At 62.3% G+C, this 57,182-nt stretch carries 49 protein-coding genes, 3 tRNA genes and 4 pseudogenes (2 of these 56 cut by a window edge); 41 read left to right on the top strand and 15 right to left on the bottom strand.

Annotated elements, in window-relative coordinates; all coding sequences use genetic code 11:
• The 4 genes from edd to zwf form a co-directional block, all read right to left on the bottom strand.
• A protein-coding gene (edd, locus tag XaFJ1_RS08845; protein ID WP_012916324.1) for a phosphogluconate dehydratase crosses the window boundary here: on the bottom strand, positions 1–141 show its start. The gene continues 1,776 nt to the left of window position 1, outside the view; the window shows 141 of its 1,917 coding nt (coding positions 1–141); the start codon lies at positions 139–141; its stop codon lies beyond the left edge, outside the window.
• 110 nt (positions 142–251) lie between these two features.
• Positions 252–971, bottom strand: coding sequence for a 6-phosphogluconolactonase (pgl, locus tag XaFJ1_RS08840; RefSeq protein ID WP_012916323.1), 720 nt, complete (start codon positions 969–971; stop codon positions 252–254).
• Positions 968–1,975 (bottom strand): glucokinase, encoded by a 1,008-nt coding sequence (gene glk / locus XaFJ1_RS08835; RefSeq protein WP_012916322.1) that lies wholly within the window; start codon positions 1,973–1,975, stop codon positions 968–970. The genes pgl and glk overlap by 4 nt, the downstream gene beginning before the upstream one ends.
• Positions 1,972–3,408, bottom strand: a complete 1,437-nt coding sequence (gene zwf, locus XaFJ1_RS08830; protein ID WP_045757302.1) for a glucose-6-phosphate dehydrogenase — start codon at positions 3,406–3,408, stop codon at positions 1,972–1,974. Before zwf ends, glk begins: the two co-directional genes overlap by 4 nt.
• A gap of 443 nt (positions 3,409–3,851) precedes the next feature.
• Here zwf and XaFJ1_RS08825 point away from each other — a divergent pair, with 443 nt between their 5' ends.
• Positions 3,852–4,940: an ABC transporter ATP-binding protein gene (locus XaFJ1_RS08825; protein WP_012916320.1), complete on the top strand. Its 1,089-nt coding sequence runs from the start codon at positions 3,852–3,854 to the stop codon at positions 4,938–4,940.
• Between the two features lie 20 nt (positions 4,941–4,960).
• Here XaFJ1_RS08825 and ygfZ read toward each other — a convergent pair whose 3' ends face one another.
• Entirely contained in the window at positions 4,961–5,827 is an 867-nt protein-coding gene (gene ygfZ, locus XaFJ1_RS08820) for a CAF17-like 4Fe-4S cluster assembly/insertion protein YgfZ (RefSeq protein ID WP_012916319.1), read from the bottom strand.
• Between ygfZ and XaFJ1_RS16525 the strand changes: the two genes are divergently transcribed.
• From XaFJ1_RS16525 to XaFJ1_RS08710, 22 genes are all read left to right on the top strand, one after another.
• Positions 5,761–6,036 carry a DUF1674 domain-containing protein gene (locus XaFJ1_RS16525; protein WP_425476757.1) on the top strand — a complete coding sequence of 92 codons (276 nt, stop codon included), beginning with the start codon at positions 5,761–5,763 and terminating at the stop codon, positions 6,034–6,036. The two genes, ygfZ and XaFJ1_RS16525, sit on opposite strands and share 67 nt — an antisense overlap.
• 60 nt (positions 6,037–6,096) lie before the next feature.
• Positions 6,097–6,489, top strand: a complete 393-nt coding sequence (gene sdhC, locus XaFJ1_RS08810; RefSeq protein WP_012916317.1) for a succinate dehydrogenase, cytochrome b556 subunit — start codon at positions 6,097–6,099, stop codon at positions 6,487–6,489.
• The gene (gene sdhD, locus XaFJ1_RS08805) at positions 6,486–6,872 is read left to right on the top strand and encodes a succinate dehydrogenase, hydrophobic membrane anchor protein (protein ID WP_012916316.1); all 387 of its coding nucleotides are present in this window, start codon (positions 6,486–6,488) and stop codon (positions 6,870–6,872) included. Before sdhC ends, sdhD begins: the two co-directional genes overlap by 4 nt.
• A gap of 29 nt (positions 6,873–6,901) precedes the next feature.
• On the top strand, positions 6,902–8,692 hold the full coding sequence (gene sdhA / locus XaFJ1_RS08800; RefSeq protein WP_012916315.1) for a succinate dehydrogenase flavoprotein subunit: 1,791 nt from the start codon (positions 6,902–6,904) through the stop codon (positions 8,690–8,692).
• A gap of 19 nt (positions 8,693–8,711) precedes the next feature.
• Positions 8,712–8,909, top strand: coding sequence for a hypothetical protein (locus XaFJ1_RS08795; RefSeq protein WP_045762304.1), 198 nt, complete (start codon positions 8,712–8,714; stop codon positions 8,907–8,909).
• 16 nt (positions 8,910–8,925) lie between these two features.
• A complete protein-coding gene (locus XaFJ1_RS08790) occupies positions 8,926–9,708 on the top strand; it encodes a succinate dehydrogenase iron-sulfur subunit (protein ID WP_012916314.1) in 783 nt (260 codons plus the stop codon).
• A gap of 133 nt (positions 9,709–9,841) precedes the next feature.
• Positions 9,842–10,090 (top strand): FAD assembly factor SdhE, encoded by a 249-nt coding sequence (locus XaFJ1_RS08785; protein WP_012916313.1) that lies wholly within the window; start codon positions 9,842–9,844, stop codon positions 10,088–10,090.
• A complete protein-coding gene (locus XaFJ1_RS08780; RefSeq protein WP_012916312.1) occupies positions 10,041–10,493 on the top strand; it encodes a hypothetical protein in 453 nt (150 codons plus the stop codon). Before XaFJ1_RS08785 ends, XaFJ1_RS08780 begins: the two co-directional genes overlap by 50 nt.
• A 24-nt stretch (positions 10,494–10,517) precedes the next feature.
• Entirely contained in the window at positions 10,518–11,762 is a 1,245-nt protein-coding gene (locus XaFJ1_RS08775; RefSeq protein WP_012916311.1) for a lipoprotein-releasing ABC transporter permease subunit, read from the top strand.
• A 16-nt stretch (positions 11,763–11,778) separates the two neighbouring features.
• Positions 11,779–12,504, top strand: a complete 726-nt coding sequence (gene lolD / locus XaFJ1_RS08770; RefSeq protein ID WP_045757301.1) for a lipoprotein-releasing ABC transporter ATP-binding protein LolD — start codon at positions 11,779–11,781, stop codon at positions 12,502–12,504.
• A 257-nt stretch (positions 12,505–12,761) separates the two neighbouring features.
• A complete protein-coding gene (locus XaFJ1_RS08765; RefSeq protein WP_012916309.1) occupies positions 12,762–15,311 on the top strand; it encodes a DNA internalization-related competence protein ComEC/Rec2 in 2,550 nt (849 codons plus the stop codon).
• Positions 15,205–15,876 carry a MotA/TolQ/ExbB proton channel family protein gene (locus XaFJ1_RS08760; RefSeq protein WP_045756894.1) on the top strand — a complete coding sequence of 224 codons (672 nt, stop codon included), beginning with the start codon at positions 15,205–15,207 and terminating at the stop codon, positions 15,874–15,876. Before XaFJ1_RS08765 ends, XaFJ1_RS08760 begins: the two co-directional genes overlap by 107 nt.
• Before the next feature lie 4 nt (positions 15,877–15,880).
• On the top strand, positions 15,881–16,318 hold the full coding sequence (locus XaFJ1_RS08755) for an ExbD/TolR family protein (RefSeq protein WP_012916307.1): 438 nt from the start codon (positions 15,881–15,883) through the stop codon (positions 16,316–16,318).
• Entirely contained in the window at positions 16,315–18,087 is a 1,773-nt protein-coding gene (gene msbA / locus XaFJ1_RS08750; RefSeq protein WP_045756893.1) for a lipid A export permease/ATP-binding protein MsbA, read from the top strand. Before XaFJ1_RS08755 ends, msbA begins: the two co-directional genes overlap by 4 nt.
• Positions 18,084–19,121: a tetraacyldisaccharide 4'-kinase gene (lpxK, locus tag XaFJ1_RS08745; protein ID WP_012916305.1), complete on the top strand. Its 1,038-nt coding sequence runs from the start codon at positions 18,084–18,086 to the stop codon at positions 19,119–19,121. Before msbA ends, lpxK begins: the two co-directional genes overlap by 4 nt.
• 275 nt (positions 19,122–19,396) lie before the next feature.
• Positions 19,397–20,182, top strand: a complete 786-nt coding sequence (kdsB, locus tag XaFJ1_RS08740) for a 3-deoxy-manno-octulosonate cytidylyltransferase (protein ID WP_012916304.1) — start codon at positions 19,397–19,399, stop codon at positions 20,180–20,182.
• The gene (locus XaFJ1_RS08735) at positions 20,179–20,667 is read left to right on the top strand and encodes a low molecular weight protein-tyrosine-phosphatase (RefSeq protein ID WP_012916303.1); all 489 of its coding nucleotides are present in this window, start codon (positions 20,179–20,181) and stop codon (positions 20,665–20,667) included. The genes kdsB and XaFJ1_RS08735 overlap by 4 nt, the downstream gene beginning before the upstream one ends.
• Entirely contained in the window at positions 20,664–22,085 is a 1,422-nt protein-coding gene (locus XaFJ1_RS08730; RefSeq protein ID WP_012916302.1) for an NHL repeat-containing thioredoxin family protein, read from the top strand. The genes XaFJ1_RS08735 and XaFJ1_RS08730 overlap by 4 nt, the downstream gene beginning before the upstream one ends.
• On the top strand, positions 22,082–23,941 hold the full coding sequence (gene uvrC, locus XaFJ1_RS08725; protein ID WP_012916301.1) for an excinuclease ABC subunit UvrC: 1,860 nt from the start codon (positions 22,082–22,084) through the stop codon (positions 23,939–23,941). The genes XaFJ1_RS08730 and uvrC overlap by 4 nt, the downstream gene beginning before the upstream one ends.
• A 9-nt stretch (positions 23,942–23,950) precedes the next feature.
• Complete coding sequence (pgsA, locus tag XaFJ1_RS08720) at positions 23,951–24,586, top strand: CDP-diacylglycerol--glycerol-3-phosphate 3-phosphatidyltransferase (RefSeq protein ID WP_012916300.1); 636 nt, start codon at positions 23,951–23,953, stop codon at positions 24,584–24,586.
• Positions 24,587–24,622: 36 nt separating this feature from the next.
• Positions 24,623–24,698 (top strand) — tRNA-Gly (locus tag XaFJ1_RS08715).
• A gap of 634 nt (positions 24,699–25,332) precedes the next feature.
• Positions 25,333–25,406: transfer RNA gene (locus XaFJ1_RS08710), tRNA-Cys, on the top strand.
• A gap of 365 nt (positions 25,407–25,771) precedes the next feature.
• Here the strand turns inward: XaFJ1_RS08710 and XaFJ1_RS08705 are convergent.
• Positions 25,772–25,847 (bottom strand) — tRNA-Gly (locus XaFJ1_RS08705).
• 1,054 nt (positions 25,848–26,901) lie between these two features.
• On the opposite strand from XaFJ1_RS08705, the gene XaFJ1_RS08700 reads away from it, so the two are divergent.
• The 8 genes from XaFJ1_RS08700 to XaFJ1_RS16155 all read left to right on the top strand — a co-directional run bounded on the left by XaFJ1_RS08700 (position 26,902) and on the right by XaFJ1_RS16155 (position 35,006).
• Positions 26,902–28,125, top strand: a complete 1,224-nt coding sequence (locus tag XaFJ1_RS08700) for a tyrosine-type recombinase/integrase (RefSeq protein WP_012916298.1) — start codon at positions 26,902–26,904, stop codon at positions 28,123–28,125.
• 64 nt (positions 28,126–28,189) lie between these two features.
• The gene (locus XaFJ1_RS08695; protein WP_012916297.1) at positions 28,190–28,825 is read left to right on the top strand and encodes a hypothetical protein; all 636 of its coding nucleotides are present in this window, start codon (positions 28,190–28,192) and stop codon (positions 28,823–28,825) included.
• 101 nt (positions 28,826–28,926) lie between these two features.
• On the top strand, positions 28,927–29,184 hold the full coding sequence (locus XaFJ1_RS08690; protein WP_012916296.1) for a helix-turn-helix transcriptional regulator: 258 nt from the start codon (positions 28,927–28,929) through the stop codon (positions 29,182–29,184).
• On the top strand, positions 29,181–29,567 hold the full coding sequence (locus XaFJ1_RS08685) for a CHC2 zinc finger domain-containing protein (RefSeq protein WP_012916295.1): 387 nt from the start codon (positions 29,181–29,183) through the stop codon (positions 29,565–29,567). Before XaFJ1_RS08690 ends, XaFJ1_RS08685 begins: the two co-directional genes overlap by 4 nt.
• Entirely contained in the window at positions 29,564–31,342 is a 1,779-nt protein-coding gene (locus XaFJ1_RS08680; RefSeq protein ID WP_012916294.1) for an AAA family ATPase, read from the top strand. Before XaFJ1_RS08685 ends, XaFJ1_RS08680 begins: the two co-directional genes overlap by 4 nt.
• Before the next feature lie 474 nt (positions 31,343–31,816).
• The gene (locus tag XaFJ1_RS08675) at positions 31,817–32,404 is read left to right on the top strand and encodes a hypothetical protein (RefSeq protein WP_012916293.1); all 588 of its coding nucleotides are present in this window, start codon (positions 31,817–31,819) and stop codon (positions 32,402–32,404) included.
• A 25-nt stretch (positions 32,405–32,429) separates the two neighbouring features.
• Positions 32,430–34,424, top strand: coding sequence for an XVIPCD domain-containing protein (locus XaFJ1_RS08670; protein WP_012916292.1), 1,995 nt, complete (start codon positions 32,430–32,432; stop codon positions 34,422–34,424).
• 27 nt (positions 34,425–34,451) lie between these two features.
• Complete coding sequence (locus tag XaFJ1_RS16155) at positions 34,452–35,006, top strand: hypothetical protein (RefSeq protein ID WP_012916291.1); 555 nt, start codon at positions 34,452–34,454, stop codon at positions 35,004–35,006.
• Positions 35,007–35,284: 278 nt separating this feature from the next.
• Here XaFJ1_RS16155 and XaFJ1_RS08660 read toward each other — a convergent pair whose 3' ends face one another.
• The 3 genes and pseudogenes from XaFJ1_RS08660 to XaFJ1_RS08650 form a co-directional block, all read right to left on the bottom strand.
• Entirely contained in the window at positions 35,285–36,247 is a 963-nt protein-coding gene (locus XaFJ1_RS08660) for a hypothetical protein (protein ID WP_045756892.1), read from the bottom strand.
• A 150-nt stretch (positions 36,248–36,397) separates the two neighbouring features.
• Entirely contained in the window at positions 36,398–40,963 is a 4,566-nt protein-coding gene (locus tag XaFJ1_RS08655) for an AAA domain-containing protein (protein ID WP_012916289.1), read from the bottom strand.
• A 57-nt stretch (positions 40,964–41,020) separates the two neighbouring features.
• Positions 41,021–41,145, bottom strand: a pseudogene (locus XaFJ1_RS08650) (IS3 family transposase); the annotation flags it as partial.
• A gap of 581 nt (positions 41,146–41,726) precedes the next feature.
• Here XaFJ1_RS08650 and XaFJ1_RS08645 point away from each other — a divergent pair.
• On the top strand, positions 41,727–42,179 hold the full coding sequence (locus XaFJ1_RS08645; RefSeq protein WP_230606187.1) for a hypothetical protein: 453 nt from the start codon (positions 41,727–41,729) through the stop codon (positions 42,177–42,179).
• On the opposite strand, the gene XaFJ1_RS08640 is transcribed toward XaFJ1_RS08645, so the two are convergent.
• Positions 42,163–43,704: an MASE1 domain-containing protein gene (locus tag XaFJ1_RS08640; RefSeq protein WP_230598073.1), complete on the bottom strand. Its 1,542-nt coding sequence runs from the start codon at positions 43,702–43,704 to the stop codon at positions 42,163–42,165. The genes XaFJ1_RS08645 and XaFJ1_RS08640 overlap by 17 nt on opposite strands.
• Positions 43,705–44,409: 705 nt before the next feature.
• On the opposite strand from XaFJ1_RS08640, the gene XaFJ1_RS08635 reads away from it, so the two are divergent.
• The 6 genes from XaFJ1_RS08635 (at position 44,410) to XaFJ1_RS08610 (ending at position 51,093) form a co-directional block, all read left to right on the top strand.
• A complete protein-coding gene (locus XaFJ1_RS08635) occupies positions 44,410–45,567 on the top strand; it encodes a beta-barrel domain-containing protein (RefSeq protein WP_052690255.1) in 1,158 nt (385 codons plus the stop codon).
• The gene (locus tag XaFJ1_RS08630) at positions 45,560–47,746 is read left to right on the top strand and encodes a peptidase domain-containing ABC transporter (RefSeq protein ID WP_230598072.1); all 2,187 of its coding nucleotides are present in this window, start codon (positions 45,560–45,562) and stop codon (positions 47,744–47,746) included. The genes XaFJ1_RS08635 and XaFJ1_RS08630 overlap by 8 nt, the downstream gene beginning before the upstream one ends.
• Positions 47,747–47,816: 70 nt before the next feature.
• Complete coding sequence (locus XaFJ1_RS08625; protein ID WP_012916284.1) at positions 47,817–48,002, top strand: hypothetical protein; 186 nt, start codon at positions 47,817–47,819, stop codon at positions 48,000–48,002.
• Between the two features lie 67 nt (positions 48,003–48,069).
• Positions 48,070–49,212, top strand: a complete 1,143-nt coding sequence (locus XaFJ1_RS08620) for an MvdC/MvdD family ATP grasp protein (RefSeq protein WP_045756891.1) — start codon at positions 48,070–48,072, stop codon at positions 49,210–49,212.
• A 7-nt stretch (positions 49,213–49,219) separates the two neighbouring features.
• Positions 49,220–50,305, top strand: a complete 1,086-nt coding sequence (locus XaFJ1_RS08615) for a DUF6624 domain-containing protein (protein ID WP_045762302.1) — start codon at positions 49,220–49,222, stop codon at positions 50,303–50,305.
• An 83-nt stretch (positions 50,306–50,388) separates the two neighbouring features.
• Positions 50,389–51,093, top strand: a complete 705-nt coding sequence (locus XaFJ1_RS08610) for a response regulator transcription factor (RefSeq protein WP_080931590.1) — start codon at positions 50,389–50,391, stop codon at positions 51,091–51,093.
• Here the strand turns inward: XaFJ1_RS08610 and XaFJ1_RS16150 are convergent.
• The 3 pseudogenes from XaFJ1_RS16150 to XaFJ1_RS16145 form a co-directional block, all read right to left on the bottom strand.
• Positions 51,053–51,178: pseudogene (locus XaFJ1_RS16150) on the bottom strand (IS5-like element ISCARN85 family transposase); the annotation flags it as partial. The gene XaFJ1_RS08610 and the pseudogene XaFJ1_RS16150 overlap by 41 nt on opposite strands.
• A 98-nt stretch (positions 51,179–51,276) precedes the next feature.
• Positions 51,277–51,561 (bottom strand): annotated as a pseudogene (locus XaFJ1_RS08605) (type IV secretion system protein); the annotation flags it as partial.
• A gap of 1,035 nt (positions 51,562–52,596) precedes the next feature.
• Positions 52,597–52,782, bottom strand: a pseudogene (locus XaFJ1_RS16145) (hypothetical protein); the annotation flags it as partial.
• 197 nt (positions 52,783–52,979) lie between these two features.
• On the opposite strand from XaFJ1_RS16145, the gene XaFJ1_RS08600 reads away from it, so the two are divergent.
• Positions 52,980–53,672, top strand: a complete 693-nt coding sequence (locus XaFJ1_RS08600; protein WP_012916279.1) for an MtnX-like HAD-IB family phosphatase — start codon at positions 52,980–52,982, stop codon at positions 53,670–53,672.
• An 86-nt stretch (positions 53,673–53,758) separates the two neighbouring features.
• A complete protein-coding gene (locus XaFJ1_RS08595) occupies positions 53,759–55,114 on the top strand; it encodes an aspartate aminotransferase family protein (RefSeq protein WP_045757293.1) in 1,356 nt (451 codons plus the stop codon).
• A gap of 71 nt (positions 55,115–55,185) precedes the next feature.
• On the opposite strand, the gene XaFJ1_RS08590 is transcribed toward XaFJ1_RS08595, so the two are convergent.
• Positions 55,186–56,427, bottom strand: a complete 1,242-nt coding sequence (locus tag XaFJ1_RS08590; RefSeq protein ID WP_012916277.1) for a beta-ketoacyl-[acyl-carrier-protein] synthase family protein — start codon at positions 56,425–56,427, stop codon at positions 55,186–55,188.
• A gap of 10 nt (positions 56,428–56,437) precedes the next feature.
• The gene (locus XaFJ1_RS08585; RefSeq protein ID WP_012916276.1) at positions 56,438–56,701 is read right to left on the bottom strand and encodes an acyl carrier protein; all 264 of its coding nucleotides are present in this window, start codon (positions 56,699–56,701) and stop codon (positions 56,438–56,440) included.
• Between the two features lie 82 nt (positions 56,702–56,783).
• On the opposite strand from XaFJ1_RS08585, the gene XaFJ1_RS08580 reads away from it, so the two are divergent.
• A protein-coding gene (locus XaFJ1_RS08580) for a GNAT family N-acetyltransferase (protein WP_045756890.1) crosses the window boundary here: on the top strand, positions 56,784–57,182 show its 5' end (the start). The gene runs 669 nt beyond the window's last position; the window shows 399 of its 1,068 coding nt (coding positions 1–399); it begins with the start codon at positions 56,784–56,786; its stop codon lies beyond the right edge, outside the window.

Raw genomic sequence — 57,182 nt, 5'->3', positions numbered from 1 at the left:
GAGGTTGCCGCAACTCAGGCGGCTGCGGAACGGGCCGTCGCGCAGTGCGGCGTCGATGCCGGCCAGGTAGGCGTACCGCGATGGCGCACTGCGCACGCGGATACGTTCGGTGATCGCATGAAGTTTGGGATGCAGGGTCATTGGCTAAAGGCTAAGTATGGGGTGGGGTCCGGAGACCCAGGAAAAGCAGCAGAAGTCGCACAGCAGGGCTGTTGCGGGGCACGGGTATCGGGTCCCAGGCACTGGCTCGACTACTCGCACCAGTGCACGCGCAAATGCGCCCCCGGCGTATCGAACGCGACGCGGATCGGGAATTCGTGCGGATCGGTGCCCGCCAGCGCATGTTCGAGCACCTGCAGTTTCTGCTTGCCGCGCAACAGCAACAAGCGCTGACCGATTGGTGCCAGGCCGGCCGGGGTCAGGGTGATGCGTCGCAGCCAGGCATTGGCGCCAGGGCAGCCGGTGGCATCGAGCGCGGCGTAGGGGAGCGGGGTGGTCAGTGCCTTGTTCAGGTCGGTGGCGCCCGGGAATAGTGAGGCCGTGTGGCCATCGCCGCCCATGCCCAGCACCGCCATACATGCGGGCGGCGCGTGTTGGGCGTGCAGGTTGGCGGCATGCACGCAGTCCTGCAACGGCTTGCCGACCCGCACCAGCGGTTCGAAGCGTGCCTCCTCGGCGCGGTCCAGCAGACTGTGTCGGATCAGATAGGCATTGCTGTCGCTGTCCTGCGGCGACAGCCAGCGCTCGTCGACCAGGCCGACCTCCAGTTTGGACCAGTCCAGCGGCAGTTCGGCCAGGGCCTGGTACACCGGCGCTGGTGTGGTGCCCCCGGACAGTAGCAGGCGCGCACTGCCGCGGCGCTGGATTTCCTCTGCCAATGCGTTGCCGATCTCGGCCGCAGCCGCGTCGATCCATTCGTCTGGATCGTCGTAGCGGACCAGGGTGATGCGGTCGGACAACGTGGCGCTCATGCAATGGCTCCTGGAGATTGCCGCGCGACATCCACTGCATAGGCAGCGGCGCCGAGCAGGCCGGGACGTGGGTGGATCACCGCCAGCGACGGTACCTGCGCCATGATCGACGAAAACCGGCCTTTATGCTCGAAGCGCTGGCGGAAGCCGGAATGCTGGATCGCGTCGAGCATCCTCGGCACCAGCCCGCCGGTCAGGAAGACCCCGTCCCAGGCGCCCTGCATCAGGACCAGATCCCCGGCAATGGCGCCGAAGACCGCGCAAAACACCTGAATGGTGCGCATGGCGCGGTAATCGCCCTGGGCGGCGCGCGCGGAGATGTCTTCCGGTTTCAGTGGACCGGGATCGTCGCCGGCCATCTCGCTGAGGGCGCGGTGGATGTTGACCAGGCCGGGGCCGCACACCAGGCGTTCGTTGGAGACGCGGCCGAACTGCTGCGAGAGCAGTTCCAGGATGCGGATTTCTTCTGGCGTGCCCGGCGGAAAGCTGACGTGCCCGCCCTCGGTTTCCAGCGGATAGCTGCGGCCACCGCGGACCAGCAGGCCGCCGACGCCCAGGCCGGTCCCAGGACCGATCACGCCGTAGTTGCGCGGCACCTCGATTGCCGCCGGGCTCCAGCTCGCGCCGCCGACCTGGACCACGTCCTGCGGTTGTAGCAGGTTGATCGCCATCGCCTGCGCAGCGAAGTCGTTGATCAGGTGCAGGACGTCGAAGCCGAGCATGCTGCCGGTGCGTGAACGCGAGATCACCCAGGGATGGTTGGTGATTCGTGCTTCGTCCCCGTCCACCCGCCCGGCCACCGCGAACACGCCGCTGCGCGCGTCCACGCCGGTCTGTGCCAGATAGTGACGGGCGGCATCGCCTAGCGATGGAAATTCCACCACCGCATAGGTCTGTGTGCTGTCGTCGAGCAGGGGTGTGGAGGCGTCCAAGTCGGCGAGGGCGAAGCGCGCGTTGGTGCCGCCGATGTCTGCGACCAACACCGGTCGCTGCGGTGCGCTCATGGTGTGTCTCGTCGCGCGGGGTTGGGCGGGGTGGCGGAGACGTAGGCTTGTGCTTCCTGCGGTCCCCAACTGCCGGCCGGGTAGAGTTGCAACGGCAATCGCGCTTGCGCCCAAGCCTCGCTGACGCTGTCGATCCAGGCCCAGGCGGCGCGCACTTCGTCGTCGCGCACGAACAGCGCGTGGTTGCCGTTGAGTGCGTCGAGCATCAGCCGCTCGTAGGCGATGCGCCGGTGCAGCCCGGTCGGTACCGATAGTTCCAGTTCCAGCGGCTGCAGTTCCAGCGCCCCCCATTCCGGGCCGGCCAGGCTGCTCATCAGGTCCAGTTCGATATTTTCCTGCGGCTGCAACTGGAAGGTCAGCCGGTTCGGCGCCACCTGCTGTGCAGCCGGCCGCTCGAACAGCCAATGAGTGACCGGTTTGAGCGTGACCACCACGCGGGTGGAGCGTTCGGCCAGGCGTTTGCCGGTACATAGCCGGAACGGCACCCCGGCCCAGCGCCAGTTGTCGATGTAGGCGGTGACCGCGACGAAGGTTTCCACGTCGCTGCCTTCCGGCGGTTGGTAGGCCTGCGCCGGCTGGCCGTTGACGGTGCCGGCGGTGTAGCGCCCGCGCACGCTGTCGCGCGCGGCGTGCGCCGCCTGCAGCGGACGCAACGCGCGCAGTACCTTGACCTTCTCGTCGCGGATGCGGTCCGCTTCCAGCGAGGCCGGCGGCTCCATCGCCACCAGGCACAACAACTGTAGGATATGGCTTTGCACCATGTCGCGCAGCGCGCCGGAGCGCGCGTAGTAGGCGTCGCGGCCGTCCACGCCTTCGCTTTCGGCGACTAGGATATCCACCGACTCGATGTAGTTGCGGTTCCACACCGCCTCCAGCAGCGTGTTGCCGAAGCGCAGGGCGATCAGGTTCTGCACCGCCGCCTTGCCCAGGTAGTGATCCAGGCGGAACACGCGGTCTTCGTCGATCAGCGCGCCGATCGATTGCAGGATCTCATGCGCGCTGTCCGAATCGTGGCCGATCGGCTTTTCCAGCATCAACCGGTTCGGCGCGGCCAGCGCGCCGCCCAGGGCCAGGCCCTGGCATGTGCTGATGTACAGCCCCGGCGGGATCGCCAGGTAACTCACGCACTTGCGCGCGCTCAGGTCGCGCACTGCCTCGGCCACCGATTCGGGGTTGCGCAGGTCCACCGAGCGGTAGTCGATGCGGGCCAGCAGTGCCTGGACGATGGACTCGCCGATCTGCGGCATCGCCGCGTGCAGGCGCGGCTTGAGCAGCGCGTGGAACTTGGCGGTATCGTGCGGCGACAATGCCAGCGCGCGGATGCGGAAATCCTCTGGCAGGAAGCCATCGTCGAGCATGCGCAGCAGCGATGGAAACAGGTAGCGCTGGGCCAGGTCGCCGGTGGCGCCGAACAACAGGAAGGTATCGTGCATCGACCGGATTTCGGTTTCGGGTGACATGTCGTCAATCACTAGTGGCGGGTTTTAGTTGCGTGGCGTTGGTAAAGCGGGTGGCGGACGCAGACTGTATCTGTTCTGCGGCCTGGGCGAAGGCGCGACGGGGAATGGCCGTCAGGCGCGGGCGCACGGTGCGAGAGAGCAATACGACTGCAAGACCTCTGAGGATACCTCTCTAATGCCTCAAGCAGCAGCATCCAGATGCGACACGCACCGGATCGGCGGTGAGCGGATCGCATTGCAGGCCCTACTCCGGCGCAAGGTCGGATCGTGGAAACGGTTACATGTCAGAATACCGTATCGTGCGTCATTGTTGCCGGTGTGCCGGCACGATGCGACCCGCATGTGCATGCACATGCACTGCCTTCGGGAGGGACCGGCGGCAGCCCGTTCCTCTTGCCGGAAACCGGATCCGCACCATGGCGATAGTACGACTGGACAACATCCGCAAGGTCTACGACAACGGTCAGGTGGCCGTGGAGGGGGCCAGTTTCGATGTAGCCGACGGCGAGTTGATGGTGCTGGTCGGGCCGTCGGGCTGCGGTAAGTCCACGTTGTTGCGGATGATTGCCGGGCTGGAGGAGATCAGCAGCGGCCAATTGCGTATCGGCGAGCGTGTGGTCAATGAGGTGGCGCCGAAGGATCGCGACATCGCCATGGTGTTTCAGAGCTATGCCTTGTATCCGCACATGACCGTGGCCGAGAACCTGGCGTTCGGGCTCAAGTTGCGCGGGGAGAGCAAGGCGGTCATCCGTCAGCGCGTGGCCGCCGCCGCGCAGACCCTGGGCCTGACCCCGATGCTGGATAAATTGCCGCGCGCCATGTCCGGCGGTCAGCGTCAGCGCGTGGCCCTGGGGCGTGCGCTGGTGCGCGAGCCGGCGGTGTTCCTGCTCGATGAGCCGCTGTCCAATCTGGATGCCAAACTGCGCCACACGGTGCGCACCGAGATTGCGCAGCTGCATCGCAAACTCGGCACCACCATGATTTACGTCACCCACGATCAAGTCGAGGCGATGACGCTGGGCCAGCGTATCGTCGTGCTCAAGGATGGCGTCATCCAGCAGATCGACGCGCCGATGGCGCTGTACGAGCGCCCGGCCAACCTGTTCGTGGCCGGTTTCCTCGGCAGCCCGGCAATGAATGTGCTGCGTGGGCAATTGTGCGAAGACGACGGTTTGCAATTGCAACTGGCCGACGCCAGCCGGCTACCGTTGCCGGGTGCGCAGGTTGCGCCGCAGTGGATTGGTCGGCAGATCGCGATCGGCGTGCGTCCGGAGCATCTGCAGCCGAGTGAGGATGCACAGGGAGGATTCGATGCGATCGTTGATGTGGTGGAGCCGGTCGGCAACGAGATTTTCGTCAACCTTCGCCATGGTGCGCAGCCGTTGGTGATGCGGGTTGCGCCGCGTGCGCTGCCCGGTCTGGGCGAGCATCTGTCGGTGGCGGTACGCGGCGCGGCGTTGCATTTTTTCGATGCCGACAGCGGCAATCGGTTGGCGGTGGGCTGACCCCGCATGCGGGGGCGTGCTCAGCGTGCCAAGCCCTCGCGCAGCGGCTGCCAGTGCGCCGCGCGTGTTTCGACCTGTAGTCCGCTTGGCGGCGTCTCTTCCAGCGGAAGTACCGCCAGCGCCAGTGTGCCGGCGATGCTGATGACGCTGCCGATCGGCTCGCCCTCGCGCAGGACCGGTGCCCCGGTCGCGACCGGGGCCTCCAGTTCCAATAATTGCAACGCACGTTTGGCCTTGCCCAGGAAATGGGTGCGGGCGACGATTTCCTGGCCTGGGTAGCAGCCTTTTTTGACGCTGAAGGCGTGCAGTCGGTCCAGCCCGAGTTGTTGCGGGGTCCATTGCTCGTGCTGGTCCGGGGCCAGCCGGGCCAGACCCAGGCGCAGGTCGGCCTCGCGCCAGGCATCCACGATGCCCGGATCGGCCGCAAGCGTGGCCTGCGCCGGCATCAGACGCAGTGTGCGCGACAGGCCGTCGCCGCCCATGTCCAGCTCGATCGCCCCGTCCTTGCCGGTCGCCGACAGCGCGCCTTGTGCCTGCGCCGGCAGGCTCAGTCGGCCATGGGCGCGCAGGTCGTCTTCGGCGGCGATGCGCAGTTTGCGCCTGAACACGAAGCGACCCAGCGCCGCGGCCAGTTCGCTGGCGCCGCCATCGGGCAGCAATGCCAGCAGCGTGTCGTCGGCTTGCCGTAACAGCGCGAACAGCGCGATCACCCGGCCTTTTACGTTGAGCCAGGCGTTCCACTGCCACTGGCCCACTTGCAGCGCTTGCACGTCGTTGGCGAACTGCGCCTGGGCGAAGGCGACTGCATCCGGACCGCGTAATGCGACGTATTCCAGGTGTGGTAGGGCGGAAAAACCGCCGGAATCCAGATTCAGGTTGTCAGGCACGGGGGCGAGGACTAAAATTGAGCCGTTGTGAGACCTGTATGATAGTCCAACCAACCCCCACACCCGAGTCCGATCCCGAAACGCAGCGGCCTGCCGAGGAGACCCCTCCGCGTCCAGCGCCTGCGCCACCGGAGATCGGCGGTCGCGGCGGCCTCGAGCCGACGCGCTACGGCGACTGGGAAAAAAACGGACGCTGCATCGATTTCTGAGCAGTTGTGAGCCAACGCGGCCTTAAGCACGCCGCCCAGCCGAGATAACGAGCCAAGCGCATGGCGACCCGTGAACGTCCTCTCTCTCCCCATCTGCAGGTCTATCGCTGGCAGATCCAGATGGTCACGTCCATCGTGCACCGCGCCACCGGTATCGTGCTGGCGTTCGGTGCGTTGCTCATCGTCGCTGCGCTGTTGCTGCTGATGTGCGGGCAGGCCTCCTGGGACTGCTTCCGTGCATTGGCCGGCGCCTGGTACGGCCAGGTGTTCCTGTTCGCCTGGAGTTGGGCGTTCGCCTACCACCTGTGCAACGGCCTGCGCCACATCGTGCAGGACTTCGGTCACGGCTTCAGCATTCCCGCGTTTTTGCGCAGCAGCTGGTTGTCGGTGATCGGCAGTCTGGTCATCGTGGCGCTGATCTGGGTGGACGTCCTCACCGGAGCTGCCGCATGAGTCGCTACCGTACCCCGCTGAAGAACGTCCGCGGCTTGGGCGCGGCCAAGTCCGGCACCGAACACTTCGTGCTGCAACGGCTCACCGCCACCGCCCTGGTCGGCTTGACCATTTGGTTCCTGACGTTGGTGCTGAGCTTGCTCGGTGCCGACTATGTCACCGCGACCCAGGCGGTCGCCAAACCGTGGAATGCCGTGCTGCTGGTCGGCTTTTTGATCGCGATGTTCTGGCATGCGCAGATCGGACTGCAGGTAATTCTCGAAGACTACGTGCACAACTCGCTGCTGGCCCTGGCGCTGCAGACCACGGTGAAGTTCATCGCCGTGCTCGGCGCGATCGTCGGTGTATTCGCGGTCGCCCGCATTGCGCTGGGCAGCGCCTGATCGGCGCCGGTAACAGGAATTCAGACTCGATGTCCGCTTACAAGATCACCGAACACAAGTACGACATGGTCGTCGTCGGCGCCGGCGGCGCTGGCTTGCGTGCGACCTTCGGCCTGGCCCAGAAGGGCCTGCAGACGGTTTGCCTGACCAAGGTCTTCCCGACCCGTTCGCACACCGTGGCCGCGCAGGGCGGCATCTCCGCCGCGCTCGGCAACATGGGCGAGGACGACTGGCGCTACCACTTCTACGACACCATCAAGGGATCGGACTGGCTGGGCGACCAGGATGCGATCGAGTACATGTGCCGCGAGGCGATCCCGGCGATCATCGAGCTCGAACACTATGGCGTGCCGTTCAGCCGTACCGAGGATGGCAAGATCTATCAGCGTCCGTTCGGCGGCATGACCACCAAATACGGCGAAGGCCCGTCGGCGCAGCGCACCTGCGCTGCCGCCGACCGCACCGGCCATGCCATGCTGCACACGCTGTACCAGCAGTCGCTGGCGCACAATGCGCGCTTCATGGTGGAGTACTTCGCGCTCGACCTGATCTTCGACGAAGAGGGCGTGTGCCGTGGCGTGCTGGCGCTGGACATGGCCGAGGGATCGTTGCATCTGTTCCGCGCCCATGGCGTGGTGTTGGCCACCGGCGGCTACGGTCGCGCCTACTTCAGCGCCACCTCCGCGCACACCTGCACCGGCGATGGCGGTGGCTTGGTGATGCGCGCCGGCTTGCCGATGCAGGACATGGAGTTTGTGCAGTTCCACCCAACCGGTATCTATGGCGCCGGCTGCCTGATTACCGAGGGCGTGCGTGGCGAAGGTGGCATTCTGCGCAACAGCAGCGGCGAGCGTTTCATGGAGCGCTATGCGCCGCACTACAAGGACCTGGCCTCGCGCGACGTGGTGTCGCGTTCGATGACCATCGAGATCCGCGAAGGTCGCGGTGTCGGCGTACACAAGGACCATATCCTGCTCGACCTGACCCACCTGGGCCCGGGCGTGATCGACGAGAAATTGCCCGGCATCGCCGAGAGCGCGCGCATCTTCGCCGGCGTCGATGTGCATAAACAACCGATTCCGGTGCTGCCGACCGTGCATTACAACATGGGTGGTATCCCCACCAACTACCACGGCGAAGTGGTGCGCAAGGACGGCGACAATCCCGATGCGGTGGTGCCTGGTCTGTACTCCATCGGCGAGGCCGCTTGCGTGTCGGTCCATGGCGCCAATCGTCTTGGGTCCAACTCGTTGCTGGACTTGGTGGTGTTCGGTCGCGCGGTGGCCAACCGCTGTGCCGAGACAATCAAGACCGGCGCGCCGCACAAGGACCTGCCGGGCGACGCCTGCGACAAGGCACTGGGCATGCTGGACAAGCTGCGCCACGCCAACGGCAGCACCCCGACCTCGGTGATTCGCGACAAGATGCAGCGCACCATGCAGTCGGATGCAGCTGTATTCCGCACCAGCAAGACGCTGAAGGAAGGTGTGGACAAGATGGCGGAGATCTTCGCCAGCTTCGAGGACGTGAAGGTGTCCGACCGCTCGCTGGTGTGGAATTCCGACTTGATCGAGACCTACGAATTGAACAACCTACTGCTCAATGCGGTGGCGACGATCAACTCGGCCGAACAGCGCAAGGAAAGCCGCGGCGCGCATGCACACGAGGATTTCCCGGACCGCGACGACGCCAACTGGCAGAAGCACACCCTGGTCACCGTCGACGACAAGGGCCGATGCAGCTTCGACTATCGCCCGGTGCATATGTACACGCTCAGCAATGACGTGGACGTGGTGCCGCCGAAGCCGCGCGTGTATTGATCCGAGGGCAGGATCGGCGATGCAATCCAACATGCTGTCGCTGACCGTGATCGCGCTTGGGCTGCGGTTTGCATTGCGTCTCCTGTTTGAACGGTTGATGCTGCGTACCGAGAGAGGGGCTTGGGCCTTGGTCTGCGCCGCCCTCTCTATCGTCAGCGACATTTTTTTCCTAAACATGCGTGCGGTGCGGATCTCATTCTCGCGCATGCAAGCCTGAGCCAACGAGAACAGCCATGGCAGAGTTCACCCTCCCCAAGAATTCCACGATCGGCAAGGGCAAGCACTATCCCGCCAAGGGCGCGAAGAATGTGCGCACCTTCAAGATCTACCGCTGGAATCCGGACGACGACAGCAATCCGCGCACCGACACCTACGAGGTGGATCTGGACGCGTGCGGTCCGATGGTCCTGGACGCGCTGATCCAGATCAAAAACGAAATCGACCCGACCCTGACCTTCCGCCGGTCTTGCCGCGAGGGAATCTGTGGTTCGTGCGCGATGAATATCGACGGCACCAATACGCTGGCCTGCACCAAGGCGATTGCCGATTGCGGCAAGCGGGAAGTGCCGATTTACCCGCTGCCGCACATGAGCGTGGTCAAGGATCTGGTCCCCGATCTGACCCATTTCTACGCCCAGTACGCTTCGATCAAGCCTTGGATTCGCACTCAGACCCCGCCGCCGCCGGATCGCGAGCGACTGCAATCGCCGGAGGATCGCAAGAAGCTCGACGGCCTGTACGAGTGCATCCTGTGCGCCTGCTGCTCGACCAGTTGCCCGAGCTACTGGTGGAACGGCGAGCGCTATCTGGGGCCGGCCATCCTGCTGCAGGCCTATCGCTGGATCATCGATTCGCGCGACGAGGACACCGGTGCGCGCCTGGATGATCTGGAAGACCCGTTCAAGCTATATCGCTGCCATACCATCATGAATTGCGCGCGGACCTGCCCGAAGGGGCTGAACCCGGCGCTGGCGATCGCCGAAATCAAGAAGCTGATGATGGCGCGTCGCGCCTGATCGGATCGGCTCTGCGAGCGGTTTCACTGCGGCGGGCCTGCCCGCCGACTGCGCGGCACCGATGCTGCGATTCGGTGCCGCGTTCGTTGCGGCGACCGCTGCCGCGCGCCGTCACCAGGCAAGGGGCGATACGATGGACGACACCACCGAACTGAAAAAGCTGCGCTGGCGCTGCCGGCGCGGCATGCGCGAGCTGGACCAACTGTTCGGCCGATACCTGGACCAGCGTTGGGCACAGGCGCCGACAGTCGAACGCGGGGTTTTCCTATCCCTGCTCGATTGCGAGGACGATAAATTATGGCGCTGGTTCATGGGGTATGAGGTTTGTCCCGATGCGCGTGCCGCCGATCTCATCGCCACCATACGCGCCATGCCGGCTTGAATGGCGTCCCTCGCGCTGGCTGCTGGCCGCGTTGAGCTTGCTGGGCGTTCTGGCGCCGCTGTCCATCCTCGGTTCGGACCTGCCGCGTGGCGTGGCGTGGTCGGCGGCACTGCTCGCCTTGTTCTATGCGCTGGTGCTATTGCGCCGCGAAGCTGGGCGTCTGCCTCGCATCGTGCTGATCCCGGCAGGGGCTGGTACTGCCACAGTGGACGGCACGCCGGTGACCGCGCTGCAGGTCCACTGGCGTGGGCCGTTGGCATTCTTGCGCTGGCGTGATGCGCAAGGGCGGTTGCGGCACCTGGCGTGGTGGCCGGATACGCTGCCGGCGCCGGCACGACGTGAACTGCGTCTGGCCGCACAGGCCCATGCCGCTTCGTCTGCGCCGCCGCAAATGGCACCATAGCGCATCCCTGGATGGTGGCTGCGCATGTTCAAACCTATACCCGTGGCCATCGGCCTGCGTTATCTGCGTGCCAAACGCCGCAACAACTTCATCTCCTTCATCTCCATGGCCTCGATCCTCGGTATCGCCCTGGGTGTGACGGTGCTGATCACCACGCTGGCGGTGATGAGCGGCTTCCAGAAGGAGATACGCGACCGACTCCTGCAAATGGCGGCCCATGCCACGGTCAGCGCGCAGGGCGCGCCGATGCAGGATTGGCGGCACGCGGTGGACGTGGCCATGGGCGATCCGCGCGTGGCCGGCGCCGCGCCCTATGTCGAGGAAGAGGCGCTGTTGACTGGTCTGCGTAACCAGCCGGCGATCGTGCGCGGCATTGTGCCTGCGGAGGAAGCCAAGGTCTCGGTGCTGGCGCAGAAGATGAAGCAGGGGTCGGTCGACAGTTTGGTCCCCGGCTCCTACAACATCGTGCTCGGCCAGGAACTGGCGTTGTGGCTGGGCGTGGCCGTGGGCGACAAGGTGGTGGTGATGCTCGGCGAACCGCAGGCCAGCCCGATGGGCATGGTGCCGCGTTACAAGCGCTTCACCGTCAGCGGTATCTTCGAGGCCGGCTACAACGAGGTCGATCGCGGTCTGGCGGTGACCAGCATGGCGGATCTGCAGCGGGTGCTGCGCATGGGCGACGGCGTCACCGGCGTGCGGCTGAAATTGCACGACATGGATCTGGCCTGGAACGTGGCCCGCGACCTGGCGTTGAAGCTGCGTGGGCCATACATGGTCAGTGACTGGACCCGCGAGAACGCCAACCTCTATCAATCGTTGAAGATGGAAAAGACCGTAATGGGCATCTTGTTGTCGCTGATCATCGCGATGGGCGCGTTCAACCTGGTGTCCTCGCAGGTGATGCTGGTGACCGACAAGCAGGCCGACATCGCGATCCTGCGCACGCTCGGGTTGAGTCCCGGCGGGGTGATGCAGGTGTTCATGGTGCAGGGCACGCTGATCGGCGTGATCGGTACCGTCGCCGGAGTGATCGGTGGCGTCGTGCTGACCTTGAACCTGGAGCGGATCCTGGCCGCCATCGAAGCGGTGTTCAATATCAAGTTGCTACCCGAGGATGTGTACTACATCACCGGCTTGCCGACCGACATGCAACCGCGCGACGTCGTCGTGATCACCGTCGTCGCGTTGTTGATGAGTTTTCTTGCCACGCTGTATCCAGCGTGGCGCGCGGCCCGCACGCAACCGGCGGAGGCGCTGCGCTATGAGTAAGCAACCGCAATCGGAGATGGCGCATCGTCAACCTGCGGGGTCGCCGTTGGGCGGGGAGGCCGTTCGCGCCGAAGCGTTGGCCAAGACTTACGCCGAAGGCAAGATGCGCACGCCGGTGTTCGACGCACTGGACCTGAGTGTGGCCCCGGGTGAGACGGTGGCCATCGTCGGCGCCTCCGGTGCAGGCAAAAGCACTTTGTTGCACCTGCTTGGCGGCCTCGACGTGCCTACCTCAGGCGAGGTCTACGTCGCCGGGCAGCGCATGTCGGCGCTGACCGACGCGGCGCGTGGGCAGCTGCGCAACCGCTCGCTGGGTTTCGTCTATCAGTTCCATCATTTGTTGCCCGAATTCACCGCGTTGGAAAACGTGATGATGCCGGTATTGCTGAGTGGAGCGCAGGTGAACGAAGCCGATGCGCGCGCGCGCGCCTTGCTGGAATCGGTGGGTCTGGGGCATCGCCTGGAGCACAAGCCGGGTGAATTGTCCGGTGGCGAACGCCAGCGTGCCGCGGTGGCGCGTGCCCTGGTCAACCGTCCGGCCTGTGTGCTCGGCGACGAGCCCACCGGCAATCTCGACGACAAGACCGCCGCCAACGTGTTCGCGCTGATGCTCGAACTCAATCGCGCACATGGGACCAGCCTGGTGCTGGTCACCCACGACCGCAGTCTGGCGCGCAAGCTCGACCGTGTGCTGGAACTGCACCAGGGCAAGCTGCGCGAACTCGCGCTCGCCGAGGTCTGATTCGCCGCCGCCTATGCTGCGGCATCGCGTGCGGCGCGGCGCGTCTTTGCTGTCCTGGCACCCTATGCACCGTGTATACGCGTTGTCGCCTGCATGGCGTCGCGCAGGCGGCGACCAGCAAACTCCGATGCTTTGCGAGGTGTTTGTCCGATAGCCAAGCGGTGCCGGCTGCGCGAGGCTGAGCCTGGCATCGAGCGACGTGCGCTGGCGACGCATCCATACCGGTGCCTGCATCCATGCCAGGGAGGGGCGGTCGCATGCCGTGTTGTCTTCAGTCCATGCGCATCACGGTGCGAGCGAATCTGGCCCCGCAGGGTGTGGCGGTCGCACCGTTCGGCATCGCCATTGCGGTCAGTCTCGCCGCAGGCGTGCTGGCCGCGCTGTGGCTGCCACGTTTGCTGCCATGGCCGCTGTTGCTGGTGGCGCTACTTGGTGGCCTGCTACTGTTTTGCTTATTCCCGCGCTGGCGCTGGTTGGGCGCATTTGCGTTCGGTGCCGGCTGGTTGGGATTGATCGCTGGGAGGGTACTGGCACAGCAGTTACCCCCGGATTGGGAAAACCGCGTGACCACCCTCAGTGGCCAGGTGGTTGAGTTGCCGCAGGCGCAGCCGCGGCGCACCCGTTTCCTGATCCGGGTGGATGCCGATGCGGCACAACCGGCACCGCTGCGTGGACGCCTGCTGCAACTGGCCTGGTACGACGACTTCGGTACGCGGTTGCCAGGGCCGCGCACGGCCTTGCGTGCCGGTGCGCACTGGCGCTTGAGTTTGCGCCTGCGTGCGCCGCGCGGTCTCAGTAACCCTGGCGGTTTCGATGCCGAGGCATATGCGCTCGCGCAACGGATCGCGGCCAGCGGCTATGTGGTCGCGCCGCGCGCCGCAGTGCAATTGGCGCCCGGGCAGGGCATTGATGCCTGGCGCGAGCGCGTGTCGGCACGCATTGCTGCGACCGTGCCGAGCGCATCGTCGCGCTACGTGCAGGCGTTGGCCTTGGGCGACACTCGGCGCCTGGACGATCGTGACTGGCGCATCCTGCGCGCGGCAGGGCTGACTCATCTGATCGCCATTTCCGGCTTCCATGTTGGGTTGGTCGCGGGTGGCTGTGCTTTGCTTGCGGGTGGCTTGTGGCGGCTGTGGCCGCGTCTGGGACGATCATGTCCACGCCACCAGGCGACGGCCATGCTGGCGATGTTCGGCGCAGCAGGCTATACCGTGCTATCGGGCATGGCGCTGCCCACGGTCCGCACCGCGTTGATGATCGCGGTGGTGGTAGTCGCGCGCTTGTGGCGGCGTCCGGTGCGAGTGGTCGATGCGTTGGCGCTGGCGGCGATCGTGATGCTGGTCGCCGATCCGCTGGCGGTATTGTCGGCCGGTTTCTGGCTGAGTTTCTTCGGTGTCGCTTGGTTGGTCTGGTGCATGCCGAAGGCCGGCAGTGGTTGGCGCGACAAATTGCGCGAGTTCTTGTCGGCGCAGGGCGTTGCCACGCTGGGTTTATTGCCGTTGAGCACGATGCTCTTCGGCCAGGCTTCGGCGGTCGGGCCATTGGCCAACCTGCTGGCGATCCCATGGTGGAGTCTGGTGGTGGTGCCGTTGGCGCTGCTCGGGACTGCGCTGGACACGGTTCACGTCGGAGCCGGCATTTGGGTGTGGCGTGCGGCAGCGTTCTGCTTCGATCTGACATGGCCTGTGTTCACCATGCTGGGAGAGAGCCGCTTTGCTTTGTGGTGGTTGCCGGAGGCGCGCGACTGGGCGCTGCCCCTGGCACTGCTTGGTGCGTTCTGGTTGTTGTTGCCGCGTGCGGTGCCGGGCAAGCCGTTGGCGGTATTGCTGTGGTTGCCGTTGTTCTGGCCGCCATTGGAGCTGCCGGCGCCTGGCGAGGTGGAATTGGTGATGATCGATGTGGGGCAGGGATTGTCGGTGCTGGTGCGTACCGCGCGGCATCAATTGCTGTACGACACCGGCCCTGCGGTCAAGGATGGGTACGACGCTGGCGAGCGAGCAGTGGTGCCGGCGCTGCATGCGCTTGGCGTGGCGCGGTTACAGCGGGTGGTGATTAGCCATGGCGACAACGATCATGCTGGCGGTTTCGAAGCCGTCCGCGCTGCCTTGCCGATTGGTTTGGCGCAGGCGCCGGCCGGTGCGCCGGTACGGGTGGATCGGCCATGTGTGGCGGGAACCGGCTGGGAGTGGGACGGCGTGCGCTTCCGCTTTCTGCATCCACCTTCCGGCTTTCCCTATCTCGACAATGAATCGAGTTGCGTCTTGCGCGTCGAAAGTGGCGATGGTGCGGTGCTGCTCACCGGAGATATTAGCGATGTGATCGAACGTCGGCTACTGCGTCAGGCACCACAAGACCTGCGTGCCGAGGTGGTGCTGGCCCCGCATCATGGCAGTGCGCATGCTTCGCAACCTGCTTTCATCGCCGCCACCGGCGCGCGGCTGGTGCTGATCTCGGCGGGCGAGGGAAACCGTTTCGGCCATCCGCGGCCGGAGGTGGTCGCACGTTGGCAAGCCGCCGGTACGCAGGTCGCGTGCACCGCCCAGGGAGGCGCGTTGCGCGTCTGGCTGGGCCATGCCGGCGTGCAACTGCGCCAGCGGCGGGCATGGCGGGCGCGGTTGTGGGATGCGGCGGAGCGGGCGCGGACGGCTGCTATCCTATCGGCCTGTGAACGAACGGCCGAACGTGCCGGAGGGGTGCGACGTGTTGGAACTGGTCAAGGCCGGTGGCTGGCCGATGGTGCCATTGCTGCTGTTGGGCGTGGTCGCGCTGGCGATTGTCCTGGAGCGGTTCTGGAGCCTGCGCCGTAGTGAAGTCTTGCCGCCGGGGCTGGGTCAGGAAGTGCGCAATTGGGCCACCCGTGGCAAGCTCGATCCGACCCACATCGAATCGTTGCGGCGCAATTCGCCGTTGGGCGCGCTGTTGGCCGCTGGTCTGGAGGTGCGCCACCGTTCGCGCGAGATCGTGCGCGAGCGCATCGAAGATACGGGCCGTCATGTCGTACATCGGATGGAACGTTTTCTGAATACCTTGGGCACGGTGGCCTCGGCCGGACCGCTGTTGGGTCTGCTCGGCACGGTGGTCGGCATGATCCAGATGTTCCTTGGCATCCTCGACCATGGTGTCGGTGACGTGAACCAGCTTGCTGGCGGTATCGGCAAGGCGCTGGTGTGCACGGCGACCGGCATGATCATCGCGGTGCCTGCATTGATCTTCCATCGTCATTTCAAAAGTCGTATCGCTGGCTACATCATCGAGATGGAGCAGGAGGCCACCGCGTTGACCGACGCGTTGGAGGGCCACGGCCGTACTGGCGTACCGGCGGCATCCGCACGACCGGCTGCGCAGAGTGCCGCCGCTGCGGCCAAGGGCTGAGCCGATGCGGATTCGCGACGAGCGCGGCCAGGACGAGCCGCATATCGATCTGGTGCCGCTGATCGACGTCATCCTGGTGCTGATCATCTTTTTTGTCGTGACCACGACCTTCGATGCTCGCTCCACGCTGCAATTGCAGCTACCCAACGCCAGCGACCAGCACACACCGGTGCTGCCGCGCACGCTGAGCGTGTTGATCAATGCCGATGGCCATTACTTCGTCAACGATCAAGAAGTGCTGCGCACTGATGTGGAATCGATCAAGCGCAGCATCGCCCAGATTGCTGGCGACGACCGCATGCAGCCGGTACTGCTGCGCGCCGATGCGCGTACCCCGTATCAGGCGGTGGTCACCGTACAGGATGCGCTGGGCCAGCTTGGTTTCCGCCGCATCGCCATCGCCACTGCGCCCGACGTCAACAGGGACGGAAGCTCCAAGTGAACGCAGCATTCGCCCCGCCCCACCAGGATTCGCCCTGGCGGACCTATCGCCGTCTCTTATCGTATGCCGGTGGCTACCGTGGCTTGTTATTGATCGCCGTGGTTGGGGCGTTGTTGGAAGCGGTGGCTGGCTCCGGTTTTCTGGCGCTGATGAAGCCGATCACCGACGAGACCTTCATTGCCCGCAACCGCGAGGTGGCAATGTGGCTGCCGCTGCAGATCGTCGGTTTATTCGTATTGCGTGGTCTGGCCGGTTACCTCACCGATATGGCGATGGGGCGCGCGGCGCGCAGCATCGCCCGCGATTTCCGCGTCAACGTGCTGGACAAGTATCTGCGCCTGCCGGGTAGTCGCTTTGACGCCGAACCGGTGACCTCGATGTTGGTGCGGCTGGGCTCGGACAGCGACCAGGTGGCGCAGGCGGCGGTCGATGCGATGAAGGTGATGGTGCAGCAGACCCTGCAGATCGTCGGCGCGTTGGCAGTGATGCTGTGGTACAGCTGGACGGTGACGGTGACCATTTTGCTGGTGGCGCCGCCGCTGGCCTGGGTCATGGATCGGGTGGCCAAGCGCTACCGTCGGGTCAGTCACCGCATCCAGGAAAGCAATGCGGAATTGATGCAGGCCGCCGAGCAGGCGCTGTCCGGCAATCAGGAGGTCAAGGTCTACGGCGCGCGTAACAGCGAGATGCAGCGCTACCAGGATCTGGCCGATACCAACCTACGTCTGGCGATGAAGGTCGAGTCCACCCGTGGCATCTCCTCGGCTGCGGTGCAACTGCTTGGTGCGATCGGTCTGGCTGCGCTATTGTTGATCGCTGGTCACGAGGCCTTGGCCGGGCGCCTGACCGCAGGCGAGTTCGTCTCGCTGATGACCGCGATGATGGCGATCATCCCGGCATTGAAGAATCTCACCAACGTACAGAACATGCTGCAACGCGGTGTGGCCTCGGCGCAGCGGCTGTTCATGGTGTTGGATGCGCCGGAAGAGCAGGACAGCGGCATCTGTCGCATCGACCGTGCGCAGGGGCGGATCGAATTCCGGCAGGTGACGGCTACCTATCCGGGGCAGGTCCGCCCGGCCTTGGCGGAGGTCAGTTTCGTTGCTGAACCTGGAACCGTGACCGCCATCGTTGGTCGTTCCGGTAGCGGTAAATCGAGCCTGGTCAAGCTGATCCCACGCTTTTATGACCCGCAGTCCGGCCAGATCCTGCTCGATGGCCAGCCGTTGCAAGATTACCGTCTGGCCGATCTGCGTCGGCAGATTGCGCTGGTCGGGCAGCAGGTGATGCTGTTCGATGGCAGCATCGCCGAGAACGTTGCCTACGGCGAGATGCGCGAAGCTGATGCGGCGCAACTGCGACATGCCATTGCCAGTGCCAATGCCATGGAGTTCGTTCAGCAGTTACCCGAGGGGATGCAGGCGCAGGTCGGTGCCAAGGGGAGCCGCTTGTCCGGCGGCCAGCGCCAGCGTCTGGCGATTGCCCGTGCGATGCTCAAGGATGCCCCGATTTTGATCCTCGACGAGGCTACCGCGGCGCTGGACAACGAATCGGAACGGTTGGTGCAGGACGCGTTGCATCGGTTGATGCCCGAGCGCACCACGCTGGTCATCGCGCATCGCCTGTCCACCATCGAACACGCCGACCAGGTGTTGGTGATGGACCAGGGCCGCATCGTCGAACGCGGTACTCATCGCGAACTGTTGGCGTTGGGCGGCGTCTACGCGCATCTGCACCGCATGCAATTTCGCGAAAGGCCGTTCGAATGAGCGAAGAACGCGGGCGGCAGACTCCAGCCTATTGGTACGGCGCCGGCGCTGCGCCGCTGTGGGCGCGCGCGCTGACGCCGTTGTACGCGGGCGTGATCGCGCTGCGCCGCGCCCTGTATCGTCGTGGCTGGCGCGCGCGTCACAGTCTCCCTGTGCCCGTGGTGGTGGTGGGCAATCTCACCGCTGGCGGCACCGGCAAAACACCGTTGACCATCGCGTTGGTGCGGCGTCTGCAAGAAGCAGGTTGGACGCCGGGGGTGGCTTCGCGTGGCTACGGTCGTCGTCAGGATCAGGTCGCGCGCTGGATCGAGCCAGGCACAGGCGCCGAGCTCGGTGGCGATGAGCCGGTGCTGATCGCGCACAAGACCGGCGTGCCGGTGCGGGTGGATCGCGACCGCGTTGCCGCGGCACGCGCACTGCTGCAGGCCGGTTGCGACATCGTGGTCTGCGACGATGGATTGCAGCACTATCGGTTGCAGCGCGACGTCGAGATCGAGGTGGTGGACGGCCAGCGTCGTTACGGCAATGCGCGTCTGCTCCCGGCTGGGCCACTGCGCGAGCCGGTCGCACGCGGCAGCGAATGCGACTTTCGGGTTGTCAACCTGGGCCAGGCCAGCGACAGTGGAGAGGTCCAAGTCGGTTTCGGCGAGTGGGCCATGCGGTTGCGCATCGAAAGTGCGCAGCCCATGCGCGGTGGTCGCGGGCGGTCGTTGCAAAGTTTTGCTGGCCAGCGTGTGCATGCCGTGGCGGGCATCGCGCATCCGCAGCGCTTCTTCGCCATGTTGCGCGCGCATGGCATCGGTGTGGTGCCGCATGCGTTTCCCGACCATCATCGTTACAGTGCCGCAGATCTGGCCTTTGGCAGCGAGTTGCCGGTGTTGATGACCGAGAAGGATTCGGTCAAGTGCGCAGCGCTTGTCGATGATTGGTGCTTCAGCGTGCCGCTGGTCGCCGAATTGCCAGCGGCATTTTGGATTGCCCTGCTGGATCGGCTGGACAAGCTGCGTGGCCGTGCCGGCAATGTCGCTGAGTGAGGTGCCCGCGTGCAGAGGAATATGACTTGCGCGGTGTCCGCTGGCACAGCGCGATAGAATCCTGGTAGACGCATGGTGTCGCCAGCCTCGGTGGTGCTTCGGCTGTCGCCGATACAATGCGGTATGCAGCGCCGCGAGGCTGCGATCGCACGCGGCGTGTGTATCCGGGTCGCGTCTTATTTGGCCATTCAGGACAACCCTGCGGAGAGACCATCAATGATGTTCGTATCGCGATATTTCCTGCGTTCGCCTGCCGCTGCCGGCACCGCTGCCATATGAGCGGCGCTGTTTCGCCGCCGTCGTTCGTGGTCGCCATTCCTGCCCGCTACGCGGCCTCGCGGTTGCCGGGCAAGCCGTTGCGCGTGCTCGGCGATGAGCCGTTGATCCGGCATGTGGCGCGCCGCGCGCTGGCCGCTGGCGCGCAGCAGGTATGGGTGGCGGCCGACGATGCGCGCATTGCCGAGGCGGTGGCGGATCTGCACGGCGTGCATGTGGCGGCGACCTCGGCCGAGCACGCCTCGGGCACCGATCGCCTGGCCGAATGCGCCGATATCGCCGGCTGGGACGATGCGACCCTGGTCGTCAACTTGCAAGGCGACGAGCCGTTCGCGCCTGCCGCAGGCATCGTGGCAGTGGCGCAGGCACTGGCCGACAGTGGCGCCGAAATGGCGACCCTGGGCACGCCGGTGGACGCGGCCGACCACCTGTTCGATCCGAACGTCGTCAAGTTGGTGCGCAACGCGCAGGGCGATGCGCTGTATTTCAGCCGCGCGCCGATTCCCTGGCACCGCGAGGCGTTTACCGCTTCCCGCACGCACCTGTCCCTGCCAGGTCCATGGCTGCGTCATATCGGCATCTACGCGTATCGCGCCGCTTTCTTGCGCCGGTTCGCGGCGATGTCGCCGGGCCAACTGGAGCAGATCGAATCGTTGGAGCAGTTGCGTGTGCTTGAGGCCGGCTTCCGTATCGCGGTGGCGTTGTCGCCGGCTCCGTTCCCGCCCGGGGTCGATACCCCGGAAGATTTGGCCCGTGCCGAGGCACGTCTGCAGGCCTTGGCATGAAGTTGTTAATGGTCTGTCTGGGCAATATCTGCCGCTCGCCAATGGCCGAAGGCGTGTTGCGTCATCACTTGCAGCACTCGCCACTGGCTGCGCAGGTACAGGTGGATTCCGCCGGCACCGGAGATTGGCATCGCGGCGAGCCGCCAGACCCGCGTGCGATCGCTTGTGCCCGTCGCCACGGCGTGGATATTTCGCGGCTGCGTGCGCGGTCGCTGTGCGATGCCGATTTCGCTGCGTTCGACTGGATCTTGTGCGCCGATGCCAGCAATCTGCAAGACGTGCGTCGGCGCGCGCCGGTCGCGGCGCGTGCGCAGATGGCGCTGTGGTTGCCTTGGGCCGGAGTCGCGGCAGGTGAGGAAATTCCGGATCCTTACACCGGCAGCAGCGCGCACTTCGAGCGTGTTTGGCGCTTGGTAGACGAAGCCGCAGTTGGTAGTTTGGCGCGGCTGTTCGTTACCCTCGACTCCGGCATAATTGACCGATGAATTCCATTGTCGATTTGGGACTGCCGTCGTCCAGTGTCTGGCTGAATGTGGCGCCGACCGCGCTGCGCGAACAGCAGGGGCGCGCCATCGTCTTGGCTTTCGTCAACGCTGCCTCGGTGTGGTGCATGCAGCGTTTGGCCGAAGTGAGCCACTGGCATGTGCGCAATCCCGGCCGGTTGCAGATGATCGTGGTACAGGTGCCGCGCTTCGACAACGAACGCGAGCCGCAGGGCGCGTTGAAGTTGCTGCGTCGCCAGGGTGTTTCGGCGCCGATCGTGCTCGATGCGGATTGGGCGATTTGGCAGCGCTTTAACATCCAATCATGGCCGACGCTGGTGCTGCTCGATGCCGCTGGCTTTGAGCGCGAGCGCTTGGTCGGGATCGGTGGCGCCGAGTTGGACAAGGCGCTGCACGCGTTGTGCGCAGAGCAGCCGTTGTCGCTGGACGACGAGTTGCCCGAGGTCCCTGAGACTCAGCCCGAGCCGCGCTTGATGTTGCGTTTCCCGTCAGGTTTGGCTTTGTATGAAGATCGCCTCTACATCGCCGACAGCGGTCACCATCGCATTCTCGAATGCAACACCGGTGGCCGTTTGCTGCGCCAGTTCGGCACCGGTACCGCGGATTTCATCGACGGTGAACTCGGTCAGGCGGCGTTCCATCGCCCGCAGGGGTTGGCCTTGCAGCGTGGTGTGCTGTACGTCGCCGACACCGGCAACCACGCACTGCGCCGTATCCACCTGTTGACTGGCCAGGTCGATACGCTATGCGGCAACGGTCGTGCTGGCGAGCCGGTCGAAGGACTGGTGGAGCAGCCGCTGCTGGTGTCGTTGAACCACCCGCAGGATCTGGTGGTTGCTGACAATCAAGTGTACTTGGCGATGGCCGGCGACAACTGCATCTGGAGCTACAACCTGGGTAGCCGCAGCCTGCGTCGGTGTGCCGGTGCGGGCACGTTGGAGTTGCGTGACGGCAGTGCCCATCTGGCCGCGTTCGCGCAACCGTGCAGCCTGGCTGTGGTGAATCAGGTGATGTATGTCTGCGATGCCTTGGGATCGTCGGTGCGTTCGATGCAGCTGCGTGGCGACTTGGTGCAGACCTTGCTCGGCGGGCAGGGAGTATGGGATTTCGGTCATGAGGACGGCCCGCGCAGCCGTGCCAGGCTGCAATTCCCGCAAGCGATCGCACTGAGTCCGGACGCGCTGCATTTGTGGATCGCCGATAGCGGCAACGGCAGTCTGCGCAGCCTGCGTCTGGGCGGCGGTGAACTGTCCACGGTGGCGTTGCCGCGGCGTCTGCACGGTCCGGCCGGGCTGGCGGTCAGTGCCGGGGCGGTGTGGATCGCCGAGGCCGATGCGCATGCCGTGTTGCGCTACGACCTCGGTAGCGGTGAACTGAGCGAGGTGCCGATCAGCGAATGAGCGCCTCGGCATTACCCGCGTTCGACGGTAAGGCGTTTGCCGCCAACCTCAGTACTGCGCCGGGTGTGTATCGCATGTATGCCGCCGACGACACGTTGTTGTACGTCGGTAAGGCCGGCGCGCTGCGCAAGCGCGTATCCAGTTACTTCAGCGCCTCGCCGAAAAACGCACGGACCATGACCATGTTGGCGCAGGTGGCGCGCATGGACGTTACCGTCACCCGTAGCGAGGGCGAAGCGTTATTGCTGGAAAATCAACTGATCAAATCGTTGTCGCCGCGCTACAACGTGTCGTTGCGCGACGACAAAAGCTATCCCTATGTGCTGTTGACCCGCGAGGACTGGCCGCGGATCGCCTTGCATCGCGGGCCGCGCGCGGTGCCCGGGCGCTATTTCGGCCCATATCCCGGCGTGACCGCCGTGCGCGAGACGCTCAACCTGATGCATAAGCTGTTTAAGCTACGCAGCTGCGAGGACAGCGTATTCCGTAATCGTTCGCGGCCGTGTCTGCAATACCAGATCGGCCGTTGCAGCGCGCCATGCGTGGCGTTGGTGGCCGCCGACGAATACGCCGAAGCGGTGCGCCGGGCGATGCTGTTCCTGGATGGGCGCAGCGACCAGCTCGGCGAGGAGCTGGTGCAGGCGATGCAAATGGCCAGCGAGCGGCTTGAGTTCGAGCGCGCCGCCCGCTTGCGTGATCTGCTCAGCGCGCTGCGTAGCATGCAGACCCGGCAATATGTCGATGGTCGCGCGGCAGATTTGGATGTACTCGCCTGTGCCACCCAGGGCGCCCATGCCTGTGTGCTGTTGTTGGCCTTCCGCGATGGCCGCAACCTGGGGACGCGCACGTTTTTTCCCAAGACTAATGGCGAGGACAGTGCGGCTGAAGTGCTGGGTGCGTTCGTGTCGCAGTACTACGCCGAACACCCACCGCCGCGCGAGGTGTTGTTGGACCGCGAGATTGCCGACGCCGCCCTGATCGAAGCGGCATTGAGTTCGGCTGCCGAGCGTAAGATTCAACTGAAATGGAACGTGCGCGGTGAGCGTGCCGGTTATCTGGAACTGGCCAGCCGCAATGCGCAGGCATCGCTGGTGAGCGAACTGAGTAGCTATCAAGCGCAGCATGCTCGCAGCGAGGCGTTGCGCGAAATGCTGGAGCTGGAGGAGCCGGTCAAACGCGTGGAATGTTTCGACATCAGCCACACCATGGGCGAGGCGACGGTGGCGTCGTGCGTGGTCTTCGACGCCAGCGGTCCGGTGCGAAGTCAATATCGGCGGTACAACATCAGCGGCATTGAACCGGGCGACGACTATGCGGCGATGCGTCAGGCGATCGAGCGCCGCTTCCGGCGTGCATTGGAAGGCGAGGTCAAGACGGAGCCAGTGCTACCGGATGTGCTGCTGATCGACGGCGGTGCCGGTCAGTTGGCGCAAGCCAGCGCGGCGCTGATCGCGCTGGGCGTGGAAGGCGTGCGGCTGATCGGCGTTGCCAAAGGCGTGGAACGCCGCGCCGGTCACGAGACCCTGGTGATGCCGGACGGGCGCGAGTTGCGTCCTGGCGCGGCGTCGCCGGCGCTACAGTTCATCCAGCAGGTGCGAGACGAGGCGCATCGCTTCGCCATCACTGGCCATCGCGGTCGTCGCCAGAAGGCCCGTATGACCAGCAAACTCGAAGACATTCCGGGCATTGGCCCACGCCGCCGCGCCAGCCTGCTGAAGCATTTTGGAGGACTGGCTGGACTCAAGGCCGCCGGTGAAGCGGAGATCGCGCGGGTGGACGGCATCAACGACGCACTGGCCGCGCGAATCTACGCTAACCTGCATGGACTGCCGGTCCCCGACCCGGCAGGCGAGTAGAGCAGCGCAATGAAGTTGACCATCCCTACCTGGCTCACGCTGCTGCGGATCGTGATGATCCCTGTCTTGGTGCTGGTGTTTTATTTGCCGTACACCTGGACCAACTTCGCTTCCGCAGCGATCTTCGGCCTGGCGGCATTCACCGATTGGCTGGACGGCTGGGTGGCGCGGCGCTACCACCAATATTCGGCATTCGGTGCGTTTCTCGACCCGGTTGCCGACAAGCTGATGGTGGCAGTGGCGCTGTTCTTGATCGTGCAGGGCCATCCGACCCCATGGATGGCGTTCTGGGCCGCGGTGATCGTTGGCCGTGAGATCGCGGTGTCGGCGTTGCGCGAATGGATGGCCGAAATCGGCCAGCGCGCCAAGGTGCGGGTGGCGATGATCGGCAAGATCAAGACCACCGCACAGATGGTCGCGTTGTTATGCCTGCTGTATTCGGTGATGCCCGATGGTTCGCCGCCGCAGAGCGTGTGGATGGGCTTGTTCATCTTCCACGTCGGTGATTGGACGCTGGCGATTGCCGCGATCCTGACCCTGCTGTCGGGGATCCAGTACCTGCATGCTGCGTGGCCGAGCCTGCGTGCCGACGAGCGTGCGGCGATGGCGGAGAAGGGCGCCAAAAAAATCGAAGGCAATGGTTGACAGCTTCTGTGTTCCGGGTAGAATGCGCGGCCTCAAGCGGGAATAGCTCAGTTGGTAGAGCGCAACCTTGCCAAGGTTGAGGTCGCGAGTTCGAGTCTCGTTTCCCGCTCCATATTCAGGATTTATAGTGTTGCCGTAAGTCCTGTTGCGATAAAACAAAAAGGGGCGGAAGCCCTTTTTTTGTGTCTGGCGATATATGTAGCGTTGCGTTGAGGCTCATTGGCGTTGTACGGTCCAATGGGGCGGCGGTGCGTAGGGTCTATGCCGCATCTGGAGCGCTGTGACGGATTTCGAGGATGCCCTCGGATGTGTGCCGCAATGCCTGTAACTACGCGACGCGCCTGCTGGTCTGAGTAGCGATGATTGCGTATGGATCACAGGCCTGTCGAATGCTTGGCGGCGTCGTAACGTATGCACCTAGCCTGGATCGGTCCAGACAACATCGCGCTGCTCTGGTGGTGTCACACACATTCGCCTTGCTCATGCCAGGCCAACGCTGTCGCTGGTAAAACTTGCGGTGTGCGACAGCGGTGTCGGTCTTGGTAAAGGCGGGGTTGCCAACCTGTGGAGCTTGGTCCACAATGCATTCCCTTGCATATCGGTTCGATTTGAAAAACTCTTTCGAATCAGGTTCTTGGGTTGCAAGTGCAGAGGGTGTGGAACTTCTGCGACAGAGGCCCCGGCAGCGGGGCTTTGTTTTTGTCGAGCGTGGCGATAGCGCTCCGACGGGAAATTATTAGTCCATCGGCCTGGTGGCAGAGTGGTTATGCAGCGGACTGCAAATCCGCGTACGCCGGTTCAATTCCGACCCAGGCCTCCATCTCGATTCAACGACTTAGATCTGTTTCTGCGTCCCTGATTTTTTCCGCAATTCCATTAGGGGTCACTTTGGTGCGGCAGGCGATTGCCTGCATCGTGCCTTGCAGGTGAGAGGATCGATCATCGTTGGTTTTTGTCGCCCATGCCGGTTGGCACTTATTGCTTGCGGCAGCCAGACTCCACTTTCATGCCCATCCATTGCCTGATGCCATTAGTTCGGCATCTATAGCAGCGGTGCGTGTGTCGATATGGTTCTGAATGCGTAGAACGCCATTGCCGAGTGGATCTAGGCGGGGGGGCGAAAAGGAGCAAGGTTTTTGATCTGAAAAGTTGGCCGCTATCGATGGATGTCGATTGGGCTGAATATGGAGCGGGAAACGAGACTCGAACTCGCGACCTCAACCTTGGCAAGGTTGCGCTCTACCAACTGAGCTATTCCCGCATTTTAGGCCATCGATTCTACAGTCCTCCGAGGCATCGCGCTAGCTCTCTTTGCAACGACATGTCGCGGCTATGTCTGCTGGCGTTGGCGAGGATGGTACGTCATTGCGGTGACCTGTCCTCGGCCCTGTGATGCGGCGATCGTGTTTGCATTGGTTCAGATGGTCGGTTGTCCCGTCGGCGATGGCGATTGGCACGACGTCTCAACGATGGCTGCCCCGGTCCACAGCGTTAGTGTTGCGTACCCCATTGATTGCGCGCCGTGACCGGGTTATTCAATGGCTGCGTGATGAGTGCTGCATTTGACGCCATGGATGAGCGCGGACTAGTTTTCAATTCGCACGCGATCAGGCACGCTAACGTCACTAGGCCAAGATGGCGAACCTAGTGGACGTATTGGACTTGAGATCCGTTTTGTCAAGTTTTCCGAGCTTTTGCTGTAGATGCAAAAGATCCGGGGTTGACAGTGGTCTGTGAGCATTCAAGATATAGCTTCGTGGCTTGGCAGGAGCCAAGCGTGAGTCAGCAGTGGGAATGGTGTGCACAAGCGCACCATGTACTGCCCGAGTGGTGAAATCGGTAGACACAAGGGACTTAAACAATTTGAGCCTTCGGGTGGAAACGCCCGAAGTGAAGCCCGTCAAAGTCGGCGAAAGCCCTGGATGCCTTGGTGTCCGAGCCAATGCCGAGCCAAGTCCAGACTCAACGTCTGGAAAGGTGTAGAGAGCAGACGGCGGGCACCTACGGTCGCAAGGCTATGGTGAAGGCGTGCTCCAGACCACGAACAGCGCATGCGCTGGCGGCGAAAGCCGAAGTGGTAAGAAAATCCCTCGCCGAAAGGCGTGCCGGTTCGATTCCGGCCTCGGGCACCAATTTATTGTTTTATGACGTCCGGCAACGTCCAGAAACTTCAATGAAACCCGCAAATTAGCGGGTTTTTTGTGCCCGTTAATCCGGTGGTGTCCAGGGGTGTGCGTTGAAATCCGGTGTCAATTGGCGGTAGCTTTGGCGGTAACAGCGGTCGTTACCGCACGTTGAGGTCAAGAGTTACCGCCATGCCGTTGACTGATACCGCCATCCGCAAGACCAAGCTTGGAGTTGCCCCTCTTAAACTGCGCGATGGCGGCGGCCTGTACCTGCTGATGAGGCCGGATGGTGCCCGCTGGTGGCGCTGGGATTACCGCCGACCGAACACCGGTAAGCGCAATACGCTGAGCCTTGGCACCTACCCCGATACCGGCCTTGCCGATGCACGGGATAAGCGCGACGCCGCGCGCAAGCTGCTGGCTGCTGGTGTGGACCCAGGCGAGCAACGGAAACGGGCCAAGGAGCAGGCGGCCATGGTGGCTCCCGCCGGGGAGACGTTCGAGACCGTGGCCCGCGAGTGGATGGCCCGCCAGACCGTCGCGCGCGTCACGGCGGAGAAGAATCGCTGGTTGCTGGAAACCTTTCTGTTCCCCGAGATCGGCAGTCGGCCTATTGGCGAGATCACGCCCCGTGAGTTGCTGGACGCCCTGCGCAAGATTGAAGCCACCGGCAAGCTGGAAACTGCCGGTCGTGCCAAGATCAAGGCCGGCCAGGTGTTTCGTTACGCCATGCTGGAAGGCAAGGCGGAGATTGATCCCACCGCCAGCCTGCGAGGCGCGCTGAAAACCGTCAAGGCCCGTCACCATGCCTCCATCACCGATCCAGTCAAGATCGGACAGTTGTTGCGTGCCATTGAGGGTTTCATTGGGCAGCCCGTGACCCATGCGGCATTGAAGCTGGCGCCTTTGGTGTTCGTGCGTCCCGGTGAGCTACGGGCGGCGGAGTGGGGGGAAATCGACCTGGATGCCGCCATGTGGCGTATCCGCCCCGAGCGCATGAAGATGAAGGCGGCGCACCTAGTGCCCCTGTCCAGCCAAGCCGTGGCGATCCTGCGCGACCTGCATGCACTGACCGGTGGCGGCCCCCATGTATTCCCCGGCCTGCGCCCGAACCGCCCTATGTCGGAAAACACCATCAATGCCGCGCTGCGCGGCCTGGGATATGCGAGTGATGAAATGACCGGCCACGGCTTCCGCAGCATGGCGGCGACGCGGCTTAATGAAATGGGCTGGAATCCTGACGCCATCGAACGGCAGCTTGCGCACGCCGAAACCAACAAGGTCCGCGAGGCATACACGCACGCGGCGCAGTACCTGCCTGAGCGCATTCGTATGATGCAGGCTTGGGCTGACTACTTGGACGGCCTATGCGCTGGCGGCAATATCGTGCCCCTGAGAGCCACGGCTATCTGATTTCTCGACTACGCCCCGCGCCACCATTGAGTGCGAGGATTTCTTAGCAGCATGGAGGTGCGCAATGACCGAGCAACCAAAGAACCAGCTTATTTCTCTTTTGGCCCTGTCGGGTGGGCCAAATTTGGCCGAAGCAATTGAACGCGAGAAGGTGGAAAGGGCCAGGCAGGAAGCTGAGGATCGTAGGTTTGAAAGTTATTGTTACAAACGGCTTGCACGAATCAAACGGTGGGGGATGACGCAGGAGAAGGAGACGCTAGCGGAGCATCTATCGCTCGCTGCGCTGCTGTTGATTGAAAGGAAAAAGACCGAACGCCATGTCGAGCGGGGAGTGAAGGCCCGCGAAGAAATGATCGCGCTATTGGAGGCAATTAGCGCCGAAACAAAAATGCAGGAGGCTGCGATGAGAGGCGTGGCTGAGAAATACGTCGCTAGCGCCCTTGCCAACAGGGCTGACCGTAGGCGTGGCGCCGCTGCAAAATTGGCAAACGACAGGGACGGAAAACAGGCGGCCAAGGCTGCTGCACTTGAATTGTGGAAGGAGCGCCACGCAGGGAAGCATCCGACGCTGCGAACCGTCGAACAATTCGCAATTGAAGTCATGCGCCGCTGGCCGGTACTTACTAGCAGCAAAGTTATTTGCGGATGGTCTACCAAGTGGTCGAAGAGCGTAAGGGAAGGCCGCCCCCCAGCCTGCTAGCGCGCTTCCCAATGTGCTAGCGCACGGACGCAGCCCGGGCTTAGAGAGATAAATCATTTGTCGGCCGAGGGCATTCAGCCCCATAGTAAGGCGGCCGATACATGACTAGCTCAAGTAACTATTTGCCCGCCACGGGCTTCCTGCGACTCCCACAGATCGTCGGCCGCGCTGCCGATCCCGACACCAACACCACTGCTATCCCGGCACTGATCCCGGTTTCCCGGTCGACCTGGTGGGCCGGCGTGCGGTCTGGCCGCTATCCGCAGCCTGTCAAGCTGGGCGAACGCTGTACCGCCTGGCGTGTGGAGGATATCCGCGAGCTGATCGAACGCACTGCCAGTGCAAAGGCGGCGCCATGACCCAGAAACGTCACAGCCAGCGCAAGGCGGCCCACGATGCACACGCTGGCGCGCTGGGTGCATGGCGAGTGTACGGCCAGGCCGACAGGGGCGGCGCATCCCTGCCGGACAACTGGCGCGACCGGCTGCCGGACCCTGCCGATTACTACCGCCAACATGTTGCCAAGCTGGGCAGATCGAATGGGAGCGGCTGGGCGCAGGGTGTTTCCCCCTTCCGGGATGAGCGTGAGCCGTCTTTTTCCGTCTGCCAGAGCAATCCGCGCGGTCCCTGGCGGGACTTCGCCACGGGCGAGACCGGTGATCTGGTGAGCTTCCACATGCGCCTGACCGGTAAGCCGTTCAAGGAAGCCGTGGCCGACCTTCTGGCTGGGGTGCGCCGATGAACGCGATTCCTGTTGAGACCCCGCATGCCGCCGCACGCCGCATCCTGGGCCACTTCCTGGCCGAGGGCTACCTGCCGACCGGCCTGCACGAATACCGCGATGCTCAGGGCAATCCGGTGTTCTGGCGCGCGCGCTGCAAGCACCCCGATGGCCGTAAGGAAATCCGGCCCTTTCGTTGGAACGGGACGCGCTACGTCCCCGGCGAACCGCCCGCGCCACCGGAGGGCAAGGTGCTGTACCAGTTGCCCGAACTGCTGGCCGCCAATGTCGAGGCCATCGTCTACGTGGCCGAGGGCGAAGCCTGCGCCGATGCCTTGACCGCCCTTGGCCTGCTGGCCACCACGTCCGGCAGTAGTTCCAGCGCCGGGGGGACAGACTGGACGCCACTGCGCGGTCGTCGGGTGCGCCTGTGGCCCGACAACGACGCGCCGGGGCGCAAGTATGTCGTCGATGTGGCCGAGCGCTTGTGCGCGCTGGGCTGCACGGTGGAGGTGATCGACATTGCAGCCATCGTCCCGCCCTTACCCGATAAGGGCGATTGTGTGGACTGGCTGTCCGTCAACCTGGAAGCCGATGCAGTCGCCATAGGTTCACTGCCACTGTTGCAGACCACGTTGGATGCAGCGTGCGCGGATACATGCCACAGGTCACATGTCGAATTGATACGCGGCAACAGGCTGATACCTGAGCCAGTCAACTGGCTGTGGAACGGCTGGCTGGCCGCTGGCAAGCTGCACATTCTGGGAGGTCAGCCGGGGACAGGTAAGACGACCATCGCCATGGCGATGGCTGCAACCGTGACCAGGGGAGACAGCTGGCCGGACCACTCACCCAGCCGGCGAGGGAATGTGGTGATCTGGTCCGGTGAGGATGACGCGCGCGACACACTGGCCCCGCGCCTGCTCGCCATGGGCGCGGACATGGGCCGCGTCTATTTCGTGCAAGGCGTGCGGGAAAAGGGCGAACGGCGCGCATTCGATCCGGCGATAGATAGCGATGTACTGCAGGCGGAACTGGACAACATCGGTGACGTGGTGCTGCTGGTCATCGATCCCATCGTCTCTGCCGTGGCTGGCGACTCGCACAAAAACGCCGAGGTACGGCGTGGATTGCAACCGCTGGTCGATCTTGCCCAGAACCAACGCTGTGCCCTGTTGGGTATCACCCACTTCACCAAGGGCACGGCGGGCCGTGAGCCAGTGGAGCGCATTACCGGGTCGCTGGCTTTTGGTGCATTGGCCCGGTTGGTCATGGTGACGGCCATAACCCAAGCGAGAGACGGCGAGGCGGCCAAGCGGTTCCTGGCGCGAGCCAAGTCGAACATCGGCCCGGACGGTGGCGGCTACGTGTACGACTTGCAACAGCTGGAACTGCACGATTTTCAGGGCGTCATTGCATCATCAGTGCGATGGGGCGCAGCCCTGGAAGGAACGGCGCGGGAGTTGCTAGACGATGCCGAGCGGCAGGATGACGGCCAGGGCCAGGATGCCGTGGGCTTCCTGCGCGAGCTATTGCGTGATGGGATGCAATCGGCGAAGGACGTGTATCGGGAAGCGGGCGAGGCAGGGTTCTCGGTCGATGCGATGAAACGCGCAAAGCGGAAAATTGGAGCGGTAGCGGTCAAGCGTGGCGGCCACTTTGGTGGTAGCAGGCAGGAATGGACATGGCAGTTACCGGCTGACAACTGCACTGAAGGGAGTGAAGGGAGCGCGCAAAATAATGCGCCCCCTTCAACCCCTTCAGGCGATGAAGCGCTCCCTTCATGGAATCAATGAACGCCATCGGCTTGCCCGAACTCACTCCGCAGGCATCGTGTCGCCATGGTGACGGATGGGCTTTTCACGACGTTGCTGCTTGCATGCATGCAGATCGAACGTGAAGCCGCCAACACAAAGCAAGACATCGGACGCTAAAGAATCTGGTTGCCAGTGTCGTGTTGGTACGAAGCGAAGCTGTAGGAAAATTCCTACAGTACGACAGTCAAATTCCATGATTTCCATGGCCTGCCAGCAACGATAGACTATGCATGCCGGACGCGGGGCCATGATGGCCGCTCAACCCGCGTGACGCCTGAGCAGCGCCACGCCGGCACCTCGCTATCGCGATCACGCACTGGGTAGTAGGCTGTTTCTTTCCCTCCCCACTGGTGAATTATGGCTGTGCGACCTCCTTTTGCCACGCCGTCCCGTGCAGCACTTTCGCTTCTGCTCACCGCCGTCTTCGCCCACTCTCTGACAGGATGTTCGCGCATGAATACGCCGACCAACGCTCCGACCAATGAACCTTCCGGCATCCACCTGATCGGGAATATTCCCGTCGATGCCCATAACACCGTGCATATCGATACGAGTAAGCCGATTCCGTTCAGTACGCATACGTTCGGTGCACTATGCTTTGACACTTACGGCTGTACGGTGCTCTACAACGACAGATACGAGGCACACGACCCCGAAGACGTAAAGCAGATATCTTCCGCATCTCTTGGAGATATCTATCCTGGTAATCTGACTGCCCATACGATAGGCATCCGCAACTTCCCACACTTCCCCCCCCCTGCTGAGGTGACATGGCGCTCCAAGGACGGCCAGCCGCACCATGCCCTGGTCGATCTCGAAGCCATCTTCAAGGACAAAGTGATCCTGCATCATGTGCCGCAGAATCAGTTGTCGCCGATCCTACAGGCGGATATCTCTCCGGACATCATCCTCGAAGTGAACGACCGCACCATCAATGTGTACATGCGGGCCTTTGTAGAGACGACTGTTTTGCAAGAACCAGGTAATAAATATAGCAACTCACGCAACGACCTGATCCTCGCCTACACCAAAACCTACTGATCGCATCCTCGCCAGGGAGAATGCAATGGGCAACGAACATACCGATGCAAAGACATGGCCGGATGACGTGGAAACGTATCCAGCGACGGCGCAAGACTTGGCCGCATATGCACACAGCCGCCATGAGTTGGCACAGTTCCAGGCGCCGCTATTGGTCAGTCAACAGAAACCCCACACTCGTTTGTTCGTGGCCTGCTTCGATGGCACGGGCAACGACAAGTACAAGTACCCTCAGCACATCACCAATATCGGAATATTGGACGATCAGGTGCACGCTGCTGAAAAGGCTGGTGTTCGCAACATTGGAGGCTCCTACGTCCCCGGCGTAGGCACGCAGGACGACTCCTTGACGCGTAATCTCGACGGTGCGTTGGGTTATAGCTACGGTCCACGGATGGAAGAGATGTACTTGAAGTTTATTCGCCAAGTCCATGATTGGAGAAAACAAGACCCGCATGCTGAGATCAGCATTGTGTCCACCGGCTTCAGCCGTGGCGCGGTCACCGCGGCCATGTTCACCCGCATGGTCCATGAGCGTGGCATTCAGGATCCGATTGGGATGAAAATCGATCAGGGACCACACGGCGAAATCCTCAAACTCACCCCCACGCATCCGCCGCTGGTGCCGCCCGGTCGCACCGCGCAGACCGTCGGCTTGCTGGACCCGGTCGCCACCGGTGAGATGAATTTACAGGATGTGCGCTTGCCGCCCTCGGTGGTGTCGGGCTTGCAACTCACCGCCCGCGACGAACGCCGCGATCTGTTCCCCGCCAAGGACATCCTGCATCCCGGCCATTCCCACGACGGGCGCTTCCTCAATCTGGTCCATCCCGGCGCGCATTCGGATATCGGCGGTTCCTATCTGCTCAATGGTTTGTCCGTGCGTAACGGCAATCTGTTGATCGATTATGTCAACAGCCTTAGCGATAAACCGTTCCTGCAACCGCGCACTGTGTCCAGCGCGCCGGAAATGAACGTCATTCACCGCTCCGAACAACACGGTTCTTACTACACCACCACCATGGCGACGACGCTCGGGCATCGCGTGCATGTGCATGCCCTGGATGGCACGGGCATGACCCAGGCCCCAAACGATGCGCAATCCCTGGATGCCGGGCTACGCGCACACTTGCCCTTGCGCCCGGTGGCGGTCTCGACCGAACGCACCGATCCAGCGCTGCCGGCGTTCTTCCCCGAGGGACCGCATCCGCATGCGTTAGCGACACCGCCGCTACCGGCGCACTCGCAACAAGGTACACCGCCCCATGCACGGGGCGCATCGTCCACCCACACCACATCGACGAACGCGGACGCGTCTTCCACCCTGCCACCTGCCATGGACAGACACATGCAGGAACATGCCCCACCAACCCAGGTGGCGGCAGAGCGTGCGAAGACAGGCGAAGCACCGCCACGGGCCCATTCGCCGGAATATCTGGTCGCCTTGGCTAGGATACAGCGCATCACGGCGGCGATAGAAAACGGTGACAGAGAAACCCTGCGCAAGGAGGGCGAAGCGTTCACCAACTCCCCACGTGGCCAAGCCATCATGGCGCAGGCACGCGCGATCGTGCAGCGGGAAGAACAGGAGCGCGCACGGCAGGAAGCGCAACGACCACCGCGCGATCCGCGCGAAGCCGGCCATCCCGATCATGCGCTGAACCAAAGCATCCGCGCGCAGGTTGAGCGGCTTCACAAGCGCAATGGGATATGCCCGACGAACAAGACGCTCGATCACCTGACCGCAAGCGTGGCATTGAATGCGCGGGAAAGTGGGTTGGCGCGGGTGGATCAGTTGCACTTCAACGCCGATAAAAGCGCCATTGTGGCCGAGAAAAAAAGTGACGGCTCTGACTTCCTGCCCCGGTTCAGCAGCACGAACATCCAGCAAGCGATGCAGACTCCTCCCGAGCAGGCGTATCAACGGATGGCGGATGAAACGCAACGCCAGGCGGATGTGCAGCAGATGATCCAACAGCAAATGACACAGTCCCGACAGGGGCCATCGCAAGGACGTTAACTGAAATTGACAAGAAGGATTAGCTGCATGCACGACGACGAACAGACCGTTTTGAGTGTCCAGATGGCGGCGATGATCGAGCGGTTCGAGGCACGCTGCGACATGATCGAACATCGTCTAGGCGCCTTGGCGGAGCAGGTGCCATCGCAGGTCCAGGAGCAGATGGCGCGCTGGTTGCAGAGCGCTTCGGGTCAACTGGAAAGCGTCACCCGCGCCGGACTGGAGCCGCCCCTCGCCGAGGCGCGAGACAGGGTGCAGGGGATTACCACGGCGGCGGATCAGACGGTGCGGGCATTGCAACTCACCCGGCGCGACATGACCTCCATCGTGCGTTGGGTGTGGATCGGGGGCGGCGTGTCGTTGCTGTGTGCGCTCGTCGCGTTGGTCGGAACGTATAAAATGCTTTACGGCGACTACGCGACCCGTTATGACACACTGAGGGCGCAGTTGAATTACATGGAGGCGATCAACCGCTCGGACATCGTGCCCTGCGGTGATGGCCGGTTATGCGTCAACATCGATGAAAAGGCACCAAAGGTCGGCGACAAGAAGCAGTATCGGCTGGTGAAGCCGAGGCCATAACGCCGACAATCTCATGGCCTGCTGCAGTGATTTGCAGTAGTGCCGCTACGGAACTCGGGCATGCCATCGAGGCGGTTGGCTCGGGCTGTAGCTATCTGGACAGTCGCATTGATTTGGAGAGCATCAAGGCGCACCCTTGGATGTCGTTGACGTATGCAGATTGGCAAAGCTCGGGTTGCGCGATGGCAATGACCTGCTCACGTACCTCTACGTGAACGGGGGTGAACCCTGGGAGGTTCGGTACGCTTCTTGCCGAAAAGAAACTTAGGAAGATGAGATTAGATCGATTTATCGCGAGTAGTAACCCAGCTTGAGCCAGCATCGGCGAATCCGTGCTCAACGAGTATCTCCGCCAGTTCATGGCATTGGACATCAGTCAGGATAGGGAACAGCCGCGAAGAGATCCGCGGGCTAATGGTACATGCGTTGTTGCCGTTCCAATTGGCGGACGTGATCCCCAGTGCAGCCCAGAATCGTGCAAGCCGGAGGTCCCCGGTGCACAGTCCAAGCGTTCCCGGCCTCAATAGCGCGCTCGCGGCAAGCATCTCGACTGCGCGCACGTCCGACAACGCATTGTGCGCGGCCATGGGGCCATACTTCGGTTTGGGTTTGATGACACCCCTGGCCGGTGACGCGGCTGCCTCGGTCGCACCCTCGTATAAGCAGGAAAGGGTGGCAATGAGAACAAGCGAAGTGCCTAGGCACCTACGTTGCGCCGCGTCGAAGATACGGTTCCGGATCGCGACGAGTTCGTGTCGCTTGTGTCGTTCGGCGATCTCGGGGGCGATCTCGCACAGGAAGTCCATCTCCGCGCTATGTCGCGCGTGCAGGTCGACGACATTCTGGTATATCTGTAGGAAGTCGTCTTCTTGGTGCCGGAAGATCCTGGCGCTGCGGAAGTACGCGCCGATCTTCTCGCAGGAGCGCCGGTACTCCTCCTTGAACTCGTCTAGCGTCGGAATCCGTCTCTTGTTGCCCTCGAACGCGCACAGCACCGGGTTGATCGACTGGGTCGGCGTGTCCAGGAACTTCAGCCACCAGCGCATGGCGGCGTCGCGCGGGCTGTCCGGTTCACCGCGAGGCTCCCGGCCGATCCAGCTGACGACGTTCCGATCGAGCATGTGGATGACCGCGCTGGTCATGGCCAATGGCGAGACGCCACCGGGTACCAGCGAATAGACAGTGATCGGATGCCTGAATTTCAGGGTCATCGACAGCTGCAGGGTGGGTTCCGAAGTCACGTGTCTCGGGTTCGCCAAGGGGAATGACGAGCATGTCGAACAGTATGCAGCCGACAGGTTGTCAACAACAACCTCAAACTGACCCACTGTAATGCGACGTCCCCCCACCCTGAGTTGTCGTATCTCTGTGTTGGCGACCGAAGTTCCAGGTTAACTCGGCAAGCCGGCGTCCTGTTCTGCCAAGGCTGCAATCTCTTCCTTGGGCGCCAACTCTCGTTGTGGCCATTCGCGGTACTCGACCAGGGAAGGCGTACGCTCCATCGCGCCTAGAGGTTCTATACCCATGTTGCGCATACGTTCGACCAACTCCTCTAGCACATCGGTTTTACGCAGCGACCACGTGGACGCGAAGCAGCGCCAGAACACCCACCCTGCGCGCTCGAGAATCCGCTGGCGCTGCATGTCAGCTTGCCACCTATCGGGTCCGTGGAATTCGTCGCCGTCACACTCGATAGCCAAGCGAACATCATCGGCCCCTTCGACCACCATGTCGATGCGGAACGCGCCAGCCTTGATCTGTGGCGTCACCCGGTAGCCCCGGTCAAAAAGTGCGGTGTAGACGTCGCGCTCGAATCCGGACTCGCACAGATCGATCAGGCTCTTTTGCTCATCGTTGCTGTCCATCGGCTTGCTGAAATGCTGCAGAAGCGTGCGTCGGATATCGACTGCCGACAGTTCGTCGAACTTGACCGATCGCACCAGGTACATCCGGTCCTTTGCGCGGCTTGCGGCGACATTGAAGCGCTGCTCGAACATGTTTCCCGACAGCGCGTGGTGGTTGCGGCTGTCCGCGACCATCGACAGGAACATGATGTCCCGTTCGCTGCCCTGAAACACACGTGCGTCTCCGCATTCGAATCGGCGGTGAAGCAGTTCTGCTGCGTCGCATCGACTGCGGACCAGGCTATCAACCGCCTGTGCTTGGTCCGGCCCGAGTAAGGACACCACGCCCAGCGTCCTGTGCCTCAGCTTGGGGTTGCGCAGAATAGCCTCGATCTCGGCGGTGATGAACTCGGCTTCCTGTCTGTTTGCGTCTTTCTTGCCGCGCTCGCCCGTCGTCACGTAGACATCTATTAGCGGCGGGTCGATGCGCTCCGATGCCTTGGGCACCCTCAGTGGCTTGATCTGGTCCTTGTAGAAAGTTCGGTTGCTGTAGGCGATGATGGGATGGACACAGCGGAAGTGCTCGGCGAGCATTACCTTTTGGGCAGCAAAAACCGTGGAGGCAATGTCGTAGAGCGACTTCTCCGGTGTCAGGTCTGCGGCATACGCCTGGTCAGCCAGGAATCGCTCACGCAGTAACTTTATCTTCTCCGCAGAGATGAAGCCGCCCTCCGGAGACACTTGCTTGTCGTCGCCCACCACTAGGATTTTCTTGCCGCGTAGGACTGCGGGCAGCGCCCACAGGTTGGACTGGCTGGCCTCGTCAACAATCACGAGGTCGAAGGCGCCCAGCTGCACCGGCATGCTTTCCGATACCTTGGCGTGGCTCATGATCCAGCAAGGGATCGCGCCCTGTGCGTCTTGCATCGCCTTTTGCGCGTCGCGCCGGTAGCGCGTGGCGTTCGGCCCGGTGCCTTGTCCTATCCTGCGTATAGCGGTGCGGTAGCTTTCGAGCGCCGAAAGCACTTTGGCCGATGCCTGCGATTTCGCTTCAAGCCACGCCGAGCGGGCCACCAGACGCTCGTACTGCTGCGCTAACAGTCTTTCGAGGTCGCGGCGTCGTGATGACAGCGCAAGCAACTCGTCGCGTGCGTCGATGGCGTCCAAATGGCTCTTGATCCGTGCCCAGTTCCAGGCATCTCGCCACGCCACCGGGAGCACATCGTCTTCGCCGCATGCGGGTAACACCTGCGTGCGCAGCCGCGCTGCTAGCCTCTGCCCCCCCGCTGACTCCACCCGGCGGCACAGCTCGTTCACGGTGATGATGTGGCTGGTCAGGGATTCGATGCGCTTGAGCTCGCCGACGAGTTCGGCGTACCGGGCGACAACGCGCTCGGTCCTCATCTCCGGATTGCCGAGTTCCGTGTCGATGAACCTGCGCAACTCCTCAGCCACGGGACCACTCGTGCCAGCCAGCTTCTCCTGCAGGATGGCTAACTGGGTTGCGGCGGCTGCCAATTCCGCGCGCGTCAGGTGCTTGAGCAGTTGCTCCCTGACGATCGACAACTCGGTGGATGTCCCCCTGAGTTCCCGCGTCGGTGGCTCAAGGAATACGCGTCCGGCCATGAGCAGTAAGCGCACATCGTGCACGGTTGCCAGGGTGTGGGACTTCATGGCAGCCAAAGCAGTCAACTCGAGGGACCGCAAGTCTTCGACAGTGCCCTTCACTGTGGGCAACGACAGCAGTTCCGCGAACTGGTTCCAGCGCACGCTGAAGGAGTGCACCCGCGCATGCAGTCCCAGGTAGCGATGGACGTGCAGCCAATCGTCCTGGCTGGCTGGCGGCTGGCCAGAGATACGCACGGCGGTAACAAGCGGCTTTATGTCCCCCGAGCCGAACGCAAACAAGCTGAAGGGCTTCCCGGTGTCCTTGGCTCTTTCGATCGCCTCTTGTACCTTCGGATTTTCGATCGCTTCGGCAGGGACTTGCACTGGTTGCTGCAAGAACGCGGCACGCGCCGTGACGAGCTCCTCGATTTCGCCGAACAGCGCCTGTAGGGCATCGCGTTCGCTGGCGTATTCGGGCCTGCGGCATCTGCTGCGCAGTTCGAAGACCCAAGCGCTGTTGAGCTCTTCGAGTTCTCGGACAATGCGAGCAACCGCCTCTACTGATGCAAGCAGACTGCGCGCCTCTTCCAAGATATCCGGTGTCACGGCGCGCAGAGCGCGCAGATCTCCGCATCCCTGCGCGGCGTCGATCTCGCGCATCTGCACGAGAGCCTTGTGAAGGTTCTCAACAGCCTCCGTAGACAACAGTGTCTGGCTTGATGGCAATCGGGCTGCAATGTAGCGCAGATCTGGCCCAAGGTGCCGACGCGCATCGCGAAGAGCCTGCGCGTCCACGGCCGTCAGCGGAGGCATGTGCTCGGCGTTCAGGGTCAGCGCATCGTCGAACCATCCATGCAGTTCCTGCCCGCTGATCACCAGTTCCGCCATCTTCTGGGCGCGCATCGCCACGCCATCGACCTCGACGTTCGCCAACTGTTGCTCGGCGATCTCGCTCACCCGGCGATCGATGCCTGACAGCTCACCATGGGCGGCATCGATCTGCTGCTTGTAGCGTTCGATTTCCTCCTCGGTGATGCGCGGGTTGAGCTGGGACAGGTTGTGGATGATGGCTTCGATAGACGCCTGGAACTGCCGCATGCCCTCCTTGTCGCCGGACAGCAGCGCGACGCTCAACGGACGAACTTCTGCCGGTATCTTCGACTGCAGCACTTCCAGGGCGTGTTCGCCCTTGGAGGTCACCAGGACCTTGCGACCGGTTGCGAGGTAGTGACAGATGATGTTGGCGATACTGTGGGTCTTACCGGTGCCGGGTGGCCCCTGAACGGCTACGCCGGGAGCACGCTCTAGCATCTCGACGATCGTTTCCTGCTCCTGGTTGTAGGGCAAGGGGAAATAGAGCTCCCGTGGCTCACCCTTTTTGCGGCTACCGCCACACATGCCACGGAACGAGATGGCCTCGTACCGGATGACTTCGTCCGACGGTGGGGTGACCAGGGCCATGGGTCCTGAGGGGATCGGATCACCAGCAAGCAAGCGGGCCTTGAGCCGACGTATGTCTTCGACCAGGAAATTGCTCGACCGCTCCCTGACGAGCAAGACCCACCCAGGCGTGGCCAGCAGATCGGGGCCTGGACTTGGGATCTCTTGAACGTCCGGGTCGTAACGGCCTGCCTTGCTCAGGCTTCCGGCCGCCAGCTTCAGGATCGGCTCGAAGCTAGCCACGTCGAAGGGCGTGACAGGGTGCTCGGCCTCCTTCGTCAGCAGCTGTTTGGCCTGTTTTTCGACCTCAGCTGCCCCCGATACCTGGCTAGCGCTGAAGGCGTCAAACTCCAAGCGAGGCGGCACTGCCCGCGGTCGGACGGCGATGGAATGGGTCTGCGGATCGAGTTCGATCTCGACCACCTGTGTGAGCAGTGGATACTGGTAATCAATCGTGGCAACCCTGCCTGACCCGTTCTCCGTGAGCTGCCCTTGGAATTTCCAGGCCGAGATGCCGATGCCCCATACGAGCTCGGATGGCTTCGCGGTTTCTTCGGCTTCCAGACGCACCTTGAGCATGAACAAGTCGCCATAGAGCGCGATCGACCGGCGGCGCGGCTTTTCGCCTTCTGCCCAGGCTAGCCACAGTGGTTGGAGCTGGCACAGCGCTTCCGCAACAGCAGCCCGGCGCACACTGTCAGCCTGCGTGGCACGTTCGAGGCCGAGGGTTGCTGCCTCGGTAGATGCCTGGTGTTTGAGGGCGACTTCGTTTGCATGGGGCGCCGCGCCGTTGGGGTCGTCAGAGACCAAAATGAAGCTGCGCAGAATCGTATCGCTTGGCCACGGTGCCGGTCGTGTCTCCAAGCGCTGCACCTGCAGCCAAATATGATCCCCTTCGAGCTTGAGATCCAGATCAACGCCAGGCAGTGCTGCAAAATCTTTCGGGAAGCGGCGGAAGTCCGAAGCGCCAGCCAGGGTGTAGGCACGGGGATCGATTTCCTTGCTTTGCTCGACGACGTAGTCCAGTAGTTTGTTGAGCAGCCCATGTTGTGGCGTTACAGCCATGATCCCTCCTATTGCGTATGCGACGCGACGTCCCCCCGTCTTGAGTAGCGCTCGGGTTTAGAGTCGTGGGTTGATGATATAGCTGTTGGCCAATTGTTGGGCATAGGCAGCCGTTGTCATGCCGCCGATCGCTTTCTTGGGCGGTGCTGGTTGTAGTCGCGTCGCCAGTTTTCGATCTCGGTGGACTGGCCTCCCTTTCGTAGACATTAGGACTTCATACTTCAGTTCATGAGGGTCAGTTCACCATCATGGAGGGGTGTTGGTGTGAGCCAGCGTTGATGGCCTGATCTGCCTGCTTCCGCTAGCATTAGCCTCTTGAGCATGCGCCTGCCGCAGGTGCCGTTTCCAGCGCTCATCCCCCCGTTTTTCTCTCTCCGTTCTTGAACATACAAGAGGCAGAGTCGTGTGTTGATGCGGGTTTACGAGCCATCGGTTTGCTTCTTCGCATGCTCTAGCAGAGGCGACCGAGAATGCGATGCAGTGGGTACAAAAACCGTCATTTAGAGTTGCTAACAAAACGACTGCTCGCCGCCGGACGGGCGCGGGCAGTGCTTGAAATCCTCATGTGCCGCCTGTAAACCGTGGTTGCTGCGTGCTGTCCACGCCTACCCGACTGTTAACCGCTCTTAATGATTACGCAGCTAGAAACGCCCGCATTGGTCGTGCCGCACTCGCCGATTCCTTTCTTCGGCCTCGCTCCCAGCGTTTGTCGCCCGATTTTCCGTGCAGAAAACGTACCTTGGACGTGCCTGGAATGCAGGCGATGCTTCCCCAGAATGGGGAGAGGAATAACAAGATGCAAATGAAGGCGAAGTGCTTGGCATGGGTGGTGATCGCCGCAGGATGTGCCCTGTCCTTCCAGGCGTCGGCGCAGACGTGCTGCCCCGGGGGCGGACACGGCATATCGGCAGCGAACGGCCTGGGTGAGAGCACCCCGCAGGCCGTCACTCTGGCGCCGAACCCGGACTTGCGCATTTTCGAGGTGCAACGCGACGGCGTCCGCTACTTGCAGGTCAAAGATGCTGGCGGCCGAGTCCGTGCTGCGGTTGGCCGAATCGGGGCAAAGTTGTGGGTACTCCCGATGGGCAGCGATGTTGCGCGGGTGTCGGTATCGTCGTCGGCCTCCGCCAGCGAGGTTTATCTGACCACTGACTTCGTGATCCGGCGTCGGTCGGGTGTCCACGGCGACGAGTGGGAGATCACGGCGCGAGATTGATTCCTGTACACACGCGCTCTGAGACAAGGAAACTCAGGCACAACGCATGGCGGCGCCGGCAAGTGCCGCCATGCGTTTGGAGCCGCGCAGCCAGTTCCTGGTCCGGCGCGCTTGGCCGCCGCCGGGTGGACGCCAGCATGGAGGCATCCGCTGTGATGCGGATAGCGACGCCTTGCACACCGCCTGCTCTCCAAACCCGCGCGTGGATCAGATGGCTCTGCGCCGTGGGCAGGATCTCGATGGCATTGAGCACACATCGGTAGGCTACAAGCTGCAGGCCGAGTGACAATGCCCTCGGATCGCCGCGCATCCGGCTTCCTAATGCCGTGCTGCTGCACAGATTGATGAAGGTCACGGAGCGTAGCGTTTCGTACAGTCCGTGCGTTTCAATGCCCAGCGGATAGAGCGCCGTGACGTACTCGTGGAGGAGCTGGGCCTGGATGACGCCCGTGCGCGTCATCTCCATGGCCGCGGCGTAATGCCCTCGGGATCGCAGGTACTCGATGACACCCTTGCGCATCCGGTTCATCCGGAAACTGACATCGCTGTAGTCCACGACCCGTTGGCGCAAGGTGCGCTCCGCGCACAAAAAGCCTGTCTGCGCGAACTGCAGTGCCTGCTCGCGCACGCGTCCGAACTCGCGCATGTGGCGATACGCGGAGGAAATACGCGATCCGAAGGCGAACAGGCAGGTAGCCGTCGCGGCAAGCAGGATCTGCACTACGAAGGCTTGGGCATCGTGGACGCCTGGTTCGACGACCTTCGGCATCGAGAGGGCGACAGCGACGTTCGCTAGCACCACGCCCAGCGCTGCACCACGCCAGCCATGGCGCAGCGTCAGCACGATCGCCGGCAGTACGAGCAACACCATGACCAATTGCCGCAGAAGCGGATCGCCAACGAAGGCAACCGCCCCCGAGAGCGCCGTGCCTGCGGCAATGGAGATGACACCGTCGCGCTGGAAGCAGGCGGAAGACTTCGGCATCTCGTCCCGACGCACCCACAGCAGCGCCGGCAACACGAACATCAGCGTGCCGAGATAGTCGCCCAGCCAGTACCGCACGAGGATGTCGAGCGGCGCTGCTTCGGCAGGACCGCCCAGAACGGCATTGATCGCCAGGTTGCACAAAGTGCTCCACAGCGCGGTCGCCAAAGCCAAGGGCAGCAGCAAAAGATCGCTGCGCGCCAGATGGGGCATCTGCAGGCGGGCAAATGTGGGCAGCAGCGATATCGCCGGCATCAGCAGGAAGGGGCTCAGGTAGGCCCAGCGCGCGCTCACTCCCCATGCATCGATATTCGGCACGCGCAGCACCATCAAGGCCGCGGCATCGCCGGCCAACAGCCATGGCCACCGCCGTGCAGGCAGGAACAGGAGGCCCGCGACGCGCAGCCCGGCTGGGAGATACCACTGGTCGGTTGAGCATCGCCATGCCGCCAGGAACACGGCGCAGTAGGCCACGCTCAGCAAGGCTCCCTTGGCAATGTCTTTTCCTGCGGCCATTTGACCGTCCGTGGCGATTTTCATGACTCTACACATGACTCTACAAGTGCAGCCCGTCACCACGGTAGACAGTTTCCTGTCCGCACCAGCTGGAAGGGATTTTGTCCGTGATGACCGGCGCGCGTAGTTGGCGGGGACCCAGCGGGAGAAAGGAGCCAGGGGCGTTGTGGCAATCGGTTGGTGCAACCAAATCGACAAATGCAACACGACAGTTGGTTGCGGCGTGGTGACCGAGGATCGATTAATTCGAGTGCCGCAGATGGACACGGCTAGGACCAGCGCTGCGACATCCACGCCACGGCAAAAGCCCGGTCCACGCAATGCAGCACGCCTACATCCGCGACGGTGTCGAGGTTCTCTCCACAACAAACCTGCTCAGGCGGTTTTTCCGAGTTCCTCCTCTTCGTCCTCTCGACGCTGGCACCTTTCCTCTGCGAGTTTCAGATACAACGGTGTGTAGTACACGCGTATCGGGGGTGGGGGGACGTCGTCCTAGCAGTTCTTGGCCCTAATAATTTTCCCAATAGGAACGGCAGTAGCAGCCTGACATCATTGTCTGCAGATAGCTCTTCTGACGCATTGAGTGCTAACAGGTATCGCGAGGACGACGGTGTGAACTCTAGTTTGTTCCGCAAAGAGGTCTATGAGAACAGGCGTAGCCAGCTGGTCGGTTCTATATCCTTACGGGTTCCACGGATTGGATGGGTTTTCGTGGTCTTTAGTGCGTGCGTGGTTCTCGCGATCACGCTGCTGCTCGTCCTGGGCCATTACACCCGCCGTGAGCCGGTGAGCGGGACGTTGGTGCCGACCCACGGGCTGCTCACGGTGTCCGTTCCCTCGGCAGGCTCCATCACGCGTATCTTCGTGCGTGAGGGTGATCGCGTCAGAGCGGGTCAGCCGCTGCTGGAGGTGTCGGAAACGCAAAGCAGCGCATTGAAGGGTGACGTCGGGGTTGCGGTATCCGAGCAGTTGTCTTTCAAGCGCCAGCGGCTGCTGGATGATCTCACTGGCCAGGACCGTTTGGCAGGCATGCAGCGCAATGACATGCGGCAGCGCATTGCGCTGCTTCAGGCGCAGATCCGGCAGGTGGATGACCAGATCACAGTGCAGGTCCAGCGGGCGAAGGCCGCCATGGCCCTCTACGAGCAATGGTCGAAGTATCAGGACTCGGGCGTCGTCAGCAAACAGCAGATATTGACCCAGCACGACCAGGCGCTTGAGCACCAGGCGCAGCTTATGGAGCTGCGTCGCCAGGGATTCCAGTTGCACCAGCAAATGAGCGAGCTGCAGGCACAGGCGGATCAGTTGCCGGACATCGTCGCCGGTCGTAACAACGAGACGGAGCGAGAGCTGTCCGATGTCGCCCAGTTGATCGCGAAGAACGCCGCCCAGCATGCGGGGCTTTTGAAATCTCCGGTTGACGGCATCGTGACCAGTGCTCCTATCTATGCAGGTCAGTCCGTGGTGGCCGATCAGCCGATGGTTGCCGTGCTGCCTGCTGCATCGACATTGCAGGCGGAGCTTTGGATACCGACGCAGGCCGTCGGCTTCATCCGGGCAGGAGAGCAGGTCGTCATCCGCTACCGTGCCTATCCCTATCAGAAGTTCGGCCAATACTTCGGTCGTGTGCAACAGGTGTCGCGCAGTTCGTTGTCGCCGTCCGAGGTCAATAAGGCAACAGGCAAGGACATCAAGGAGGCGAGCTACAGGGTGCTGGTTCGTCTGGAGAATCAGCACGTGCAGGTCTACGGAAGACCCGAGACTTTGCGGCCTGGCATGACCCTCGACGCGGACATCTTGCTCGACCGCCGCCGGCTGTTCGAGTGGCTTTTCGATCCAATTTACAGCCTCAATCGGCGCTTGATCGAGGATCGCGAGCATGGCTGAAGAAGCATGGGGCAACACGCCATGGAGCTGGATGGACTGGCGCGCAGCAAGCCGTCTTCCCATGGTGATGCAGACGGAAGCCGCAGAGTGCGCGCTGGCGTGTCTGACGATGGTTGCGGGCTACCACGGCCATCACGCCGATCTTGCCGGCATGCGGCGGCGCTTCAGTACCTCGCTCAAGGGCGCGACGCTGTCCCGCGTGATTCATATCGCCCATTCGCTGGGCTTGGCGACGCGGGCGCTGCGTGCAGACATGCAGTATCTGCGTGATGCGGTCACTCCGTGCATCCTGCATTGGAATCTCAACCACTTTGTTGTGCTGAGCAAGGTGACGTCCAAGGGTGTGGAGATTCACGACCCAGCGCGCGGCAAGTTGCGTATGGGAATAGAGGAGGCAGGGAAACACTTCACCGGCATCCTGCTGGAGCTGATCCCAGGCGAGGACTTTGAGACGACGAAGCGCAAGGAGCCCGTGCCGCTACGACTTCTTACGGGTCGCGTTTCGGGCTGGAAGAGTGCGCTCGCTCAGGTCTTGGGTCTCGCCCTGGGCATCGAGGTGCTGGCCCTCACTCTTCCATTCCAGATGCAATGGGTACTGGACCAAGTGCTCGTGGGTTCCGATCACAATCTGCTCCTGGTGATGACGCTGGGTTTCATGCTGGTTATCGCGATCCAAGCCGGTCTGACGCTGGCGCGGGCATGGCTGCTGAGCTGGCTCGGTGCGTCCTTGAGCGCGCAGTGGACCAGCAACCTCTTCAGTCACCTCATGAAGTTACCACTGGCGTATTTCGAGAAGCGCCACATGGGCGACGTCGTGTCCCGGTTCTCATCGATTCACTCAATCCAGGCCACCCTTACGGGCAGTTTTGTCGAAGCGCTGCTGGACGGTGCGATGGGAATACTCGCGCTGGTGATTTTGTGTGTTTACAGCTTGCCGCTCACCGGCTTCGTCTTGGGAGTGTTCGCCGTCTACGTTCTGCTTCGCTGTGCGATGTATCGAACCCTCTGGCGCACGACCGAGGAGCAACTGGTGTATGGGGCGAAGCAGCAGACCGTACTGATGGAGTCCGTCCGCGGGGTACAGGCCATCAAGCTTGCCAACAAGCAGGCCGACCGCAGCGCGCGTCTCGCAAATGCCACCCTGGAGATGGCGGGTCGCGACGTGGTGGTTCAGCGCATTGCACTGTCGTTCGGTGTGGTGAACCAATGCCTTTTCGGCCTACTGCGTGCATCGCTGATCGCGCTCGGTGCCTATCTGACGATGCAAGGGCGATTCAGCGCGGGAATGGTTGTAGCGTTCGTCGCGTACGCCGACCAGTTTTCCGCGAAGATGGGCGGCTTGGTCGACAAGCTGGTCGAACTGAGAATGCTACGCCTCCATGGTGAGCGGATCGCGGACATTGCCCTGGCGTTGCCGGAGCGGAGCACGGCTACAGCGCGGAGTGGGGGACGGATCGTCCGGCCGAACCTGTCGATCAGGGGAGTCTGTTTCCGCTATGCCGAGGGTGAGCCCCTGGTGCTGAACGAGGTAGAGCTGGAAGTCGAGGCCGGGGCTTCGCTGTGCATCGTCGGTGCCAGCGGCTGCGGTAAGAGCACCCTGGCAAAGGTGATGCTCGGGCTACTGGAGCCGACTAGCGGACGGGTTGAGATCAATGGCGTGGACATTCGCCATCACGGATTGAATGCGTACCGCAGTTTGATCGGGACCGTGATGCAGGACGACGCTCTTTTCGCCGGGTCGATAGCCGATAACATCTCTTTCTTCGAGGAGGCCGCGCACCTCGACGACATCGTTGCCGCAGCCCGCCTTGCCCAGATCGACAGGGAAATCGAAGCCATGCCGATGGGCTACGAGTCGTTCGTGGGCGACATGGGATCGTCGTTGTCCGGCGGCCAGAAGCAGAGAATCCTGCTCGCGAGAGCGCTCTACAAGAAGCCGCAGATTCTCGTTCTGGACGAGGCCACAAGTCATCTGGACATGGACTGCGAACGCCGCATCAACAACGAGATCGCGCGTTTGGACATCACCAAAATCATCATCGCGCACAGGCCCGACACAATCGCCAGCGCGGATCGGGTGCTGGTCCTGCGAGGCGGCTGCGTCATCAGCGACCGCCTGGGCGAAGGCGGATTGAAGCTGGAGGCGGTAAGTCACCGACCCACAGAAATTTCAGGGTGAACCATCCTGGATGCCGACGGCAGCGCGGCCTTCGCTGCCAATCATGTGTTTTTTCATAAGGAGCAGAAAAATGCAGAACGACAACAACAAGCGGGTGATGGGCTATGTGCATGCGCGCGAACTGAGCAACGAGGAGATCTCGCAGGTCTCCGGTGGCGATGACGACGATGGTGGCCACTGCCCGAAGAAAAACCGCACCAAGGTCACCACGGGTACCGGTGGCGGTGGCACGGGCGAAACGCTTTGCGATTACTGATGCGTCGCTAAAGCATGATTGTCGGAGGGTCCAGTTCGCTGGGCCCTCCCTGTCCCAGCACTGGCACATGGATATGAGCAAAGAAAGCGGCATCAACCTCCTCATCGTTTCTTACGCAGATGACTCTCATGCGCTGGCTGTTGCGGCGGCGATGGAGATGTGTGGGCACAACTGTGTCATTTGGAGTGAACCCAAACTGGCTGGCGAGAGCGTAGGCAGCATTGCGCTTGGAGAGCGCGAGATCAGGTGGAGCGTGTGTGGTAGGAACTATGGGCCATCGGACTTCGACTTGGTTTGGCTGCGTCGCATCGGCAGCATCGCGTTGCCAGAATGGATGCATGCCGATGACCGAAAGTTTGCCGCTGCGGACAACGCTGCATTTTTCGGGTTCTTCTGGTCACCATTGTCGGTCTCGGCCCGATGGATTCATTCGCCGGCCTCTCGCTTGAATGGCGAAAGCAAAATTCAGCAACTGCAGCACGCCTATGGCTTGGGCTTCAAGATTCCCCCTACGTTGATCAGCAATGATCCCGATGAGATCGTGCAGTTCATCGAGGCTTGCAAGGCAAGGGGCCAGGGGACTGTCTTCAAGACCTTCGGGTCCATGACATGGTTCGAGAAAGGCCGTGTGCTGGAGAACTACACATCGGAGATCGTCGTTGGAGATCTGATCGACATGGACGTCGTTCGCGCCGTCCCGGCCATCTACCAGTCCCACGTTAGAAAGGAGTACGAGGTGCGCTCTACCTTCTTTGGGGGGCGGGAGTATTCGGTTCGCATCGACTCTCAATCGACAGATGCCGGCGCTATCGACTGGCGCGCCATTGACAACTTGCAGGGTGTCTTGAGTCCAACCAAGCTACCCGCAGCAATCCATGATAAATGTGTCGCTCTTTTGGATGAGATGTCACTGAGCATGGGGTGTTTTGACTTCATCGTGGATCGCTCAGGCGATTTCGTTTTTGTCGAAGTGAATCAGCAAGGGCAATTTCTCTGGATTGAAGACTACCTACCTGAGATGAGGGCATTGGCTGGATTCTGCGAATTTGTCATCGGTCTGGTGCCAGGCCAACCGCAGCCCGGAGCCATTGACTTCAACAGTTTGGTGTTGCAGCGTATCTGCGACTCCAGCCGGTACAAGCAGCTGGCCCGGCAGCTTGCCGCGTTCGGAACAGTCGATACGAAACATCTTGATAAGTACCTAGAGTGAAGCCGCGATGCGTAGACTCACAAGGGTTTGGATCTGTTTGTTTCTCGGCGTCTTGGTGGCGTCCGCGCACGCTACAGGGATCGCTCAGCCGGATGTGCGGGACAAACTTCTGGCCTTCCAAGCCAAGGCGAGCGGTGGGCCTCTCAAGCCAGAAGAGCTGCGCGAAGTGGCAAAGGTGCTGGATGGTGGAGTACCGACCGAAGGCCAAGTCGGATGCGAAGGGGTCAATGCCCTCGGCCCCATTGTCCTCGCTTTGCGTGGCGACAGGAAGTTACAGCGAATGCTCATGGACGCGCTGTACGAGCGTGTGGGGGATGACGTCGATCCAAGGGGTTACGCCGCGCTGGTCGACCGCGTGTCGCTTTCGCGCGGCAAAAAGCAGACTTTTGGTGCGTTTCCTGAACTCAAGGACGGAGTGCTCAAATTGCCGCAGGGTTTGAACGCGATGACCGTGAACCAGGATCGCGATAATTTGGGACTGGCTCCGATTGCGCTGGACCTTCGTGCCGCCAACGACCTGATCGCTGTCGGAATACCCTACGATCAGGTGATCGGTGCGACCGCCTTGTGCCAGCGACTGCCACCCATCACGCATGCCGATCTTAGGCGTTCTCTGGATGAGCGGTACGCGAGAGACCAGCAGTTGAGAGAGGTGTGGGATCAGGCGGGAGCAGGCGCAGACTCCGAGGAAGCGAAGGCCGCTGATGCGGACGACGCCAAAAACGCGGTGTTTGTGGCACAGGTGCTCAAGGAGCATGGCTTCCCTGACGCGCAGATGGTCGGTCGCAAGGGCGTCATGGAGTTCTTCATCCTTGTGCAGCACTCCCACAGCCCCGAGTTGATCCGCGACGCACTCGCACAGGCACGCCCGCTGATGCTCCGTGGCGAGATGGTGCGCCATGACTACGCGCTGATGATCGATCGGCTGCGCATGTACCAAGGAAAGGACCAGATCTACGGCTCCCAGTTCAGCGAGAATGGTGGAAAGGTCGAACCGTATCCGATCCAGGACAAAGCATCGCTGGATCAGAGGCGAGAGGTCATGGAGATGGAGCCGTTCGATTCCTACATGCGATCTATGCAAAGTAAGTGAAATGGGACGTGCAGTGCGCAGCAGCAAGACTGCCGCAGGCCGGCGCGGATGGGAATGTTGGTTGAGCGATGGAACATGCAGTGATGGACTGGGCGACCAACGGTGGGCCTGCCGGCCACAAGGGAACGGGCCACGCGGATGCGAGGCCCCGGAAGTATTTCATCGCCGACGATCATCCGTCGACGACATTCGCTGTTTTGCAACTGCTTTCCACGGTCTTTGCCGTGCCGGACTCGCACTGCATCATCTTCCATGAGAGTGCGGTGTTGCTGGATGCCTGCGCGAATCATCCCGGCGATGAGACCCTGCTGGTGGTGCTTGACCTGGTGATGCCCGGCAAGCTCAAGCGGGCGCGTTTGGTGCATGCGGTAATGGCGGCAGATCCGACAGCACAGGTGCTTGTCTACACCGCAGAGGAAAGCGCATTTCTAGCGAATGCGGTGTTCCAAGTCGGCGCTTTGGGGTATGTGGCAAAGACGAGTGCTGCAACGGAACTCGCGCATGCCATCGAGGCGGTTGGCTCGGGCTGTCGCTATCTGGACAGCCGCATCGATCTGGACAGTATCAAGGCGCATCCTTGGACGTCGTTGACGGACGCCGAAAAATCGATCCTGCTCGCGTTCAGTCGTGGCGAGAAGGCTGCGGAGATTGGAGAGCGCACCGGGCGCAGTTACAGCACTGTGATGACACACAAGTACAGCGGATTGGCCAAGCTCGGGTTGCGTGATGGCAGCGACCTCCTCTCGTACCTCTATGCGCACGGTCTGCATTTTGAACTGGAAACGTGATGGCTGTTCGAGCATTTGCGGCAGCCATATGAATCTTGGTATTCCATTCGCAGTGGGACTTACCTATAGTCTGCGGGCCGTTTTTTATATGAGAGTTCCATCTGAGTTGCCCCCTTGAAGTTCGTCCAACTTCAGGGGGGCAATTCACTTAAATCCTACTGATGCTCAGGGCGGGAGTACGTCGATGCCCAGGATCACCGACACCTTGCCGGCCTTGATCATGGTCGCCATGGCCGATTCGCGTAATTGTCCGCTGGCGATCCGATAGCCCAGCAACAGCACCCAGAAGGTGGTGGCGGTTAGCGCGATGACGCTCACCCATTGCATGGCGCGGGCCATCACGTCCATGCCGAAGGTGTCGATCTGGTTACTGAGGTAGTTGTTGATCAGCCGGAAGAAGACGTAATCCCCCAGGCTGGTGTCCGCCAAGGGGTGTAACCAGTTCATCGATCCATCGAACATGCTCATGGCCTTGCGCCTTTATTGAGAGTGGTAAACGAAATCTAGTGAATGGGGAGATCAGTTGGACAGGGGCGATACCAGTAAGGCGTTGCCCGACCCGAACCAAATGCAGCGCGCGTGGCAGATGCCTGGCGCAATGGATGCGTCAGGCACGTAGATTGCCCACACATACATGCGCCCACAGCCGACGGGGGCTGGGGGCGTCCTGAAGCTGATTCGGGGGTGGGGTGCCTGCTCAAGCCATGGTCCTTATGGGCAGGTGATGCCGATGTGCAAACTGTTGGCTTATTGGATACGGCATTGTGCCGGGGCTGTCAAACGCACGGCCATCTGGTGATGCCGCACGCGCTCCCAGCACTGGATCAACGTGCCCACCGCCATGCTGACGCTGCCGGCCAATCAGCCGACACGGTTTGGGCGTACTAAGGTCGCCATTCAAAATCCGGAGGGACGTCGCTCGATCAGCAGCCAGGAACAGTGGGCCCAGACCTCGTGCGGCTACCTATCGGTTGCGCCGTGCCGACAAGATCGAGCCTTGGCCTACAATCCGCCGCCATCGCGCGCGCGAGGGATTCGGATTTGATTATTTTGGACATAAAAAATGCCCGGAGTTCGCCGTAATCGAGTGTGCTTATGACTCAGGTGCGCTGACGCATCGCCAGAGTAAGCAAGTACCTTCTGCCCCCACGATCTGTGGTGCTATGCACTACCGCGATGGCTAGTCATGCTAGGCACGATCCGAGTCGGGTAAAGTCGATGCCGTTTTCATGGAGGACGCAGCACAGGCTAACGGACCCCGGAGGGGAAGGCCAGAGCGCTGGCGAACCTAAGCCAGAATCATGGCGATGGGCTGGTGCGTGAATGCGCCAGCGCCATCCACCTGGGGGCAACATTGGGGGCATTTTTTACTATTTCCGCGCAGAAGCCTTGAAAATAAAATGTTTTCGTTGCCGGCCTCGCACCAATTTGGAGGCCGCTCCTGTGTCTGCAGGGACGGCTTCTGTTCATCTTCCGTGGTTGCCGCGGCCTCTTCGAACGCTGTCAGTTGCCGGTCTTCGTCTTCAGGTGGCTCTGCGTTAATCGCGTGCGCACACGTCGTTCAAACTCTGCAGGTGACAAGTCGCCAGAGGAACAATGCCGGCGAACTAGGTTGTCGAGCATCTCGATTTGTTCGAACGCATCGGTTCTTGCCGTTTCTCCGTTCGGGTAGATCCGGCGCTTGGTCCGTTATTTGTGGCTGGGCGCTGCGATGATGCCAGTGGCTGGTGCCGTCTGCTTCGCCGGCCGCACTAGCGGACATGTGTGCTTGGGGGGCGTGACGGTAAACCGGGGCGGTTCAGTTTTCTCCACGTACTTCCATTCTTGCGAAAGGACTGTGAAAGACTGTCGCTCTAGGCTCTCCATCCACTAGCAGGAGAGTCGATTTGCACGTCCAGTGGAACATTCTTTGCGATTTTGACGGCACCGTGTCCTTGCAGGACGTGACCGATAGCCTGCTCGAGCATCTCGGGCGCCCTGGGTGGCGCGCGCTGGAAGACGATTGGGTGGCCGGGCGGATCGGTGCCCGCGAGTGCATGACTGGACAGGTCGCGTTGATCGGCGGCGATGTGGAGGCACTGCATCGGGTGCTCGACGCGGTACGCATCGATCCGGCTTTCGTGCGCTTCGTCCATCTCGCCGAGCGCCTGGGCATGCCGTTGAGCATCGTCAGCGATGGCTTGGACTACCCGATCGCGCGGATCCTGGCCAGGCACGGCCTGCATCACTTGCCGATCATCGCCAACCGTCTGTTGCGCACCGACGCCGGGCAGTGGCGGATGGCCTCGCCGCATGCGCGGCCGGATTGCCCCAGCGGCACCTGCAAGTGTGCGGTGATGGCGCAGCAGACGCCGGCACGCCCGACCTTGCTGATCGGCGACGGCCGCTCCGATTTTTGCCTGGCCGGCAAGGCCGACTTGGTGTTCGCCAAAGATGGTTTGCTGCGCCACTGCCGCGCCAACGGCATCGCCCATTGCGCCATTGCCGGTTTCGATGACGCCATCGCGTTGCTGCCTGCACTCGTCGAGCCTGCCGCGTCCACGCAGTCCTTTCCTCTTCCTGTTACCCAACGAGCCTGATCCTGATGAACCGGAACGTTTCGCTTTCCACGCCGCTTGCGCCGCACGTTGGCGCTGATCACCCACGCGGGCTCGACGATGCGCAGATGCTAGCCGACGAAGCTCTGTATTGTTCCTATGGCGACACCGTCCATTACAGCGAGCCGCCGCGCATCTTCGAACGCTGCGCCGGTAGCTATCTGTACGACACCGAGGATGTCCCTTATCTGGACCTGCAGATGTGGTATTCGGCGGTCAATTTCGGTTACGCCAATCCGCGTTTGAACGATGCGCTGAAGCGACAGATCGATAGCTTGCCGCAGGTCGCCAGCCAGTACCTGCACCCGACCAAGATCGAACTGGCCAAGACCATCGCTCAGGATGCCGAGCGCAAGTGGGGCCGCAAGGGCCGTGTTCACTTCAACGTGGGCGGCGCGCAGTCGGTGGAGGATTCGCTGAAGCTGGTGCGCAACGCCAGCGCTGGCAAGAGCCTGGTGTTCGCATTCGAAGGTGGCTACCACGGTCGTACGCTGGGTGCCTCGGCGATCACATCTTCGTATCGTTACCGTCGTCGTTTCGGTCATTTCGACCGCGCTCAGTTCATCGAATTCCCTTACCACTTCCGTGGCCCCAAGGGCATGTCCAAGGAGGAATACGGCGAGCAGTGCGTCGCCAGGTTCGCGCGCCTGTTCGAAACCGAATACAACGGCGTGTGGGATCCCAAGGCCGGCCAGTGCGAGTACGCGGCGTTCTACGTCGAGCCGATTCAGGGCACCGGCGGTTATGTGATTCCACCGCCGAATTTCTTCACCGGCTTGAAGAAGGTGCTGGATCAGTACGGCATCTTGATGGTCGTGGACGAAATCCAGATGGGGTTCTTCCGCACGGGCAAGCTGTGGGCGATCGAGCATTTCGGCGTGACCCCGGATGTGCTGGTGTTCGGCAAGGCACTGACCAACGGCCTCAATCCGCTGGCCGGCATCTGGGCGCGCGAGGAATTGATCAACCCGACTGTGTTCCCGCCGGGTTCGACCCACTCCACCTTCGCCTCCAACCCACTGGGCACTGCGGTTGGTCTCGAGACCATGCGCATGTTGGCCGAGACCGACTACGAGGCGATGGTGATGGCCAAGGGCGCGCATTTCCTCGACGGCTTACGCGACTTGCAGCGGCGTCATCCGGAAATCGGCGATGTGGATGGTCTGGGCTTGGCGCTGCGTGCGGAAATTTGCCAGGCCGATGGCTTCACTCCCAATCGCAAGTTGCTCGACACCATGGTCGATATGGGCCTGGAAGGTGAGCTGCGCCATAACGGCAAGCGCATCGGCTTGGTGCTGGACGTTGGTGGTTACTACAAGAATGTCATCACCCTGGCGCCGTCGCTGCATATCAGCCACGAGGAAATCGATCTGGGTCTGTCGCTGCTGGACCAGTTGCTGACCCGCGCCAAGCAGGCCGTTTGAGCGGGACGGGAGACGACGCGTGCGGATCGCGTCGTCTCCCGTCGTCATCGCGGTTGTGGGCGGGGAAAGCCTCAGTCCGCCGCACGCAGTGCGAGCACCGCGTTGAGTCCGCCAAAGGCGAACGAGTTGCTCAGTGCCGCGCGTACCGTGCGTGCGCGTGCTTGACCCGGCACATAGTCCAGATCGCACTCGGGATCGGAGTCGAGGAAGTTGGCGGTGGGTGGAACCACTTGCTCGCGCAACGCGTTGATCGTCGCCACCAGTTCCAGCGCGCCGGAAGCGCCGAGGGCATGGCCATGCACGGCCTTGGTCGAGCTGATCGCCAGCTTCTCGGCGTGTGCGCCGAACACTTGGCGCAGTGCCTTGGTTTCGCAGCGGTCGTTGGCCTTCGTGCCAGTGCCGTGGGCGTTGACGTAGTCGATTTGTTCCGACGCCAGACCAGCGTCCTGCAGCGCCAGTTGCATTGCCGCCGCGGTACCGTCGACACTGGGCGCGACGATGTCGCCAGCGTCGGCACTCATGCCGATACCGGCCAGTTCCGCCAACACGACGGCACCACGCGCGGCAGCGTGTGCAGCGCTTTCCAGGACGAACACGCCAGCGCCTTCGCCCAGTACCATCCCGCTGCGTTGCGCACTGAACGGCCGGCAGGTGTCCTGGCTGACCACGCGCATCGCTTCCCAGGCACGGATTACCGCAGCGCTTAGGCAGGCTTCGCTACCGCCGACGACGGCCACGTCGGCCAAGCCATGGCGGATCATCAGCACCGCTTGCGCGATCGCATGGTTGGCCGAAGCGCAAGCGCTGGACACGGCAAATGTCGGGCCGCGCAGGCCGAACGCGATGCTGATCTGGCTGGCTGCCGCGTTGCTCATGCTGCGCAGGACGGAGAACGGGTGCATGCGTTCGGCTCCATCGCGATACATCCGGAGTGCTTGTTCCTCGCGGGTGGTCTCGGCGCCGGCGCCGGTGCCGATGATCACCGCGCACCGCGGGCCGAGTGCGGCATCGATATGCAAACCGGATTGGGTGATCGCTTCCTGTGCGGCGACCAAGGCCATCTTGGCCATGCGGTCGAGTTGGTCGGGGTCGATGCCTCCGAGTTGGGTCGCATCTGGCGCGAACTCCTTCAGCGTGGCGGCCACGCGCATTTTCAGGTGAAAGGATGGTTGGGGCGACACCAGCTCGGTAATGGCGCTGCGGCCCTCGCGTGTCGCGTTCCACAGCGTCTGGGCGCCGATGCCGAGCGCGCTGACCGCGCCCATGCCGGTGACGACGACGCGCTGCGCTTGCGTAGACGTAGAAAATGTCATGCTTAGGTGATCAAGTTGCCGCTTTAGCCGCTTTAGCCGCGAGCGCTTCTTCCACCGCCTGCACCAGCTTGCTGAGCGAGCCGTCGTCCAGGTTGGGATCGCGCTCCTGGAATGTGATGTCGAAGTGCTCTTCGATGTCGAACAGGATTTCGATTGCTTCAAGCGATTTCACGCCCAGGTCCTGCAGTTTGGAATCAGGCGTCAGGTTGCCCAGATCGATGTCGACGTGTTTGGCGACGATGCTGTAAATTTGCGACTCTATGGACTCGGTCATGGGGTCTCCGCAGTGAATGATATGTCGCACAGCGGCTTCTGGCCGCGACGTTCACCTTCACGCTAAATGATCAATCTTGCAAATGCCTTTCGTCAATCAACTCGAGCCGCCGGTACTCTTGCAGCACTTCTTGCAACATCCGCCGGTCGGGTTCCAGGCTCGCCCACTGGATCATGGTGTGCCGGCCTTCGAGGCCGACTTCGACTTGCTCACCACCGCCCACCCAACGCTGCGTGCGTGGGTGGCGCGTCTGCCGTTGCAGCGCCTGTGGCAACGTCTGCTGCGGCCACGCACCAGTTTCGTCGGTAGCACCGTCACCGAATATGCCTGGTTGCCGCGTGCGGCCGATCCGGCACAGTTGCCACGGCAATGGCGGGCGCAGTTGGGGCGGCGTCGCGCGTTGTTGATCGTCAAGGATGTCGCGCAAGCTTCCCCGCTTCTGGATGCTGCCGACAACGCTTGGGCGCAGGCGTTCCTGGAT

The sequence above is a fragment of the Xanthomonas albilineans genome (assembly GCF_009931595.1).
GTDB classification, from domain to species: Bacteria; Pseudomonadota; Gammaproteobacteria; order Xanthomonadales; family Xanthomonadaceae; genus Xanthomonas_A; species Xanthomonas_A albilineans.
The sequence above is the reverse complement of the archived record's forward strand: the minus strand, read 5'-3'. Positions and strand labels throughout refer to the sequence as shown.

Excerpts from the sequence above, each read along its gene's own strand:
- pgl (WP_012916323.1), bottom strand. The coding sequence starts at position 971 with ATGAGCGCCACGTTGTCCGACCGCATCACCCTGGTCCGCTACGACGAT.
- glk (WP_012916322.1), bottom strand. The coding sequence starts at position 1,975 with ATGAGCGCACCGCAGCGACCGGTGTTGGTCGCAGACATCGGCGGCACC.
- zwf (WP_045757302.1), bottom strand. The coding sequence starts at position 3,408 with ATGCACGATACCTTCCTGTTGTTCGGCGCCACCGGCGACCTGGCCCAG.
- XaFJ1_RS08825 (WP_012916320.1), top strand. The coding sequence starts at position 3,852 with ATGGCGATAGTACGACTGGACAACATCCGCAAGGTCTACGACAACGGT.
- XaFJ1_RS16525 (WP_425476757.1), top strand. The coding sequence starts at position 5,761 with ATGCGACGTATTCCAGGTGTGGTAGGGCGGAAAAACCGCCGGAATCCA.
- sdhC (WP_012916317.1), top strand. The coding sequence starts at position 6,097 with ATGGCGACCCGTGAACGTCCTCTCTCTCCCCATCTGCAGGTCTATCGC.
- sdhD (WP_012916316.1), top strand. The coding sequence starts at position 6,486 with ATGAGTCGCTACCGTACCCCGCTGAAGAACGTCCGCGGCTTGGGCGCG.
- sdhA (WP_012916315.1), top strand. The coding sequence starts at position 6,902 with ATGTCCGCTTACAAGATCACCGAACACAAGTACGACATGGTCGTCGTC.
- XaFJ1_RS08795 (WP_045762304.1), top strand. The coding sequence starts at position 8,712 with ATGCAATCCAACATGCTGTCGCTGACCGTGATCGCGCTTGGGCTGCGG.
- XaFJ1_RS08790 (WP_012916314.1), top strand. The coding sequence starts at position 8,926 with ATGGCAGAGTTCACCCTCCCCAAGAATTCCACGATCGGCAAGGGCAAG.
- XaFJ1_RS08785 (WP_012916313.1), top strand. The coding sequence starts at position 9,842 with ATGGACGACACCACCGAACTGAAAAAGCTGCGCTGGCGCTGCCGGCGC.
- XaFJ1_RS08780 (WP_012916312.1), top strand. The coding sequence starts at position 10,041 with ATGCGCGTGCCGCCGATCTCATCGCCACCATACGCGCCATGCCGGCTT.
- XaFJ1_RS08775 (WP_012916311.1), top strand. The coding sequence starts at position 10,518 with ATGTTCAAACCTATACCCGTGGCCATCGGCCTGCGTTATCTGCGTGCC.
- lolD (WP_045757301.1), top strand. The coding sequence starts at position 11,779 with ATGGCGCATCGTCAACCTGCGGGGTCGCCGTTGGGCGGGGAGGCCGTT.
- XaFJ1_RS08765 (WP_012916309.1), top strand. The coding sequence starts at position 12,762 with ATGCCGTGTTGTCTTCAGTCCATGCGCATCACGGTGCGAGCGAATCTG.
- XaFJ1_RS08755 (WP_012916307.1), top strand. The coding sequence starts at position 15,881 with ATGCGGATTCGCGACGAGCGCGGCCAGGACGAGCCGCATATCGATCTG.
- lpxK (WP_012916305.1), top strand. The coding sequence starts at position 18,084 with ATGAGCGAAGAACGCGGGCGGCAGACTCCAGCCTATTGGTACGGCGCC.
- kdsB (WP_012916304.1), top strand. The coding sequence starts at position 19,397 with ATGAGCGGCGCTGTTTCGCCGCCGTCGTTCGTGGTCGCCATTCCTGCC.
- XaFJ1_RS08735 (WP_012916303.1), top strand. The coding sequence starts at position 20,179 with ATGAAGTTGTTAATGGTCTGTCTGGGCAATATCTGCCGCTCGCCAATG.
- XaFJ1_RS08730 (WP_012916302.1), top strand. The coding sequence starts at position 20,664 with ATGAATTCCATTGTCGATTTGGGACTGCCGTCGTCCAGTGTCTGGCTG.
- uvrC (WP_012916301.1), top strand. The coding sequence starts at position 22,082 with ATGAGCGCCTCGGCATTACCCGCGTTCGACGGTAAGGCGTTTGCCGCC.
- pgsA (WP_012916300.1), top strand. The coding sequence starts at position 23,951 with ATGAAGTTGACCATCCCTACCTGGCTCACGCTGCTGCGGATCGTGATG.
- XaFJ1_RS08700 (WP_012916298.1), top strand. The coding sequence starts at position 26,902 with ATGCCGTTGACTGATACCGCCATCCGCAAGACCAAGCTTGGAGTTGCC.
- XaFJ1_RS08695 (WP_012916297.1), top strand. The coding sequence starts at position 28,190 with ATGACCGAGCAACCAAAGAACCAGCTTATTTCTCTTTTGGCCCTGTCG.
- XaFJ1_RS08690 (WP_012916296.1), top strand. The coding sequence starts at position 28,927 with ATGACTAGCTCAAGTAACTATTTGCCCGCCACGGGCTTCCTGCGACTC.
- XaFJ1_RS08685 (WP_012916295.1), top strand. The coding sequence starts at position 29,181 with ATGACCCAGAAACGTCACAGCCAGCGCAAGGCGGCCCACGATGCACAC.
- XaFJ1_RS08680 (WP_012916294.1), top strand. The coding sequence starts at position 29,564 with ATGAACGCGATTCCTGTTGAGACCCCGCATGCCGCCGCACGCCGCATC.
- XaFJ1_RS08675 (WP_012916293.1), top strand. The coding sequence starts at position 31,817 with ATGAATACGCCGACCAACGCTCCGACCAATGAACCTTCCGGCATCCAC.
- XaFJ1_RS08670 (WP_012916292.1), top strand. The coding sequence starts at position 32,430 with ATGGGCAACGAACATACCGATGCAAAGACATGGCCGGATGACGTGGAA.
- XaFJ1_RS16155 (WP_012916291.1), top strand. The coding sequence starts at position 34,452 with ATGCACGACGACGAACAGACCGTTTTGAGTGTCCAGATGGCGGCGATG.
- XaFJ1_RS08655 (WP_012916289.1), bottom strand. The coding sequence starts at position 40,963 with ATGGCTGTAACGCCACAACATGGGCTGCTCAACAAACTACTGGACTAC.
- XaFJ1_RS08645 (WP_230606187.1), top strand. The coding sequence starts at position 41,727 with ATGCTTCCCCAGAATGGGGAGAGGAATAACAAGATGCAAATGAAGGCG.
- XaFJ1_RS08640 (WP_230598073.1), bottom strand. The coding sequence starts at position 43,704 with ATGAAAATCGCCACGGACGGTCAAATGGCCGCAGGAAAAGACATTGCC.
- XaFJ1_RS08630 (WP_230598072.1), top strand. The coding sequence starts at position 45,560 with ATGGCTGAAGAAGCATGGGGCAACACGCCATGGAGCTGGATGGACTGG.
- XaFJ1_RS08625 (WP_012916284.1), top strand. The coding sequence starts at position 47,817 with ATGCAGAACGACAACAACAAGCGGGTGATGGGCTATGTGCATGCGCGC.
- XaFJ1_RS08620 (WP_045756891.1), top strand. The coding sequence starts at position 48,070 with ATGGATATGAGCAAAGAAAGCGGCATCAACCTCCTCATCGTTTCTTAC.
- XaFJ1_RS08615 (WP_045762302.1), top strand. The coding sequence starts at position 49,220 with ATGCGTAGACTCACAAGGGTTTGGATCTGTTTGTTTCTCGGCGTCTTG.
- XaFJ1_RS08610 (WP_080931590.1), top strand. The coding sequence starts at position 50,389 with ATGGACTGGGCGACCAACGGTGGGCCTGCCGGCCACAAGGGAACGGGC.
- XaFJ1_RS08595 (WP_045757293.1), top strand. The coding sequence starts at position 53,759 with ATGCTAGCCGACGAAGCTCTGTATTGTTCCTATGGCGACACCGTCCAT.
- XaFJ1_RS08590 (WP_012916277.1), bottom strand. The coding sequence starts at position 56,427 with ATGACATTTTCTACGTCTACGCAAGCGCAGCGCGTCGTCGTCACCGGC.
- XaFJ1_RS08585 (WP_012916276.1), bottom strand. The coding sequence starts at position 56,701 with ATGACCGAGTCCATAGAGTCGCAAATTTACAGCATCGTCGCCAAACAC.